At 67.8% G+C, this 52,947-nt stretch carries 63 protein-coding genes and 1 riboswitch (2 of these 64 running past the window's edge); of the genes, 22 read left to right on the top strand and 41 right to left on the bottom strand.

What is annotated here, in order from left to right; genetic code table 11:
* Both ACFQ91_RS05045 and ACFQ91_RS05040 read right to left on the bottom strand, forming a co-directional pair.
* Positions 1–573 carry the 5' portion of a thioesterase family protein gene (locus tag ACFQ91_RS05045; RefSeq protein ID WP_376872878.1) on the bottom strand. 246 nt of this gene lie to the left of the window's left edge, so 573 of the gene's 819 nt are visible here — the first part of the coding sequence; the start codon lies at positions 571–573; its stop codon lies off the left edge, out of view.
* Positions 574–609: 36 nt separating this feature from the next.
* The gene (locus ACFQ91_RS05040) at positions 610–828 is read right to left on the bottom strand and encodes a hypothetical protein (RefSeq protein ID WP_376872881.1); all 219 of its coding nucleotides are present in this window, start codon (positions 826–828) and stop codon (positions 610–612) included.
* 41 nt (positions 829–869) lie between these two features.
* Here ACFQ91_RS05040 and ACFQ91_RS05035 point away from each other — a divergent pair, with 41 nt between their 5' ends.
* Positions 870–1,418: a GNAT family N-acetyltransferase gene (locus ACFQ91_RS05035; RefSeq protein WP_376872884.1), complete on the top strand. Its 549-nt coding sequence runs from the start codon at positions 870–872 to the stop codon at positions 1,416–1,418.
* A 130-nt stretch (positions 1,419–1,548) separates the two neighbouring features.
* On the opposite strand, the gene ACFQ91_RS05030 is transcribed toward ACFQ91_RS05035, so the two are convergent.
* Both ACFQ91_RS05030 and ACFQ91_RS05025 read right to left on the bottom strand, forming a co-directional pair.
* Positions 1,549–3,999 carry an LPXTG cell wall anchor domain-containing protein gene (locus ACFQ91_RS05030; protein WP_376904057.1) on the bottom strand — a complete coding sequence of 817 codons (2,451 nt, stop codon included), beginning with the start codon at positions 3,997–3,999 and terminating at the stop codon, positions 1,549–1,551.
* Between the two features lie 386 nt (positions 4,000–4,385).
* The gene (locus ACFQ91_RS05025) at positions 4,386–6,287 is read right to left on the bottom strand and encodes an LPXTG cell wall anchor domain-containing protein (protein ID WP_376872890.1); all 1,902 of its coding nucleotides are present in this window, start codon (positions 6,285–6,287) and stop codon (positions 4,386–4,388) included.
* A gap of 256 nt (positions 6,288–6,543) precedes the next feature.
* On the opposite strand from ACFQ91_RS05025, the gene ACFQ91_RS05020 reads away from it, so the two are divergent.
* Genes ACFQ91_RS05020 through ACFQ91_RS05010 form a run of 3 tightly spaced genes read left to right on the top strand, consistent with a single transcriptional unit; the run spans position 6,544 to position 8,423 of the window.
* A complete protein-coding gene (locus tag ACFQ91_RS05020; protein WP_376872893.1) occupies positions 6,544–6,999 on the top strand; it encodes an META domain-containing protein in 456 nt (151 codons plus the stop codon).
* Positions 6,996–7,295: an META domain-containing protein gene (locus ACFQ91_RS05015; protein WP_376872896.1), complete on the top strand. Its 300-nt coding sequence runs from the start codon at positions 6,996–6,998 to the stop codon at positions 7,293–7,295. Before ACFQ91_RS05020 ends, ACFQ91_RS05015 begins: the two co-directional genes overlap by 4 nt.
* On the top strand, positions 7,296–8,423 hold the full coding sequence (locus ACFQ91_RS05010) for a DUF808 domain-containing protein (protein WP_376872899.1): 1,128 nt from the start codon (positions 7,296–7,298) through the stop codon (positions 8,421–8,423). It abuts the gene before it with no gap.
* 38 nt (positions 8,424–8,461) lie between these two features.
* On the opposite strand, the gene ACFQ91_RS05005 is transcribed toward ACFQ91_RS05010, so the two are convergent.
* From ACFQ91_RS05005 to ACFQ91_RS04975, 7 genes are all read right to left on the bottom strand, one after another.
* On the bottom strand, positions 8,462–9,331 hold the full coding sequence (locus ACFQ91_RS05005) for an ABC transporter ATP-binding protein (RefSeq protein WP_376872902.1): 870 nt from the start codon (positions 9,329–9,331) through the stop codon (positions 8,462–8,464).
* On the bottom strand, positions 9,328–10,341 hold the full coding sequence (locus tag ACFQ91_RS05000) for a FecCD family ABC transporter permease (RefSeq protein WP_376904078.1): 1,014 nt from the start codon (positions 10,339–10,341) through the stop codon (positions 9,328–9,330). Before ACFQ91_RS05000 ends, ACFQ91_RS05005 begins: the two co-directional genes overlap by 4 nt.
* A 95-nt stretch (positions 10,342–10,436) precedes the next feature.
* The gene (locus ACFQ91_RS04995) at positions 10,437–11,504 is read right to left on the bottom strand and encodes an iron chelate uptake ABC transporter family permease subunit (RefSeq protein WP_344251196.1); all 1,068 of its coding nucleotides are present in this window, start codon (positions 11,502–11,504) and stop codon (positions 10,437–10,439) included.
* An 85-nt stretch (positions 11,505–11,589) separates the two neighbouring features.
* Positions 11,590–12,069 carry a SufE family protein gene (locus ACFQ91_RS04990; protein ID WP_376872908.1) on the bottom strand — a complete coding sequence of 160 codons (480 nt, stop codon included), beginning with the start codon at positions 12,067–12,069 and terminating at the stop codon, positions 11,590–11,592.
* On the bottom strand, positions 12,069–12,971 hold the full coding sequence (locus tag ACFQ91_RS04985) for a sulfurtransferase (protein ID WP_376904055.1): 903 nt from the start codon (positions 12,969–12,971) through the stop codon (positions 12,069–12,071). Before ACFQ91_RS04985 ends, ACFQ91_RS04990 begins: the two co-directional genes overlap by 1 nt.
* A gap of 99 nt (positions 12,972–13,070) precedes the next feature.
* Entirely contained in the window at positions 13,071–13,895 is an 825-nt protein-coding gene (locus tag ACFQ91_RS04980) for an alpha/beta fold hydrolase (RefSeq protein ID WP_376872543.1), read from the bottom strand.
* Positions 13,896–13,911: 16 nt separating this feature from the next.
* Positions 13,912–14,424: an SRPBCC family protein gene (locus tag ACFQ91_RS04975; RefSeq protein ID WP_137824655.1), complete on the bottom strand. Its 513-nt coding sequence runs from the start codon at positions 14,422–14,424 to the stop codon at positions 13,912–13,914.
* A gap of 78 nt (positions 14,425–14,502) precedes the next feature.
* Here ACFQ91_RS04975 and ACFQ91_RS04970 point away from each other — a divergent pair, with 78 nt between their 5' ends.
* Positions 14,503–14,970, top strand: coding sequence for an NUDIX domain-containing protein (locus ACFQ91_RS04970; RefSeq protein WP_344251200.1), 468 nt, complete (start codon positions 14,503–14,505; stop codon positions 14,968–14,970).
* A gap of 27 nt (positions 14,971–14,997) precedes the next feature.
* Here ACFQ91_RS04970 and ACFQ91_RS04965 read toward each other — a convergent pair whose 3' ends face one another.
* The 4 genes from ACFQ91_RS04965 to ACFQ91_RS04950 form a co-directional block, all read right to left on the bottom strand.
* Positions 14,998–15,960, bottom strand: coding sequence for an ABC transporter substrate-binding protein (locus ACFQ91_RS04965; protein ID WP_376872539.1), 963 nt, complete (start codon positions 15,958–15,960; stop codon positions 14,998–15,000).
* A 94-nt stretch (positions 15,961–16,054) separates the two neighbouring features.
* Positions 16,055–17,551, bottom strand: a complete 1,497-nt coding sequence (locus ACFQ91_RS04960; protein WP_376872536.1) for an amino acid permease — start codon at positions 17,549–17,551, stop codon at positions 16,055–16,057.
* Positions 17,552–17,686: 135 nt separating this feature from the next.
* The gene (locus ACFQ91_RS04955; protein WP_376872533.1) at positions 17,687–18,391 is read right to left on the bottom strand and encodes a response regulator; all 705 of its coding nucleotides are present in this window, start codon (positions 18,389–18,391) and stop codon (positions 17,687–17,689) included.
* Positions 18,384–19,520, bottom strand: a complete 1,137-nt coding sequence (locus ACFQ91_RS04950; protein WP_376872530.1) for a sensor histidine kinase — start codon at positions 19,518–19,520, stop codon at positions 18,384–18,386. Before ACFQ91_RS04950 ends, ACFQ91_RS04955 begins: the two co-directional genes overlap by 8 nt.
* Before the next feature lie 154 nt (positions 19,521–19,674).
* Here ACFQ91_RS04950 and ACFQ91_RS04945 point away from each other — a divergent pair, with 154 nt between their 5' ends.
* A complete protein-coding gene (locus ACFQ91_RS04945; RefSeq protein ID WP_376904053.1) occupies positions 19,675–20,385 on the top strand; it encodes a DedA family protein in 711 nt (236 codons plus the stop codon).
* On the opposite strand, the gene ACFQ91_RS04940 is transcribed toward ACFQ91_RS04945, so the two are convergent.
* Both ACFQ91_RS04940 and thiE read right to left on the bottom strand, forming a co-directional pair.
* The gene (locus ACFQ91_RS04940; protein ID WP_376872524.1) at positions 20,339–21,253 is read right to left on the bottom strand and encodes a ketopantoate reductase family protein; all 915 of its coding nucleotides are present in this window, start codon (positions 21,251–21,253) and stop codon (positions 20,339–20,341) included. The two genes, ACFQ91_RS04945 and ACFQ91_RS04940, sit on opposite strands and share 47 nt — an antisense overlap.
* Entirely contained in the window at positions 21,250–22,029 is a 780-nt protein-coding gene (gene thiE, locus ACFQ91_RS04935; protein ID WP_376872521.1) for a thiamine phosphate synthase, read from the bottom strand. Before thiE ends, ACFQ91_RS04940 begins: the two co-directional genes overlap by 4 nt.
* 23 nt (positions 22,030–22,052) lie before the next feature.
* Positions 22,053–22,155: riboswitch (TPP riboswitch) on the top strand.
* Here thiE and thiO point away from each other — a divergent pair.
* The 4 genes from thiO (at position 22,146) to moeB (ending at position 25,537) form a co-directional block, all read left to right on the top strand.
* On the top strand, positions 22,146–23,342 hold the full coding sequence (gene thiO / locus ACFQ91_RS04930; RefSeq protein WP_376872518.1) for a glycine oxidase ThiO: 1,197 nt from the start codon (positions 22,146–22,148) through the stop codon (positions 23,340–23,342). (Overlaps the previous riboswitch by 10 nt.)
* Positions 23,339–23,575, top strand: a complete 237-nt coding sequence (gene thiS, locus ACFQ91_RS04925) for a sulfur carrier protein ThiS (protein ID WP_376872515.1) — start codon at positions 23,339–23,341, stop codon at positions 23,573–23,575. The genes thiO and thiS overlap by 4 nt, the downstream gene beginning before the upstream one ends.
* A gap of 1 nt (position 23,576) precedes the next feature.
* A complete protein-coding gene (locus ACFQ91_RS04920; protein ID WP_376872512.1) occupies positions 23,577–24,386 on the top strand; it encodes a thiazole synthase in 810 nt (269 codons plus the stop codon).
* Positions 24,383–25,537, top strand: coding sequence for a molybdopterin-synthase adenylyltransferase MoeB (gene moeB / locus ACFQ91_RS04915; protein ID WP_376872509.1), 1,155 nt, complete (start codon positions 24,383–24,385; stop codon positions 25,535–25,537). Before ACFQ91_RS04920 ends, moeB begins: the two co-directional genes overlap by 4 nt.
* Here the strand turns inward: moeB and ACFQ91_RS04910 are convergent.
* A complete protein-coding gene (locus tag ACFQ91_RS04910; protein ID WP_376904051.1) occupies positions 25,521–26,000 on the bottom strand; it encodes an SRPBCC family protein in 480 nt (159 codons plus the stop codon). The two genes, moeB and ACFQ91_RS04910, sit on opposite strands and share 17 nt — an antisense overlap.
* A 48-nt stretch (positions 26,001–26,048) precedes the next feature.
* Here ACFQ91_RS04910 and ACFQ91_RS04905 point away from each other — a divergent pair, with 48 nt between their 5' ends.
* Positions 26,049–26,690 (top strand): mismatch-specific DNA-glycosylase, encoded by a 642-nt coding sequence (locus tag ACFQ91_RS04905; RefSeq protein WP_376872503.1) that lies wholly within the window; start codon positions 26,049–26,051, stop codon positions 26,688–26,690.
* Between the two features lie 56 nt (positions 26,691–26,746).
* Here the strand turns inward: ACFQ91_RS04905 and ACFQ91_RS04900 are convergent, their stop codons facing one another.
* The 3 genes from ACFQ91_RS04900 to ACFQ91_RS04890 all read right to left on the bottom strand — a co-directional run bounded on the left by ACFQ91_RS04900 (position 26,747) and on the right by ACFQ91_RS04890 (position 28,845).
* Entirely contained in the window at positions 26,747–27,361 is a 615-nt protein-coding gene (locus ACFQ91_RS04900) for a thymidine kinase (RefSeq protein ID WP_376872500.1), read from the bottom strand.
* 209 nt (positions 27,362–27,570) lie between these two features.
* Positions 27,571–28,248 (bottom strand): PepSY domain-containing protein, encoded by a 678-nt coding sequence (locus tag ACFQ91_RS04895; protein WP_376872497.1) that lies wholly within the window; start codon positions 28,246–28,248, stop codon positions 27,571–27,573.
* Between the two features lie 135 nt (positions 28,249–28,383).
* On the bottom strand, positions 28,384–28,845 hold the full coding sequence (locus tag ACFQ91_RS04890) for a VOC family protein (protein ID WP_376872494.1): 462 nt from the start codon (positions 28,843–28,845) through the stop codon (positions 28,384–28,386).
* 385 nt (positions 28,846–29,230) lie between these two features.
* Here ACFQ91_RS04890 and ACFQ91_RS04885 point away from each other — a divergent pair, with 385 nt between their 5' ends.
* Positions 29,231–29,521: a YrhK family protein gene (locus ACFQ91_RS04885; protein WP_198498475.1), complete on the top strand. Its 291-nt coding sequence runs from the start codon at positions 29,231–29,233 to the stop codon at positions 29,519–29,521.
* A 65-nt stretch (positions 29,522–29,586) separates the two neighbouring features.
* Here ACFQ91_RS04885 and ACFQ91_RS04880 read toward each other — a convergent pair whose 3' ends face one another.
* From ACFQ91_RS04880 to ACFQ91_RS04860, 5 genes are all read right to left on the bottom strand, one after another.
* Positions 29,587–31,086: an ATP-binding cassette domain-containing protein gene (locus ACFQ91_RS04880; RefSeq protein ID WP_376872546.1), complete on the bottom strand. Its 1,500-nt coding sequence runs from the start codon at positions 31,084–31,086 to the stop codon at positions 29,587–29,589.
* A 5-nt stretch (positions 31,087–31,091) separates the two neighbouring features.
* On the bottom strand, positions 31,092–31,898 hold the full coding sequence (locus ACFQ91_RS04875) for an energy-coupling factor transporter transmembrane component T family protein (protein WP_376872491.1): 807 nt from the start codon (positions 31,896–31,898) through the stop codon (positions 31,092–31,094).
* Positions 31,899–32,741: a histidine kinase gene (locus ACFQ91_RS04870; protein ID WP_376872488.1), complete on the bottom strand. Its 843-nt coding sequence runs from the start codon at positions 32,739–32,741 to the stop codon at positions 31,899–31,901.
* Entirely contained in the window at positions 32,734–33,816 is a 1,083-nt protein-coding gene (locus ACFQ91_RS04865) for a nucleoside hydrolase (protein ID WP_376872485.1), read from the bottom strand. Before ACFQ91_RS04865 ends, ACFQ91_RS04870 begins: the two co-directional genes overlap by 8 nt.
* A gap of 135 nt (positions 33,817–33,951) precedes the next feature.
* Positions 33,952–34,434 carry a DUF2695 domain-containing protein gene (locus tag ACFQ91_RS04860; RefSeq protein ID WP_376872482.1) on the bottom strand — a complete coding sequence of 161 codons (483 nt, stop codon included), beginning with the start codon at positions 34,432–34,434 and terminating at the stop codon, positions 33,952–33,954.
* Positions 34,435–34,637: 203 nt separating this feature from the next.
* On the opposite strand from ACFQ91_RS04860, the gene ACFQ91_RS04855 reads away from it, so the two are divergent.
* A complete protein-coding gene (locus ACFQ91_RS04855) occupies positions 34,638–35,525 on the top strand; it encodes a carbohydrate kinase (protein WP_376904049.1) in 888 nt (295 codons plus the stop codon).
* On the opposite strand, the gene ACFQ91_RS04850 is transcribed toward ACFQ91_RS04855, so the two are convergent.
* The 3 genes from ACFQ91_RS04850 to ACFQ91_RS04840 all read right to left on the bottom strand — a co-directional run bounded on the left by ACFQ91_RS04850 (position 35,515) and on the right by ACFQ91_RS04840 (position 36,763).
* Entirely contained in the window at positions 35,515–35,985 is a 471-nt protein-coding gene (locus tag ACFQ91_RS04850) for an SRPBCC domain-containing protein (RefSeq protein ID WP_376872358.1), read from the bottom strand. The genes ACFQ91_RS04855 and ACFQ91_RS04850 overlap by 11 nt on opposite strands.
* Entirely contained in the window at positions 35,978–36,106 is a 129-nt protein-coding gene (locus ACFQ91_RS04845) for a hypothetical protein (protein ID WP_376872361.1), read from the bottom strand. The genes ACFQ91_RS04850 and ACFQ91_RS04845 overlap by 8 nt, the downstream gene beginning before the upstream one ends.
* A gap of 165 nt (positions 36,107–36,271) precedes the next feature.
* On the bottom strand, positions 36,272–36,763 hold the full coding sequence (locus ACFQ91_RS04840) for a winged helix-turn-helix transcriptional regulator (protein ID WP_376872364.1): 492 nt from the start codon (positions 36,761–36,763) through the stop codon (positions 36,272–36,274).
* 92 nt (positions 36,764–36,855) lie between these two features.
* Between ACFQ91_RS04840 and ACFQ91_RS04835 the strand changes: the two genes are divergently transcribed.
* A complete protein-coding gene (locus ACFQ91_RS04835; protein ID WP_376872367.1) occupies positions 36,856–37,494 on the top strand; it encodes a dihydrofolate reductase family protein in 639 nt (212 codons plus the stop codon).
* Here the strand turns inward: ACFQ91_RS04835 and ACFQ91_RS04830 are convergent.
* Positions 37,487–38,173, bottom strand: coding sequence for an SDR family oxidoreductase (locus tag ACFQ91_RS04830; protein ID WP_344251224.1), 687 nt, complete (start codon positions 38,171–38,173; stop codon positions 37,487–37,489). The two genes, ACFQ91_RS04835 and ACFQ91_RS04830, sit on opposite strands and share 8 nt — an antisense overlap.
* Before the next feature lie 206 nt (positions 38,174–38,379).
* On the opposite strand from ACFQ91_RS04830, the gene ACFQ91_RS04825 reads away from it, so the two are divergent.
* Positions 38,380–38,874, top strand: a complete 495-nt coding sequence (locus tag ACFQ91_RS04825) for a DinB family protein (RefSeq protein WP_376872373.1) — start codon at positions 38,380–38,382, stop codon at positions 38,872–38,874.
* 15 nt (positions 38,875–38,889) lie between these two features.
* Here ACFQ91_RS04825 and ACFQ91_RS04820 read toward each other — a convergent pair whose 3' ends face one another.
* The 3 genes from ACFQ91_RS04820 to ACFQ91_RS04810 form a co-directional block, all read right to left on the bottom strand.
* Positions 38,890–39,288, bottom strand: coding sequence for a DoxX family protein (locus ACFQ91_RS04820; protein WP_376872376.1), 399 nt, complete (start codon positions 39,286–39,288; stop codon positions 38,890–38,892).
* A gap of 51 nt (positions 39,289–39,339) precedes the next feature.
* A complete protein-coding gene (locus tag ACFQ91_RS04815) occupies positions 39,340–40,065 on the bottom strand; it encodes a class I SAM-dependent methyltransferase (RefSeq protein WP_376872379.1) in 726 nt (241 codons plus the stop codon).
* Positions 40,066–40,142: 77 nt separating this feature from the next.
* Positions 40,143–40,715 (bottom strand): GNAT family N-acetyltransferase, encoded by a 573-nt coding sequence (locus ACFQ91_RS04810; RefSeq protein WP_376872382.1) that lies wholly within the window; start codon positions 40,713–40,715, stop codon positions 40,143–40,145.
* 177 nt (positions 40,716–40,892) lie between these two features.
* Here ACFQ91_RS04810 and hchA point away from each other — a divergent pair, with 177 nt between their 5' ends.
* Positions 40,893–41,753, top strand: coding sequence for a glyoxalase III HchA (gene hchA / locus ACFQ91_RS04805; RefSeq protein WP_376872385.1), 861 nt, complete (start codon positions 40,893–40,895; stop codon positions 41,751–41,753).
* A 79-nt stretch (positions 41,754–41,832) separates the two neighbouring features.
* Here the strand turns inward: hchA and ACFQ91_RS04800 are convergent, their stop codons facing one another.
* Together ACFQ91_RS04800 and ACFQ91_RS04795 are read right to left on the bottom strand one after the other, a co-directional pair.
* Positions 41,833–42,300: an acetyltransferase gene (locus ACFQ91_RS04800; RefSeq protein ID WP_376872388.1), complete on the bottom strand. Its 468-nt coding sequence runs from the start codon at positions 42,298–42,300 to the stop codon at positions 41,833–41,835.
* A gap of 28 nt (positions 42,301–42,328) precedes the next feature.
* The gene (locus ACFQ91_RS04795; RefSeq protein ID WP_376872391.1) at positions 42,329–43,567 is read right to left on the bottom strand and encodes an MFS transporter; all 1,239 of its coding nucleotides are present in this window, start codon (positions 43,565–43,567) and stop codon (positions 42,329–42,331) included.
* 129 nt (positions 43,568–43,696) lie between these two features.
* Between ACFQ91_RS04795 and ACFQ91_RS04790 the strand changes: the two genes are divergently transcribed.
* From ACFQ91_RS04790 to ACFQ91_RS04775, 4 genes are all read left to right on the top strand, one after another.
* The gene (locus tag ACFQ91_RS04790) at positions 43,697–44,647 is read left to right on the top strand and encodes a LysR substrate-binding domain-containing protein (protein WP_376872394.1); all 951 of its coding nucleotides are present in this window, start codon (positions 43,697–43,699) and stop codon (positions 44,645–44,647) included.
* 161 nt (positions 44,648–44,808) lie between these two features.
* The gene (locus ACFQ91_RS04785) at positions 44,809–45,945 is read left to right on the top strand and encodes a glycerol dehydrogenase (RefSeq protein WP_376872397.1); all 1,137 of its coding nucleotides are present in this window, start codon (positions 44,809–44,811) and stop codon (positions 45,943–45,945) included.
* Positions 45,946–46,136: 191 nt separating this feature from the next.
* Positions 46,137–46,553, top strand: coding sequence for a GNAT family N-acetyltransferase (locus ACFQ91_RS04780; RefSeq protein WP_376872400.1), 417 nt, complete (start codon positions 46,137–46,139; stop codon positions 46,551–46,553).
* Positions 46,554–46,686: 133 nt separating this feature from the next.
* A complete protein-coding gene (locus ACFQ91_RS04775; protein ID WP_376872403.1) occupies positions 46,687–46,956 on the top strand; it encodes a DUF3263 domain-containing protein in 270 nt (89 codons plus the stop codon).
* A gap of 25 nt (positions 46,957–46,981) precedes the next feature.
* On the opposite strand, the gene ACFQ91_RS04770 is transcribed toward ACFQ91_RS04775, so the two are convergent.
* The 5 genes from ACFQ91_RS04770 to ACFQ91_RS04750 all read right to left on the bottom strand — a co-directional run bounded on the left by ACFQ91_RS04770 (position 46,982) and on the right by ACFQ91_RS04750 (position 50,251).
* A complete protein-coding gene (locus ACFQ91_RS04770; RefSeq protein WP_376872406.1) occupies positions 46,982–48,130 on the bottom strand; it encodes a heme-binding protein in 1,149 nt (382 codons plus the stop codon).
* A gap of 223 nt (positions 48,131–48,353) precedes the next feature.
* The gene (locus ACFQ91_RS04765; protein ID WP_376872409.1) at positions 48,354–48,707 is read right to left on the bottom strand and encodes a DUF1801 domain-containing protein; all 354 of its coding nucleotides are present in this window, start codon (positions 48,705–48,707) and stop codon (positions 48,354–48,356) included.
* 288 nt (positions 48,708–48,995) lie between these two features.
* The gene (locus ACFQ91_RS04760; RefSeq protein ID WP_376872412.1) at positions 48,996–49,454 is read right to left on the bottom strand and encodes an NUDIX hydrolase; all 459 of its coding nucleotides are present in this window, start codon (positions 49,452–49,454) and stop codon (positions 48,996–48,998) included.
* 220 nt (positions 49,455–49,674) lie between these two features.
* Positions 49,675–49,995 carry a HigA family addiction module antitoxin gene (locus ACFQ91_RS04755; protein ID WP_376872415.1) on the bottom strand — a complete coding sequence of 107 codons (321 nt, stop codon included), beginning with the start codon at positions 49,993–49,995 and terminating at the stop codon, positions 49,675–49,677.
* Positions 49,970–50,251: a type II toxin-antitoxin system RelE/ParE family toxin gene (locus tag ACFQ91_RS04750; protein ID WP_376872418.1), complete on the bottom strand. Its 282-nt coding sequence runs from the start codon at positions 50,249–50,251 to the stop codon at positions 49,970–49,972. The genes ACFQ91_RS04755 and ACFQ91_RS04750 overlap by 26 nt, the downstream gene beginning before the upstream one ends.
* Before the next feature lie 270 nt (positions 50,252–50,521).
* Between ACFQ91_RS04750 and ACFQ91_RS04745 the strand changes: the two genes are divergently transcribed.
* Entirely contained in the window at positions 50,522–50,884 is a 363-nt protein-coding gene (locus ACFQ91_RS04745; protein WP_376872421.1) for a DUF5655 domain-containing protein, read from the top strand.
* Here ACFQ91_RS04745 and ychF read toward each other — a convergent pair.
* Complete coding sequence (ychF, locus tag ACFQ91_RS04740) at positions 50,874–51,959, bottom strand: redox-regulated ATPase YchF (protein ID WP_376872424.1); 1,086 nt, start codon at positions 51,957–51,959, stop codon at positions 50,874–50,876. The genes ACFQ91_RS04745 and ychF overlap by 11 nt on opposite strands.
* A gap of 73 nt (positions 51,960–52,032) precedes the next feature.
* Here ychF and ACFQ91_RS04735 point away from each other — a divergent pair, with 73 nt between their 5' ends.
* On the top strand, positions 52,033–52,947 hold the 5' portion of the coding sequence (locus ACFQ91_RS04735; protein WP_376872427.1) for a DNA recombination protein RmuC. It continues 252 nt past the right edge of the window; 915 of the gene's 1,167 nt are visible here — the first part of the coding sequence; it begins with the start codon at positions 52,033–52,035; its stop codon lies off the right edge, out of view.

The raw sequence follows: 52,947 nt of genomic DNA, 5'->3' as shown, positions 1-52,947 counted from the left end.
CGGGTCGGCATCGGCGCCGTCGGCGAGCCTGATCCATCCCTGGAGGAGACCGCGCCCGCTCGGGCGGCCCGCGGCGAATCCCGCGGTGGCGGGGTCGAGACGCATGTCGTAGCGGAAGACGACGGGTGCGGAGTCGAGGAACTCCTGCGGTCCCTCGGCCATCGGAATGCAGTCGTCCGGGTCGGGAAGCTCCGGTGGCTGCGCTGAGGTGCCGACGTCGTCGGGAAGCGCGCCGAGGCTGCCGAACGTCGCGAGCGCCGTGATCCTCGGCTGCCCCTCCTGACTGAGATCGGCGCCCAGCGTCGCACTCGAGCGCCCGGTGCGGATGGTCCGCACCGCCACCTCGGCGGGTCCGGAATCGCTGGGACCGAGGTAGTACGCGGAGATGACGAGCGGATCCGGCGTGGTGGGAACGGTCTGCGCCATCGCTCGACCGATGACGCCGAGGAGGTAGCCCCCGTTGACGGCGCCGCCGACCTTCCAGCTGCCGTCGAGGTCGGCGGAGAAGCGGGCATCGCCGCGCGGAGTCACTGCGGTCGCACGGGCGAACTCGCTCTGGGTCTCATCGGTCATGTGACTCACGTTACCAATTACTGATCGGTAGACAAGTCATCGTGAGCGACGATTTCGGCGCTCGTTGCCGCGGCGATAGTTCCCTGTCGCTCGCGCGAGCAGCTGCTGGTCGACGTCATCGCTGCGACCGAGCTTGGGAATGAGTGCGGCGGCCTGCCGACCGCCGAGCTCCATGACGGTGCGACCGCCGCGCCCGATGACGATAACTCCGGACTTCGTGATCCGGTAGTCGAAGGGATCGTCGTCGATGCTCACTCCCACTCCCCTTCCTGCCGTGACGGACTACCGTTGTCGCCATGAGCATATCCCTCGAGCCGATCGTTCCCGTAGGCCGCGATCGCGCCGCACTCATCGAGTTCTTCTCGACGAACGCCTTTCCCTACCATGCACGGGCGGGAGTGCGGTCGGTCGGTGAGGCCGCCGAGTTCGTCGACTCCGGTGGCTTCCTCGGCGATGACGGCGTCGCACTGTGGGTCGTCGACGTCAAGCTGGGTCGGATCGGCCTCGTGCGCATCGACGACCTCGATGCCGACACACCGGAGTTCGACCTGCGCTTGGCGGCGGATCACCGCGGCAGGGGCCTGGGCGAAGCGATCCTCCGGGCGGTGACGGACCATCTGTTCACGACCACCTCGGCGCAGCGCTTCGAAGGGATGACGAGGGCGGACAACGTCGCGATGCGGAAGGTGTTCGTCCGTGCGGGGTGGACGAAGGAGGCTCACCACCGGCGGGCCTGGACCGTCGAGGGCGGTGACCGGCTCGATGCCGTCGCGTATGCGATTCTGCGGGAGGAATGGGAGACCGGCGAGAGGATTCCGGTCGCCTGGGACGACCAACCGGACTGAGCGCAGAGTTCGGGACTCAGCACAGAGATCGGGACTCAGCACAGAGTTCAGGGACAGCGAAGCGCCCCTGGTGATGTCCACCAGGGGCGCTTCTGCTGCACTCGCGTGATCACTCAGTGATCACAGAGTCTCAGTTCTTCTTGACCCGACGCATCGTCAGCACCACAGCGGCACCGCCGACGAGGAGCAGGCCTGCACCGGCTGCGAGACCGGTGAGCTCGGCACCGGTGCGGGGCAGGTCGCCGCCGCCGTCACCGCCGTCCTTGCCACCATCGTCGCTGCCACCGCCGCCGTTGCCCTGGTCATCGGAGACGACCGTGAACGAACCGGTCAGGGGCGACTCGTCGTCGGTGTCGTTGGCACCGGTGACGGACACGTCGTACTTGCCGCGGTAGACCGAGGGGTCGGAGGCGCTCGTGCCGTAGATCGAGAATCCGGCGACGCCGTCGGCGTTCGCAGTCTCGGTCAGCTCGATGCCCTCGACGTTGTCGGGACCGGCGACGACCTTGAGCGTGACAGTCTCACCCTCGTCGAAGCCCTTGACGGTGATCTTCACGCCCTTGTCCTTCTGGACGAAGTCCGTGTCGACGATCTCCTGCGGGGTGATCGAGATCGCGCGCTCAGCCGGAGCCTCGCCGCCGTCCTTCGAATCATCCGAGTCGGCGTTGGCGTCCTTCGCGTCGGCTGCGGCATTGGCACCCGCATCCTTCGCGTCGGCACCCGAGTCCGCGTTGGCGTCCTTGGCATCAGCACCGGCATCGGCTTCTGCACCGGAGTCAGCCTCAGCATCGTCACCATTGGCCGCAGCGTTCGCGTCATCAGCGGCCTCGACGGTCACCGTGAACTCCGTGACCTCGGATTCCTGACCGTCGACGACGGCCTGGGCGGTGTAGTCGTAGGCACCGACAGCTTCGGGGCCCTCGATGGTGAAGTTTCCGTCGGCGTCGGCCGTGACGGTCTCCGAACCGGTCGGAGCGGCCTGAGCCGTGGCACCCGCCGTCTGCTTCGAAGCGGACTGCGCACCGGCCTTCGGCGCCCAGGTGATCTTCACGTCAGCGTTCGGAGCAGCCTGACCGGTCACCTGACCGTTGGGCTTGATCGTCTGGTCTCCGGCCTTCGGCGCTTCCGGCTGTTCCGGGTTGCCGTCGTCAGAAGCGTCAGCCTCGGCACCGTCAGCACCAGCGTCAGCGTTCGCACCGGTCGAAGCGTCAGCCTCGGCACCGTCAGCACCGGCGTCAGCGTTGGCACCGGTCGAGGCGTCAGCCTCGGCACCATCAGCACCGGCGTCAGCGTTCGCACCGGTCGAAGCGTCAGCCTCGGCACCATCAGCACCGGCGTCAGCGTTCGCACCGGTCGAAGCGTCCGCCTCGGCACCGTCAGCACCGGCGTCAGCGTTCGCACCGGTCGAAGCGTCCGCCTCAGCGCCAGCCGTGGTGTCAGCGTTCGCGTCGTCGCCGCCACCGTCGTCCGGCGGGGTCAGAGTGACATTCTGACCAGACTGCTCGAGCGAGTAGTCGAGATCAGCGACCCAGCCGAGGCTGAACTCGGTGCCGTCGGACCATTCCGCCGGTCCGCCGCCGGAGACAACACCGACCGCGGTGTCGCCCTGGAATACACCGCCACCGGAGTCTCCCGGGGCGACGAACGGCTCACCAATCGGCGACTCGACTGCGAATCCGTGAACCCAGCGTCCACCGATGTTCATGTAGTCGAAATTGGCTCGATCTCTGGGAATGACCGTTCCGGTCGTCAGGCCCGTGGTGCGGCCGGCCTTCGAAATAGAGCCTTCGGTGTGCGCGCCGATGCGCGTGATCGGATTGACGCTTGTCGAGAGATCATTCGTCTTAGCGGTTGTCCAGTCGGTGATACCGGTCTTGATACCGTACTTTGCAGGGTCGATTTCCATGACTGCGAAGTCGATATCATCGGCGTTGCCAGTGGTCTCACCCGGCTCAACGAGCGAACCGTACTTCTTGTACCCCCACTCGCCGGGGTCACCGGTACCCTTATCCTCGAACCCGTCGCCACCGGCCGCAGGAGCGGTCGAAGGCTGCTCGGCATCGCGCGGAGTGGTCCAGCCGAGGTGCTTGCCGTTGTCGGGATTGCCCGGTTCGTTCACGAACTGCTCGGCACAATGGCCAGCGGTGAGCACGACTGGCTTTCCGTCGGTCTCACTCCACGCGCCGATACCGGCGGAGCATGCACCCGCGAGGGCTCCTTGTTCGTCGTTGACGAGGTAGCCCATTCCACCGACGGCGTCGTTGGCAGCGTACGCCTTCATCTCGGAGAATCCGGACAAGACCTCGACCTTATCCGCTCCGTACTTCTCTTTGAGTTCGTCGATCTTCTTGGTATCGACGTCCGAATCGCTCTCAACACCAAGCGTCAGAGTTTTGGTGGACTTGTCGAAACCGAAGGCATTCACCTCTTCGATCTGCTTGGCTGCCGTCGTCGCCGACTGCTGGCTGAATGCTGGCTTCGCGCCGTCCGCAATGGCGGGACCTGCGAAGAACGCACTGCCCAGACCGAGCGCCGCGGCGGCGGTCAGAGCGAGCGAGCTCTGCACGAGCTTCTTCTGCATACTTTCCGTCTCTCTTCTTCGGGGAGTTACCAATGTCACAAAGTGATGACCTTAGTCACAAACAGGTTACGGGCCGCATCCAAGGACCACCAAGAAATGGGGTCTGTTCCTGTGAACTAAATGAACGAAACAGAAGACTGCTCGAACGAGACCGAGCAACCGAATTGTCTTCGTTCCTGTTCAGACCGCTGCTGAGTCGTGAGAACCGCACCAGAACGCCGCTCGGCCCCGATGCGGCAACCTCTCGACTCATCGGGCGCGCGTCGCAGTGCAGCATCACGAAACGGAAAACACGGGCGCCCCCGGTGTCTCCACCGAGGGCGCCCTGTCAACTGTGCTCACACCGCAACTGAACAGAGTCAGTCACTGTGCCCAGCTCAGCGCATTCAGTTCTTCTTCGCGCGACGCATCGTCAGCACCACAGCGGCGCCACCGACGAGGAGCAGACCTGCACCGGCAGCGAGACCGGTGAGTTCGGCACCGGTGCGGGGCAGATCGCCGCCACCGTCACCGCCGTCCTTGCCGTCGTCGCTTCCGCCGCCGTTGCCCTTCTCATCGGCAACGACCTTGAACGACCCAGTCAGAGCTGACTCGTCCTCGGTGTCATTGGCACCGGTGACGGACACGTCGTACTGGCCGACGTAGACCGAGGGGTCAGAGGCGCTCGTTCCGTAGATCGAGAAGGCGGCGACGCCATCGGCGTTGGCCGTCTCGTCGAGTTCGATGCCCTTGACGTTCTCCGGTCCGGACACGAGCTTGAGCGACACCTTCTCGCCCTCGTCGAAGCCCTTGACGGTGATCTGCACGGCCTTGTCCTGCTGGACGAAGTCCGAGGCGGCGATCTCCTTCGGGTCGACCGTGATTCCTCGCTCCACCGGAGCCGGGGTCTCGGTCTTCTCCTCCTCGACGGTCACCGTGAAGGTCGCGGCTTCCGACTCCTGACCGTCGACGACAGCCGTCGCGGTGTAGTCGTAGTCGCCGGCGGCATCGGGGCCCTCGAGGACGAAGTTGCCATCGGCGTCGGCCTTGACCGTCTCCGAGCCCTCCGTCGCGGCCTGTGCACTGTTCGTGCCGGCATCGGCGGCCGGCTTCCAGTCGACCTTGACCTCGGCATTCGCCGCGGCCTTGCCCTTGACGTCACCGTTGGGCTTGATCGTCTGATCCTCGACCACGGGAGCGGCCGGAGCCTCGGGGGTTTCCGTGCCCGGCTTCTCGATGTTGAACGACTGGCCGGACTGCTCGAGCGAGTAGTCGAGGTCAGCGACCCAGCCGAACTGCGTGCCGTCGCCGGCAGGTCCGCCGCCGGAGATGACGCCGACAGCGGTGTCGCCCTGGAAGACGGCTCCACCCGAGTCGCCCGGCTGCGAGAACGGCTTGTCGGCCGGCGAGGTCACGCCGAAGCCGTGCACCCAGTATCCGCCGACATTCGTGAAGTCATAGTCGTACTGCTCGCGCGGGATGACCTCGCCCTCGGTCAGACCGGTGGTGCGTCCGGACTTCTGGATCTTGCCCTCGGTGTGGGCACCGACCTTCGCGATATTCGTCGCGAGGCTCGAGGACAGATCCTCGGTGTCCGCGGTGGTCCAGTCGGTCACACCGTTCTTGACGTTGTACTTCGACTCGTCGACGTTGATGACGGCGAAGTCGATGTCGGATTCCTTGGGCAGCGGCCAGGCATCGGGATCCTCACCCGTGAGGAGGTCACCGCTGCCGTAGCTCGTGAAGCCCCACTTGCCGGCGATGCCGAGGCCCGACGGATCGAAGCCCTCGCCGCCGTTGGCCGTCGCGGTGCTCGGGCGCTCGGTCTGGTCGACGGTCGAGTCACCGCTGATCTCACCGGTCTCGGCGTTGTAGTCCTTCGCGCAGTGACCGGCAGTGAGGACGACGGGCTTGCCCGCGTCGTCCCAGCCGGAGAATCCGGTCGAGCAGACGCCGCCGCCGGCCGGGGCCTGCACGAGGTACCCGGCACCGCCGACGAGGTCGTTCTTCGCGTACGGCTCAAGCTCCTTGACGCCTTCGGTGATCGTGATGTTCGAGTACTTCTTCTCGAGATCCTTGATCTCCTGCGTCTTCTTCTCGACGCCGAGGCTGAGCTTGCCGTCGCGCTCACCGTAGGCATTGACGCCTTCGATGTCGGACAGTGCCTTCTGGATCTGGGTGTCGCTCTGCACGTCGAGCTTCTGCGGGGCGGCGGTGGCCATCGCAGGCGACGCGAAGAAGGCGCTGCCGAGACCGAGCGCTGCGGCGGCGGTCAGGGCGAGCGAACTCTGCACGAGTTTCTTCTGCATACTCTTGGATTCCCTTGGTCGGATTGTCTGGTGTGATTGTCGGCCGTACGCGCGGTCTCGCTCGCTCAGCAGTCATGTGCGCTGTCACGAACAGGTCACGAATACGTCTCTCAACCGTGTGCCAGGTTACGGATCGGCAACGGTGCGAAGCAACAAGGTTGCGTGTTGCCGGTGAACAAAACGAACAAAACATGGATTCGCGCGCTTCGTCGGCGATGGGGATCGACCTCTCGGGCCTCCCCGTTATGATCGGTGCATGACGACCCTCACCGTGCACCGACTGTCCTCCGGCCTCAGGCGCGTCCTCGGCGCGGTCGCCCTTGCGGCGGCACTGCCTCTTGCCGCGTGCAGCACAGGCTCTCCTGCCGAGTCACCCACGAGTTCGGCTCCCAGTGAGACAAGCTCACCGACCGAGACCGCCGCGGCCGAGCTCGATCCTGTCGGCAGATGGACGTCACCTGAGGCCGGAGATCCGTTCCTGGAATTCTCCGAAGACGGTGCCGTCTCGGGGTCGGACGGGTGCAATGCCATCGCCACGACCTGGACTGTCGAAGGAGACGAGATCACGATCGAGCCGTTCGCAACTACGCAGAAAGCCTGTCCCGGGAATCAGTGGCTGTCGAAGGCCTCGACGGCGACGATCGAAGGAGATGTCATGACGGTCAAGGACGGGCAGGGATCTGTCATCGGCGGATTGGAGAAGGACAAGTGACTCTCGACGGACACTGGTCGGCGGGCGGGGATTCGAAGGCGTTCCTCGCACTCGCAGCCGACGGGACTCTCAACGGCAGCGACGGGGCCAATCGCATCGTGACGACCTGGGAGCCCGACGGCGACGATGCAGCGGTGATCGCCCCGTTCCTCACCACTCAGATGGCCGCGCCGGGGATGAAGATGTGGCTCGGGCGCGTGCGCCGGGTCGAGGTCGACGGTGATGTCCTCGCGGTCTTCGACCAGAGCGGGAACCGCCTCGGCGAGCTGATCCGCGACAACAGCGGGGAGAAGTAGATGGCCGGCGGCCTCTTCGCCCTCCTCGACGACGTGGCAGCACTCGTCAAACTCTCGGCGGCCAGCCTCGACGACGTCGCCGCGGGTGCTTCGCGCGCCGGTGCAAAGACCGTCGGCGTCGTCGTCGACGATGCCGCTGTCACCCCGAAGTTCGTCGAGGGCGTCGATCCCAAGCGCGAACTGCCGATCATCAAGCGCATCGCGATCGGCTCGCTGTTCAACAAGATCGTCATCATCCTGCCGATCATCCTGCTGCTCAGTCAGTTCCTGCCGTGGCTGCTCACTCCCCTCCTCATGGTCGGCGGCACATACCTGTGCTTCGAGGGGGCCGAGAAGATCTTCGAGAAGCTCGGCTGGGTCGAGGCGCACGACGACAAGGAGGAGGCCGCCGGGCAGGCTCCCGAGGATGAGGCAGGTCGTGAGAAGAAGATCGTGCGCTCGGCGATCACCACGGACTTCGTGCTCAGCTGCGAGATCATGGTCATCGCCCTCAACGAGGTGGCCGACGAGCCGCTGCTCTCCCGGGCGATCATCCTCGTCGTCGTCGCGCTCGCGATCACCGTCGGCGTCTACGGCGTCGTCGCCCTCATCGTCAAGATGGACGACATCGGCCTCAACCTCGCCGGGCGCGAGAATCCGGGCACGCAGAAGTTCGGTCGCTTCCTCGTCCAGGCGATGCCGAAGCTCCTCGGCGGGCTCTCCGTCATCGGCACTCTGGCGATGCTCTGGGTCGGCGGCCACATCATCCTCGTCGGCACCGACGAACTCGGCTTCACTGCCATCTACGACTTCGTCCACAGCCTCGAGGCTCCTGCCGCCGAGGTGGCCGGCATCCTCGGCTGGCTCGTCAACACGTTCTTCTCGCTCATCCTCGGTGCGATCTGGGGTGCCATCGTCGCGGCGATCGCGATCGGCATCCAGAAGCTCGTGAAGAAGCCCAACCACGGCGGTGCCGATCACATGGCCGCGACCGCCGCCCGGACTGCCGATGCGCGGAGCGCTCAGGGCACTGCACCGGACACGTCGAACACCGGCACACAGGCCGGCAGCCGACCCGACACCGACGGGACCAATGTCGCCCGGCCCGACACCGACGGGCCTGACGGCGACGGGACCGACAAGCGGTAGGCGGCACTCCCGGATTCAGCTGAGGAGCCGCGCGAACGTCAGGCGCTGGCCTTCTCCGCACGGTCGGCGAAGGTCTTCTTCGGCGGGCCGGGCACGATCATCGGCGCGCCGGTGACCGGGTCGTCGATGACGCTGCAGTCGATGCCGAATACGTCGTGGACGAGCTCGGCGGTGACGATCTGCGAGGGGGCGCCCTGAGCGACGATCGCGCCGTCCTTCATCGCGATGATCTCGTCGGCGTAGCGGCACGCCTGGTTGAGGTCGTGGAGCACGGCGACGAGCGTGTGCCCGTGCTCGTGGTTGAGCTGGGCGAACAGGTCGAGCAGTTCGATCTGGAAGGCGACGTCGAGGAACGTCGTCGGCTCGTCGAGGAGGAGCAGCGGCGTCTCCTGGGCGAGCACCATCGCAACCCACACCCGCTGCCGCTGACCGCCGGAGAGCTCATCGACCTGACGGGCCGAGAGCTCCTCGGTGTTCGTCGCTCGCAGCGCGGAGAGCACGGCGATCTCGTCGGCATCCGTCCACTGCTTGAGGAACGACTGGTGCGGGTGGCGACCGCGCGCGACGAGCTCGCCGACCGTGATGCCCTCCGGGGCGATCGAGCTCTGCGGCAGCAGGCCGAGGCGCTTGGCGATCTGCTTCGTCTTCAGCTTCGTGATGTCCGTGCCGTCGAGGAGGACGGTTCCCTTCGCCGGCGGCAGGAGACGCGCGAGGGCACGCAGCAGCGTCGACTTGCCGCACGCATTCGGTCCGACGATGACGGTGAACTTCCCCTCCGGGATCTGCACATCGAGGTCGGAGACGATCTGGCGCTGGTCATAGGCGAGGTCGAGGTTCTCCGCCATCAGCGGCGCCGGGGCGTCGACCCCTGAGGATGCGCGGTCTGCGGCCATGGTGTGAGCGCTCATTGTGCCCTCCGAGCTTCTTGGACGAGTAGCCAGATGAGGTAGACGCCGCCGATGCACACGGTGACGACTCCGACGGGAAGTTGGATCTCGCCCAGGGCGTGCTGGGCGATGAGGTCGGCCCCGACGAGGAGGAGCGCGCCCACGGCGGCGGCCATGAGCAGGCTCGTGCCCTGCGACCTCGCGATGCGCCGCCCGATCTGCGGGGCGGCCAGGGCGACGAAGGCGATCGGGCCGGCAGCGGCGGTGACCACGGCGACGAGCGCGACGGCGACGAGGATGAGCGCCGCCCGCACGGGTTCGTTGCGCACCCCGAGGGCCTTCGCGGTGTCGTCGCCGAGTTCAAGCGTGCCGAGGTCGCGGGAGAAGAGTCCGCAGGCGATGCCGAGGACGATCGTGGCGATCGTCGCCGGCAGGATCGTCGACCAGCCCATGCCGTTGAGGGTGCCCGCGCCCCACGTGGCGGCGGCCATCGCGAGGTCGAGGTCGGCGCGCATGATCAGCCACGTGTTGAAGGCGCTGAGCATCGCGGTGAGCGCGATGCCGACGATGATGAGCCGGAAGCCCTGGACGCCGCCCTTCCACGTGAGGACGTAGACGAGGACGGCGGTGAGGATGCCGCCGAGGATCGCGCCGAAGGCGGTGGAGACGAAGCTCGTCCCGAAGAAGATGATCGTCACGATGCCGCCGGTGTAGGCGCCGGTGGAGAAGCCGATGATGTCCGGGCTGCCGAGCGGATTGCGCGTCAGCGACTGGAAGACGGCTCCGGAGACGCCGAGGCCGGCGCCGAGGACGATGCCGGCGACGATCCGCGGGGCCCGCCATTCGCCGACGACGGTGTTGACGATGCGCTGGTCAGCGGCCCCGAAGAGACCTTCGAACACCTCGGCGGGGGTGAGGGAGAACTCCCCGAGGAGAAGGCCGAAGAAGCCGCAGACGAGGGCGAGGAACGCGACGATGCCGGCGGCCACGACGACGCGGACGTCGATGCGATGGCCGAGCACCCGGGCCATGGGCCGACCGAAGTCGATGCGCTCCCCCGCGGCCACGCCCTTGCCGGGGACGAGTTCGCGGACCGGGCTGGTGTCTGCGGCTGCCGATGTCGGGCTCACAGGCCGCTCGCTTTCTTCCGGCGCACGAGCGCGATGAGGACGGGGGCGCCGACGAAGGCGGTGACGACGCCGACCTGCAGCTCACCGGGCTTCATGACGACACGGCCGATGATGTCGGAGGCGAGCAGGAGGATCGGGGACAGGATGAGCGAATAGCTGAGGATCCACCGTTGGTCGGGACCGACGATCCACCGCGCGATGTGCGGGATCATCAGCCCGATGAAGCCGATCGGACCGGCCGCTGCGGTGGCGGCTCCGGCGAGGAGGGTGACGGCGATGATCGAGAGGATCCGCGTGCGGTTGACCGAGGTGCCCAGGCTCGCGGCGAGATCGTCACCGAGGGCGACGGCGTTGAGCGAGTGCGAGAGCGCCAAGGCGAGGACGATGCCGATCGCGATGAACGGGACGACCGCGGAGACGGTGTCGAAGTCGCGGCCGGCGATCGCGCCGACGTCCCACGAGCGGAATGCGTCGAACGCGCGTTCGTTGGTGAGCAGGATGCCCTTCGTCAGTCCCGTGAGCACCGCGGCCACGGCGACACCGGCGAGGGTGAGGCGGATGGGATCGACCGTGCGGGTGCGCCCGGCGGAGCCGATGACGTAGACGCCGGTCGTTGCGAGCAGGGCACCGAGGAAGGCGAACCAGACGTAGCCGCTGATCGAGGTGATGCCGAAGAATCCGATGCCGACGGTGACGGCGAACGACGCCCCGGCATTGACGCCGAGGATGCCGGGATCGGCGAGCGGGTTGCGGGTGAGCGCCTGGATGAGCGCCCCGGACAGCCCCAGTCCCATGCCGACGATGATGCCGAGCACGGTCCGCGGGAACCGCAGCTCGAGGACGACGAGCTGATCGTCGCTGCCGGAGGGGGCGACGAAGGCGCCGATGACCTCCGAGACCGGCATGTCCCGCGTGCCGATCGCCAGGGAGGCGAGGATGACGACGACGAGGGCGACGAGCGCAATGACGAGGCCGATGGCCCGTCTCGCCTTGAGTGCGGCCGAGGTCGAGGGCTTCGATGAGGAGTCTGCTGTCGCCGAGGCGGGGGTGGCGAGAGCAGTCATCGGAAGATCCTCGGAGGTCGATTGATTAAGGACAGGCTAACCACAATCTAGCCCACTTGCGTCCCCCAGCCAACCGCCTCCGCGCTCATGCGGATGTGATCTTGCCGATCCTCTCAGAAACCTGACGCTGGATCCGCGAGAGCATTCCGCTCATGCCCCGCAGTCGCAGCGGGCTCACCGCTGCGGTCAGCGACAGCCGCAGAGGCAGGTCCGCGGGGACGGAGAGCACCGTCTCAGCGGTCTGCCCGTCGAGGCCCTCGGAGAGGATGCCGGCGAACCCGCGGGTCGTCGGCGCCTCCGGTGGGGCGGAGAAGTGGAGGCGCACAGTCGCCTGCTCTCCGCTCGCGGGGTCGTCGACCTCGGTGACGAGGAAGATCGGCGACTGGCATTCGGGCACCGGTTCGAGGAGCTCGGGATGATCGGCGTACTTCGCCGGCAGCTCGGGCAGCTCGCTCGAGAACTCGAGGAGCAGCTGGAGCCGCTCGGCCGGTTCGGTCTCGGCGAAGTCGGTGACGATCTCGGCCAGCGAGTCCGGCAGGTCGGAGGTGGTGATGTCCTCGGCCATCAGCGTGCCCGCACCTCGCCCGGTTCGGTGCCCGTGGCGATCGGCACGCGCACCGCGTTGCCCCACTCCGTCCACGATCCGTCGTAGTTGCGGACGTGGTCGTAGCCGAGCAGGTGCTGGAGGACGAACCACGTGTGGCTCGAGCGCTCTCCGATCCGGCAGTAGGCGATGACATCGTCGGAGGTGCCGAGACCCGCCCCGTCGGTGTAGATGGCGCGCAGCTCGTCCGCGGTCCGGAAGGTGCCGTCCTCGTTCGCGGCCTTCGCCCACGGCACCGACTGCGCCCCGGGGATGTGACCGCCGCGCAGGGCGCCCTCCTCGGGGTACGCGGGCATGTGCGTGCGCTCGCCGCTGTACTCCTCGGGGCTGCGGACGTCGATGAGCGGGCGCGTGCCGAGCCCGTCCCTGACCTCGGGCAGGAAGGCCCGCAGCGTCTGGTCGTCACGCTCGACGACCGGGTAGTCGGTGGTCTCCCGCTGCGGCTTCTCGGTCGTCATCTCCCGACCCTCGGCCTCCCACTTCGCCCGGCCGCCGTCCATCAGCCGGACGTCGGCGTGGCCGAAGAGCGAGAACACCCACAGCGCGTAGGCGGCCCACCAGTTGGACTTGTCGCCGTAGAAGACGATCGTGTCGTCACGGGAGATCCCCTTGGCGGCCATGAGCGCCGCGAACCCCGCACCGTCGACGTAGTCGCGGGAGACGGGGTCATTGAGTTCGGTGTGCCAATCGACCTTGACGGCACCGGGGATGTGGCCGGTCTCGTAGAGGAGGACGTCCTCGTCGCTTTCGACGATGACGACGCCGGGATCGCTCGCATGCTCGGCCACCCAGTCGGTGCTCACCAGTCGGGATCCGTCGGCGTAGTCGGCGAACTTGGGATTCTGGTCGATGGGTGCGCTCACGCGTTCCTCCTGTGGGATCGATGTCAGTTCAGCGTGTCCGAGGTCGCTGCGGCCGCCTCGGCGAACGGTGCAGCGTCCTCTGTGGCGACAACGCCGTGTTCAGCCAGCATATTCCGGTCGGTTGAGGAACGTCCGCAGGGCCGTCACGAACGCCTCCGGCTTCTCCGAATGGACCCAGTGCCCCGACCCCTTGACGGTGACGAGTGTGGTCCGGGGGAAGAGGGAGCGCATGAGCGGCAGCTGTGCGCGGTCGATGTAGTCCGATTCCGCGCCGGCGACCCAGAGCACGGGCCGGGGGAACCGGGTCGCACCCGTGTCCGCAGCGACGAGGTCGGACGCCTCCGGAAAGCCGCCGATGACCGGGAGGTTCGCCCGCAGCATCGTGAGGTTCGGCTGCCACGCGTACCCGCCCGCATCCGGCCTGAGGTTCTGCAGGAGGAAGCCGCGCACCGTGGGGTCGGGGATCTTCTCCGCCAGGGCCGCATCCGCTTCGGTGCGCGAGGACACGGTGTCGAGGTCGAGCTCGGCGAGGCTCGTGAGCAGGTGGTCGAACGTGCCGACGTCTCCCCCGCCGCTCGGGGCGATGTCGACGACGACGAGGCGGTCGACGAGGTCGGGGTGGCGCAGTGCGAGGACCATCGCGACCTTGCCCCCGAGGGAATGGCCGACGAGGTGGACGGGGCGATCCTCAGGTTCGGTCGCCTCGGTGATGGCGGCGGCCACGGCATCTGCGGTCGCGACGTAGCTGAAGGCGTCCGTCCACGCCGATTCCCCGTGATCGGGGAGGTCGATGAGGAGGCTTGAGAACTCCGGGCTCAGGGCCTTCGCGATCGACGCGAAGTTCTTGCCGCGCCCGAACAATCCGTGGAGGAAGACGATGAGCTTCCCCGTGTCTCCGATGCGTCTGCTGGCGATCTCACTCACGCCACCAGCCTACCCGTCAGCGGCGCCCTGTCACCGTCTTCGCCAGCGCGGCCAGGGAGGCGTCGAGGAAAGCCGGCGGGAAGACGGGGAAGCCGCCGAAATCGTCGCGCACCGCCTGCGTCGTCCCCGACCAGTCGTAGGTCAGGGTCACCTCGGTGCCCCCGTCGACGGGCGCGAGGTCGTAGCGCCAGCGCCAGCCGCCGACGGCGACGTCGCCCGTGCCGTCGTCCTGGCCGGGATCCCAGCTGATCGCCGTGTCGGGTTCGAAGGCGGTGACGACATTGTCCATTCGGTAGGCCCCACCCGCCTGTTCGAGGAACATGTTCATCGAGAAGACCTGCCCGACGCGGGTGATCGGTTCGGCCGAGATCGCCGAGCGCACCCAGTCGCCGGGTTCGGTGTCCTGGTGGCGCCCGGGATCGGCGAGCACGGCGAAGATCTCCGCCGGTGATGCTGCGATGACGCGGGTGCTCGACATCTTGTCGCCGGGATAGGTCGTCTGGGAGCGGGCTGCGCGCGTGTCGGCCATGGCCTCAGCCTAGGCACGGGGAGGGGAATTGGGAAGTCCGCGCCGGGGGCGCCGCGAACTCATGGGTAGGGTGTGGACATGGACTTGCACTTCTCCGAATACGACACGCGCGTCGCCGGCTACGCCGTGATCGTCAACGACAGCGATGAGATCCTGCTCAGCTGGTTCAACGGCGGTGGCGAGCCCAACCGTGCCCTGTGGACGCTGCCGGGCGGAGGCATCGACTACGAGGAGAGCATCGAAGACGGCACCGTGCGGGAGATCCGGGAGGAGACCGGGTTCGACGCCGAGCTCCTCCGCCCGCTGACGACGCACAGCTTCACGGAGAAGCACCGCCGCAGCGGGCGCCCCTTCAAAGGTGTGCGAGTCGTCTATCTCGCGCGGATCCTCGGCGGCAGCCTCGGCACCCTCGAGGTCGACGGCACGACCGACAGGGCCGAGTGGATCTCGATTCCCGCGCTCGCGCGGATCCGGCACGCCCGCATCATCGACGTCGGCCTCGAGGCGTGGCGGGCCGATGCGGCGAAGCGGCAGAACAGCCGGTGAGGGTCTCCCACCGCCTGCCGCACGCCGCTACTTGACTGCGGGCTTGAGCAGCTCCGGCATCGTCTGCGCGGCATAGCGCGCCGAGAGCACGGAGTTGAGCGAGAACGCTTTGCGCACTTCGTCGTCGTCCTGGGTGAGCACGACCGAGCGGCCGTCGGCGACCGCGGGGATCCGCTGGAACGCGGGATCATCGGTCACCTCGGTGTCGGGGATGTAGATGGGGAAGACGAGAACGAGGTCCGCGTCGAGGTCGTCGAGCTTCTCCTCCGACACCGGCACCGTGAAGCCCTCGGGCTGGAGTGCGTCGATCGTCGGAGACTGGGTGAATCCGAGGTTCTCCATGAACTGCACGCGCTCGGTGCCCTTGATGTAGGCGCCCCAGCCCTCGGAGGTCTTCGCCGCCACGGTCACGGACTTGCCGTCGAACTCGGGGTTGGCGTCGCGGGCGACTGCGAACTCGGCGTCGAGGTCCTCGAGCTGCTTCTTGCCCTTCTCCTCCTCGCCGAGGGCTGCGGCGACCATCGTCACCTGCTGATCCATCGACGTCAGGTAGTTGTCGCCGCCTTCGGGCGGGCCCACCGTCGGAGCGATCTCGCTGAGGCGGTCGTAGCGCTCCTGCTCGCCCGAGCTCTTCGTGTCGAGGATGAGGTCGGGCTCGAGTGCGGCGATCGCCTCGTAGTCGGGTTCGAGGGTGGCGATGATCTCCGGAGGCGTGTCGTAGAGGTCCGCCGCCCACGGTCCGACTCCCGCACCGCCGAACTCGACCCAGTCGGAGGCGCCGACGGGCTGGACACCGAGGGCCAGTGCCGTCTCCGCATCGCCCCAGCCGAGAGCCACGACGCGCTGCGGGTCGGCGGGGACCTCGACGGCACCGAACTTCGTGTCGACGGTGGCACCGGCCGCGGCCGTCTCCGCATCGCCGGCGCCGCCGCCCGAGCACGCGGTGAGCAGGAGGACAGAGGCGAGGATGGGGGCGAGGATTCTGCGCATGGATCTCTTTCGTCGTAGTTTAGGCAAGCCTAGCTTAATCGACGGTGCGGCGATCGGGTCACTCGGCGATCGGGTCGCTCGGCGCTCGGGTCACTCAGCGCTCGGGTTTGATCTCGAGCCCGTCGACGTCGACCTTCGACAGCGGCACGAGTCCGGCAGGGCGGCCCTTGACGAGCCGGTAGATGCCCCACACGAGGAGGAAGGCGGGCAGGCCGATGTAGGCCGAGGCGACCTCGAGGACGCGGCCGTCGACGACGGCCTCGATGTTCTGTCCGGCGACGACGACGATGAGCATGATGAGCGCGATGATCGGCCCGATGGGGAAGAGCGGCGCCCGATAGGGCAGGTCGGCGACGCTGTGACCCTGGCGGACGTAGGCGCGACGGAACCGGAAGTGACACCAGGCGATGCCGATCCACACGATGAATCCGGAGAGACCGGAGACGTTGATGAGCCAGGTGTAGGCCGCCCCGTCGCCCATCACCTCGGTGAGGAATCCGAAGAGCCCGATGAAGGCGGTCGCGAAGAGCGCCATGACGGGCACACCGCGGGCGTTGAGACGGGCGAACAGCCGTGGGGCGGTGCCGTCCTTCGCCATCGCATAGAGCATGCGGGTCGAGGCGTAGAGTCCGGAGTTGCCGGCGGAGAGGATCGCGGTGAGGATGACAGCGTTCATCACGCTCGCGGCCACGGCGATGCCCGCGCGTTCGAAGACGAGGGTGAACGGGGAGGCGGTGATGTCGTCGTTGTCCGCCGCAGCCAGCAGGGACGGATCCGTGTAGGGCAGGAGGAATCCGATGACGACGATCGCTCCGATGTAGAAGAGCATGATCCGCCAGAACACGGTCCGGATGGCCCGCGGCATGTCGCGGCGGGGGTCCCGGGACTCGCCCGCGGTGACGCCGACGAGCTCCGTGCCCTGGAAGGAGAAGCCGGCGATCATGAACACGGAGATGATCGAGACCCACCCGCCGACGAACGGCGCCTCCCCCGTCGTCCAGTTGCTCAGTCCCGGTGAGCTGCCGCCGATGATGCCGGCGATCATGAGGACGCCGAGGACGAGGAACGCGACCACGGCGGTGACCTTGATCGCGGCGAACCAGAACTCCCCTTCGCCGAAGGCGCGGGCCGAGAGGAAGTTGAGTCCGGTGAGGAGGGCGAGGAAGACGGCCGCCCACACCCATGCGGGCACGTCGGGCAGCCAGAAGGACATGATGACGCCGGCGGCGACGAGTTCGGCGGCCAGGGTGATCGCCCAGTTGAACCAGTAGTTCCAGCCCATCGCGAAGCCGAAGGAGGGGCTGACGTACTTCGAGCCGTACGTGTGGAAGGACCCGGCGACGGGCAGATGGGTCGACATCTCGCCGAGGGACTGCATGACGAAGAGGACCATGATCCCGATGACGGCGTACGCGAGCAGCGCCCCGCCGGGGCCGGCCTGGGAGATCGTGCCGCCCGACCCGAGGAAGAGGCCGGTGCCGATGGCGCCGCCGATCGCGATCATCTGCAGGTGACGCGACCGCAGTCCCCGCTTGAGTTCCCGGGAGTTCTCGTTCCGGGTGGTCGTCGCCGAGGTGGCCGGCTGTTGCATTGTGTCCCCTGCTCGCATTCGGTCGGGTCCCGGTTGCGGGCCCCGGCCATTCTTATCACATGAAGGCGACGGGGGCGGTGCGCGGAGGATGGTCTGGGCATCTCGACCCGAGCCCGGGCTGCGAGCCCACCGCCCTCACGACCGGTCGAGGAAGCGCAGCACTGCGGCGACCCGACGGCTCGTCGTCTCCCCCGCCTGGAGGTCGAGTTTGTCGAAGATCGCGCTGATCGCCTTCTCCACCGAGCTGATCGAGACGTAGAGGCGCTCGGCGATGCCGCGGTTCGACAGTCCCTCGGCCATCGCCTCGAGGACATCGTGCTCCCGCGGGCTGAGCGCCTCGAGTGTCGACTGCCGCTCCGAGGTGCGCAGGAGCTGCCGGACGACCTCGGGGTCGATGACGGTGCCGCCGGCGGCGATGCGCATGACCGAGTCGAGGAACCGGTCGATGTCGGTGACCCGGTTCTTCAGCAGGTAGCCGACACCGACCGATTCGGAGCTGAGCAGCTCGGTCGCGTACTCGTGGAGGACGTACTGGCTGAGCACGAGCACCCCGATGTCCGGGTGGGTGCGCTTGATCGTCAGCGCCGCCTCGAGGCCCTCCGTCGTATGCGTCGGCGGCATCCGCACGTCGACGATCGCCAGCTGCGGGGCCAGGGCGTCGACGGCGGCGAGCAGCTGGGTTCCGTCATCGACGGAGGCGACGACGGAGATCCCCTCGTCCTCGAGCAGACTGCGCACGCCCTCCCGCAGGAGGACGGCGTCGTCGGCGAGGACGACGCGCAGCGCATCACGGCTCGCCGGCGTCGGCGTCGGCGCATTCGTGCGGGTGGGCTCAGTCATAGGGGATCTCCGCTCTCACTGTGGTGCCCTCACTCACCGGGCTGATGATCTCGAGTCGGCCGTCGAGCGCACTGACCCGCCGGGAGAGGCCCTGGAGCCCGCCCCCGCGCAGGTCAGCGCCTCCCCGGCCGTCGTCGACCACCTCGGCGACCAGCGCGGTCCCACCGTCGTGGACGCGAATGGTGATCGCCGAGGCGGCGGCGTGCTTGACGACGTTCGTCACGGCTTCGCGGACGACGAAGTACGCGGCCGATTCGACGGCCTGCGGGATGCGCCCGGCCGGCTGCTCGAGGATCGTCACCGGCACCGGGCAGTGGTCGGCGATGCGCGTGAGCACCGACGCCAGCCCGTGCTCGTCGAGGGCGGTCGGGTAGACCCGCCACGCCACCTCCCGCATCTCGTCGATGAGGTCCTGGGACTGGACGAGCGCACTGTCGAGGAGGGCCGCCGCCTTCTCCGGGTCGTGGGCCCGGCGGGCCCGGGCGATGAGGACGGACAGGGACACGACGTTCTGCTGCACCCCGTCGTGGAGGTCGCGTTCGATGCGGCGGCGTTCGTCGTCGATGGCGACGACGACCCCGCGGCGGGTCGTGATGAGCTCGGTGATGCGGCTGTGGACCGCGGTCGGTCGGCTCACCTCCCCGGCGGAGGCGTCGATGCGCCCGTGCAGCCAGTTGCCGAGTTCGGCGAGGAGGACCGCGCCGATGAGGTTCGCCGCCCCGTAGAGGACGCCGACGAGGAGCAGCGGCTGGCTCATCGTCCACAGCGAGAAGCTGATCGTCACCCCGCCGCCTGAGAACAGGCCCTGGATGAGCGCGCCGAGGGTGACGAAGACGAAGCCGGTGAGGAGGTTGACCACGGGCACGGCGATGAGGAGGGCGACGAGGCCGGTCAGGGCGAAGAAGCCGCGCCCCGGCCGGGCGCCTGCGAGCATGATGCCGAGGGTCCGCTCCTGCCGGGTCCGCTCCCAGGTCAGGACGCGACGGGAGAGCGCCGAGGCGGGCGGGAGGCACGCGGCGAGCAGCAGCGGCAGGCAGAGGAGGCCGCCCCACAGCACCCCGAGCACGGAGAGCGACCACCGCCGGAGGAACATGCGGGGTTCGCGCGGGATCGTCGCGGGCCACGGCATGGCTCGATCGTAGCAACGCAGGTCAGGGCCTCTGGAGGGGTCAGACCTCACATCTCGTTCCGGTTTTCCGCATCACGTCCGCCGGTGAACCCGTCCCGGGAATGCGCTCCGCCTCGTATCGGCGAGCCCGGCCGCGTCACTAGGGTCGATGACCATGGACTTCGCTCTCGACCTCATCCAGCAGACGCTGACCTCCCCGTGGCTCTACCTCCTCATCGCCGTCGTCACCGCCCTCGACTCCCTCGTCCCGATCGTGCCCTCGGAGACCGTCGTCATCACCGCCGCCGCGTACGCCGTGACCGGCAGTCCGGCGGCGGTGGGCATCATCGCGGCGGCGGCCGTCGGTGCGCTCCTCGGCGATCTCGCCGCCCACCTCGTCGGTCGCGGCGGCAGTCGCGCCACCGACCGGTGGGTCCGGTCGGCCCGGCTGCGCCGGCTGCTCGCCTCGACGGCGGAGATGTTCGCCGTCCGGGGCGGTGCGATGCTCGTCGCGGGGCGGTTCATCCCCGGCGGGCGGACGGCGACGACGATCGCCTCGGGGATGCTCCGCTATCCCCTGCCGCGGTTCCTCGCCGTGGACTTCCTCGGGGCGCTGGCGTGGGCGGTCTACTCGACGGGCATCGGGCTAATCGGCGGGGCCGTGTTCGCCGATCAGCCGCTGTGGGGTGTCGTCCTCGGCGTCGGCATCGCGCTCACCCTCACCGGTCTCGCCGAGGTGGCCCGCCGTCTCCGGGCGAAGCGGAGGGCTGCTGTTGCCGAGCCCACGGCAGCTGCGGTCGGGCCACAGGGGTGTGTCCCGACCGCAGAGCGCGCCCGGCTCATGCGCTCCGGTCGAACTCGCCTGCTCGCAGCTGCACGAGAGTGAGATCGAGCAGCGGGGTCGGCACGCCGAGGTCGCGCGCCGTCGTCTGGAGATGACCGAGGATGTGCTCGGTCTCGTTCGGCAGTCCGGCCGTGACGTCCCGGTAGAGCGAGGAGGTGAAGGCGGAGCCCTCGGCGGTGAGCATCGAGAGAGTGGCAGCCCTGGCCCGCGCGGACACCGGGTGGCCGGCGGCCATGGCGACGGCTTCGAGTTCGTCGATGATCCCCACGACGTGGGGTTCGCCGCCGGCGGCCATGATCGCGCCGACCGGTGCCCGGAAGAGGCACGTGACGACACCGGCCGCGGCGATGAACACCCATTTCTCCCACAGGGCGTCGTCGATGCCGTCGATGACCTGCAGCCGGAAGCCGGGGACGTCGAGCGCGTCGACGACCGCGGGTGGGACCTCTCCCCCGCCGAGGCGGCCGATCGTCATCGTCGCGAGATCCGTCATCTGGACGATGTCGGCTCCGCGCATCGTGCCGACGATCTTGACGAGCCCACCGAGCACCTGTCCGGGGAACTCCGCCTCGAGGCGGCCGATCTGCGCCATCCCGTTGAGGAACGGGATGATGAGGGTCTGGGGTCCGACGGCCGGTCGGAGGTCGGCGATGATCGATTCGAGGGCACCGGCCTTGACGGCGACGAGGACGAGGTCGACCGGGGTCGGGTCGGCCGCGAGCTCCTCCGCCGTCGTCACGGTCACCGGGTTCGTCCGGTCCTCGTCTGGGGCGATGAATCGCAGACCGTTCTCTCTCAGGGCCTCGGCGCGTGCGGGCCTGACGAGGAAGGTGACGTCGCGTCCGGCTTCGACGAGGCGGGTGCCGAAGGCGCCGCCGGTCGCGCCGGCTCCGGCGATGAGGATTGTCACAGGGTGCCGTCCTTCGGGGTCGTGCCGGTGGTCGTGCCGGTGGTCGTGTCGGGGTCAGCGGAAGTCAGCTGCGCGCGCAGCCGAGCGGCCGCCTCGGCGGGGTCGGGCGCCTCGGTGATCGCGCGGACGACGACGATGCGCGTCGCCCCGGTCTCCTGCACTGACCGGAGACGATCACCGGCGGAGATCCCGCCGATCGCGAACCACGGCTTCGCCGTTCTCCCGCTCACCGCCGCGAGCGGTTCGAGTCCGGCCGCCGGGCGACCGGGCTTCGTCGGGGTCTCCCACACGGGGCCGAGGCAGAAGTAGTCGATCTCCGGGTCGGCGGCGGCGGCGAGCGCCTGCTCGACCGAATGCGTCGACCGGCCGAGGATGACGTCGTCGCCGAGCACCGTGCGGGCCTGCGCGCTCGTCAGGTCGCCCTGCCCGACATGGAAGACGTCCGCGCCGACGAGGAGGGCGACGTCGGCGCGGTCGTTGACGGAGAAGAGCTTCCCGTGCCGGTGGGCGGCCTCGCGGAGGATCTCGAGGGCGGCGATCTCCTCCCTGGCCTCCAGGCCCATGTCGCGGAGCTGGATGATGTCGACGCCCCCGGCGTAGGCGGCGTCGAGGAACTCACCGAGGTCGCCCTGCTGCGTGCGGGCGTCGGTGCAGAGGTAGAGCCGGGCGGAGGCGAGCGCACGGGTCCGCGCGGCGTCCCGGCCGGTGGAGTCGCGGTCGGCCGGGTGGCCCGCGTTCTCGGTCACGGGGTCTTGCACTGCGGGAGACGTTGGCATCGTGGGAACCATGCTCCTAGAGTAGAGGAGTTCGCGGGAGCCTCGCAGGGAGGCTGAGAGGGCTTCGTGCCGACCGTCCTACCTGATGCGGGTCATGCCGCCGGAGGGAGAATCGCATGGACGTCATCGTCGTCGGCGCCGGGATCATCGGCCTGGCCGCGGCGTGGGAGCTGCACCGGCGCGGGGCGGCCGTCACCGTCATCGATCCGCATCCGGGCGCGGGCGCCACCGCGGCCGCGGCCGGGATGATCGCCCCTGCCGCCGAGATCGCGTGGGGCCAGACTCCGCTGTTTCCGCTCATGCGCGTCTCCGCCGACCTCTACCCGGACTTCACTGCGGCACTGACCCGGGAATCGGGGGCCGACCTCGGGGAGACGGCGACCGCCACACTCGTCTGCGCCGGTGACCGCGCGGATCTCACGGCCCTGCGCGAACTCAGCGCCCTCCAGTCCGCGGCCGGTTCCGACCTCGACCTGCTCACCGGATCCCGCGCCCGCGATCTCGAACCCGCCCTGGCCCCCGGTGTGTGCGGGGCCGTCCTCATTCCCGGCGATCATGCGATCGATCCCCGGCGGGTGACGCGCGCGCTGCTCACCGTCCTCGGCGACCGCGTCATCGAGGACCGGGTGACGGGACTGGTCGGCGATGAGGGATCACCGACCGGTGCCCCGGCCCGGACGACCGGAGTCGAGCTCGCCTCGGGGCGTCGGCTGCACGCCGATCAGGTCGTGCTCGCCGCAGGCATGGCGCACAATGCGATCGCCGGCGCTCCCGAGCTGCCGCTGCGGGCCGTCCACGGCGACGTCATCCGCCTCCGCTCGGATCCCGGCGCTCCCCCGCTGCTCACCCGGACGATCCGGGGACTCGTCGCCGGTCGGCCCGTCTACGTCGTGCCGCGGCCCGATGGGGAGCTCGTCCTCGGGGCGACCTCCCGGGAGGACGGCCAGGCGGGCATCCTCGCCGAGGGCGTCCACCGTCTCCTCCACGACGCCGAACGCCTCGTGCCCGGGCTCCTCGGATGTGAGATCACGGAGATCACGGCACGGGCCCGGCCCGGCTCGCCCGACGACCTCCCTCTCCTCGGTCGCACTGACCCCGGTCTCGTCGTCTCCACCGGGTACTTCCGCCACGGGGTTCTCCTCGCACCGTTCGGCGCCCGCCTCGGCGCGGATCTCGTCGTCGGCGCGGACTCCGCGTGGCTGCCCGTCGGTGCGCGCGAGGCCGTGGCACCGGAACGGTTCGAGTCCGACCACTCGCCATCATCACCGCAGTCACCTGGTGCACCACTGCTGACAGCAAGGAAGGGATCATGACCATCACTCTCAACGGCGACCGCCGGGACATCACCGCGGGCACGACCGCCCGCACCCTCGTCGAGGACATCACCGGACGGCAGCTGAGCGAAGACGGCACCCCGGTCGACGGCGGCCGCATCGGGGTGGCCCTCGCCGTCGACGGTGAAGTCGTGCGCCGCGGGCTGTGGGCCGGCTTCACCATCACCGACGGCCACACCGTCGACATCGTCACCGCAGTCCAGGGAGGCTGACATGAGCTGGACCATCGACACCGTCACCTTCGACTCCCACCTCGTCATGGGCACCGGTGGGGCGAGCACCCTGCGCATCCTCGAGGACGCCCTGACCGCCTCGGCGACAGAGCTGACGACGGTCGCGATCCGCCGCTTCGACGCCGAGGCCAGGGATTCGGTGTTCGCGCTCCTCGAGCGGCTGGGCATCCGCTCACTGCCGAACACGGCCGGGTGCTACACCGCCCGCGATGCCGTGCTCACCGCGCAGCTGGCCCGGGAGGCGCTCGAGACGAACTGGGTCAAACTCGAGGTCATCGCCGACGAGGACACCCTCCTGCCCGACCCCGTCGAACTCTTCCGCGCCACCGAGGAGCTCGTCCTCGACGGCTTCACGGTCTTCGCCTACACGAACGACGATCCCGCGCTGGCGAAGCGGCTCGAGGACGCCGGGGTCGCCGCGGTCATGCCCGCCGGCGCCCCGATCGGTTCGGGCCTGGGCATCCTCAACCCGCACAACATCGAGACGATCGTCTCCCGCGCCCAGGTGCCCGTCATCCTCGACGCGGGCATCGGCACCGCCTCGGACGCCGCCCTGGCCATGGAGCTCGGGTGCACCGCGGTGCTGCTCGCCTCCGCCGTCACCCGCGCTCACGACGCCCCGGCGATGGCGCAGGCGATGCGGCTCGCCGTCGACGCCGGTCGCCTGGCGGCCGGGGCGGGACGGATCCCCAAACGCCCGCTCGCGCTCGCATCGTCGCCCGACGACGGGCGGGTCACCGCGGAGTCCGCCCGCACGACCTCGGTCGAGAACCTGGTGATGGGGCCGTGAGACCGCTCGTCGAACCCGGACCCGAGCTCAGCCCCGCGGAGATCGCACGCTACTCCCGGCACCTCAGCCTGCCCGATGTCGGGGTGACCGGTCAGCGCCGCCTGCGCGCGGCGAAGATCCTCGTCATCGGCGCCGGCGGTCTCGGCGCCCCGGTCCTCCAGTACCTCGGGGCGGCCGGGATCGGGCAGCTGACCGTCATCGACGACGATGTCGTCGACGTGTCGAACCTGCAGCGCCAGATCCTCCACCGGGACGCCGATGTCGGCCGTCCCAAGGTCGAATCCGCGCGCGATGCCCTCCTCCGGCTCGATCCCGGCCTCACCGTCGAGACGGTTGCCGAGCGCCTGAGCCCGGACAACGCCCTCGAACTCTTCGCCGCCCACGACCTCGTCATCGACGGGGCGGACAACTTCGCGACCCGCTACCTGTCCAACGACGCCGCCGAACTCACCGGCACACCGCTGGTGTGGGGGACGATCTTCCGCTTCGAGGGGCAGGTGAGCACGTTCGCCCCCGGTCACGGTCCGATGCTGCGTGACCTCTTCCCCGACATCCCCGACGCCGATTCCGTGCCGAGCTGTGCCGAGGGCGGGGTGCTCGGGGTGCTCTGCGGGCTCGTCGGGTCGCTCATGGCCGCCGAGGCGATCAAGCTCATCTGCGGCATCGGCGATCCCCTGCTCGGCCGCCTGCTGCGGGTCGATGCGTTGAGCACGAGCTTCACGACGCTGCGCTTCTCGCCCGACCCGGACCGCCCCGCCGTCACCGATCTCGCCGAGGTGGCCCTCGCGTGTGCGGCACCGGCGGTGGGGGCTCCGGCTCCGGCCGGGGTGGCGGAGGTCACGGCCGACGAGGTCCGCGCGCTCACCTCGGCGCCGGTGATCGTCGATGTCCGGGAGGCGTGGGAGCGGGAGCTCGAGGCGATTCCCGGCAGCGTGCACGTCCCCCTCGACGTCGTCGTCGACCGCGGGTGGCCGTCCCTCGCCGAGGCGGTCGGCCCGGCCACCGACATCGTCGTCCACTGCAGGTCGGGGGTGCGGTCGGCTCGCGCCGTCTCGGCAGTGAGCAGCGAAGCGCCGTCGGATGTCCGCATCCGGTCATTGGCCGGAGGCATCGAGGCGTGGACGGCGACGGAGTCTACGCCAGTTCGCTGAGGCGGCGACGCAGTCCGTTCTCCCCGGCTCGCATGACGATGCCGTGCATGCCGGCGGAGGCCGGTCTGAGGACCCGGACGGATCGCCGCCTGGTCGTCACGCACCATATCGCGGAGATCGCGGTGAGCGGCCCGGTGCGCGCCAGGGTCCAGACGCCGACGCCGCGCAGGTCGCCGTCGGCGAGGAGGCGCACCTGCTGCGGTGGGATGAGACCCTCGATGGACAGCGTGATGTCGAACGCGACGCCGAGGGGGCTGCGCACGGTGATCTCCGCGCGACTGCCGGGGTGGACACCCGAGTCGTCCGTGGTGGCCGCGGCGATGCCCGGCCACCACTGCGGCCAGGCCTCGACATCGGTGAGGACCGTCCACACCGCAGCGAGGGGATCGGCCGCTCGCCACACCGACTCGAAGTGGAAGGGCGCGGACTCACCGGGGCGGGGGCGGGTGTGCTCGTGGCTCATCGCGGGCCTCCGTTCGACGCGTCGTCCTTCGACGGTAGTCTGGGTGGCGTGCCAGCCGAAAATCGCCGACCCCGCAGACCGTCGCCGCTCGGCGGGCGGAAGCCGACGAAGGACGACCTCGCGCAGTTCGCCACCGACGATCCCGATGCCATCGACGATGTCCTCCCGGCCGGGCCGGGAAAGCTCTCCCTGCTCATCGTCGGCATCAATCCGGGACTGTGGACAGCGGCGGTCAACGCGCCCTTCGCGCGTCCGGGCAATCGCTTCTGGCCCTCGCTCCATCGGGGCGGGCTGACCGATCACCTCGTCGATGCCTCGCGCGGTCTCTCCGCAGAGGATGAGGAGCATCTGCTCTCCCGGGGCATCGGGATCACCAACCTCGTCGGGCGGGCCACGGTCCGGGCCGATGAGCTGACGAACGAGGAGCTGCGCGCCGGCGGTGCCCGCCTCGTCGCGCGTTTGGCCGATCTTCGGCCGGCAGCTGTGGCGATCGCCGGGATCACCTCGTTCCGGATCGCGTTCTCCCAGCCGAAGGCGACGCTCGGCGTTCAGGACACCTCCCTCATTCCCGGCTGGCCGGAGGACGTCGCTCTGCGCGTCGTGCCGCAGCCGAGCGGCTTGAACGCGCATTACAACATCGCGGCCCTCGCCGACATCTGGCGGGAGACGTGGGCTGCCATCGAGCAGTGACCTCGCCGGCTTGCCGACAGGGCCTCCGCCGGATCAGGGTGAGGCCGCTGCCGGGGTCATGGCCCGTCCGCCCCGGGGCGCGTCGTCGCCGGCTGACCGAAGTGCTCACGGCAGCGGGCGACGTAGGAGTCGAGGCCGCCGACGTGGCTGGCGTCGATGTCGGTAGCGGCGCCTGTCGGCTGCGCGGCGATGCGCTCATGGAACACGGCGTCGCGACCGCAGATCGTGCAGACTGCGGTGAGCTTCGTGACGTCCTCGGCGAGTGCCATGAAGGTCGGCAGCGGTTCGAACGGTGCACCGTCGAAGGTCACGCAGAGGCCTTCGACGATGACCGTGGCGCCCGTGGCCAGGAGGTCGTCGACGACCGGGACGAGGTCGGGACCGAAGAACTGCGCTTCGTCGATGGCGATGAGGTCGAAGTCCTCCGCCGCGGCCGCTGCGGCGAGGTCGGTGACGTCGCCGACGGGGATCGCAGGAATGTTGACCCCGATGTGCGAGGTGACGGCCGAGAGTTCGGCGCGGGTGTCGAGGGAATGGCTGATGACGAGCGCATTGACGCCGGCGATGCGGGCACGGCGGACACGGCGCATGAGCTCTTCGGACTTGCCGGAGAACATCGGACCGGTGATGACTTCGAGGCGGCCGACCGGGGGCGCAGCGCTGGCGTGCATGGGATCAGCCTAGCCCGAGGCGGTGACACACGGTGGTCGGACCGGGACGCGCGGGCGTCGGACCGGGACGCGCGGGCGTCGGACCGGGACGCGCGGGCGTCGGACCGGGACGCGCGGGCGTCGGACCGGGACGCGCGGGCGTCTGACCGGGGCACGACCTCGTCGGACCGGGCGCGACTTCAGGTGCCAGGGCCTCAGTTGCCCTGACCTCAGTTGTCGACGGTGACCTTCTTCGAGTTCACGTCCACGGTGACCTCGGTGTCGGCATTGCCGTCCTCGTAGTCGAACTGGTACTCGATGCGATCGTCGTCGGATTCGAGCTTCCAGCTCGTCAGTCGCCCTGTGCCCTGCCCGGCGGCGAGGCCGAGCGCCTCGTCGAACGTCATCGGCGAGCTGAGGTCGATGGCCTGCTCGGAGTCGTCGGTGATGTCCTCGTCGCGGCTGACGACGTCGCCGGAGTCCGCATCGACCGTGACGTCGTAGTCCGTCGTGCCGGAGAGGATCTTCACCTCGTACTGCCACGCGTCGTCACGGCGGTCGTGGTCGAGTTCGATGGCGTGGACGGTGCCATCGCCGACGTCGGCCTCCGCTGCGGCGATCGCGTCCTCGGGGGTCACCTGCGGCTGGACCCGGCTCAGGTCGGCGTCGGCCGACAGCGCGGACTGGCCAGTCTGGCCGGCTTGCTCGGACTGGTCGGCTTGCCCGGACGGGTCGGCGGGGGCGCTCTCCTCAGCCGATTCGGAGCTCACCTCTCTGGCCTGCGTCGGCTGGCTCGACGCGGCGTCTGCGGTCTGGGATTCGGCATTCCCGCCGGCGCACCCGGTCAGGGCGAGGCTGAAGGCGAGCGTGACGACAGCGGCGAGGTAGGTCGGCTTCGCAGTCTTCATACCAGCCACGGTAGCAACGCGACCGGGAGCCCGTCAGCAAAATAAGAGAACTATCATCGGATCGACCCGAGTCAGCCGGCTCAGTCGTGGCACCGTGGTCGATCGAGGCAGCCTCATCGGTCAGAGTCAGCCGGCTCAGTCGAGGCAGAACTCGTTGCCCTCGGGATCGGCCATGACGATGAAACCGGTCTCCATCGGCGGTTTCGGTTCGAACCGTTGCAGACGTTCGGCCCCGAGGGCGACGAGCCGATTGCATTCGGCTTCGAGGGCGTCCATCCGATCGGCACCCTGCAGTCCGGGTGCGGCACGGACATCGAGGTGGATGCGGTTCTTCACCGTCTTCTCCTCGGGGACCGTCTGGAAGAACACCCGCGGGCCGCGCCCGGACGGGTCTTCGATCGCGGCGCGCATGTCCTCCGGTCTCATCTCGACGCCGAGTCCTTCGAGGAACTCCCTCCACGCGTCGAACGGATCCTGCCCGTCGGCGAGCGAGGCACCGGGCGGCCCGGGGATGACGTAGCCGAGGACCTCCGCCCAGAACCTCGCCACGAGGATCGGGTCATGACAGTCGACGGTGATCTGCACGGAACGGCTCATGATGTCTCCTCATTGAGAGTCTGGCGCGTGGTGAGTGTCGGTGGTGCTGACTGTAGCCGACGCCACTGACACGGCAGCGTCGACGCGTCCCACGGGTGACGCATGCGTGACGGTCATGTGCCGCAGAATCCGACGCCCACGGTCCCGAAGCGTCGCACCGCTCTCCCGCTGTCGCTGCCGAACAGCCCGGCCGGAAGAGCCGCATGTCCGGCGTCTGCGCCGACGACCGGCGAACCACCGACAAACCAACGACAACCATCGAGTCTCCGCGCGAGCTGAGTCTTCCTGCGCGTCCACCGCCGAGCTCTGTCTCAGATGGCGCGCGCACCGCGGCCCCGCGTAAAATCGCAACGGCCCTTTTCCCACCCACCCTCTGGAGGACTGCTTGACCACGCAGGAACACGACCTCATCATGCACATCGGACACGACGAGATCGTCATCCGCCAGCGCTACCAGATGATCAGCATCGCCAACGATGTCCTCATCGGCCTGTGGTTCCTCATCGGCAGCTTCATGTTCTTCTCCGACTCGCTCATGTTCGCCGGCACGTGCCTCTTCGTCCTCGGCAGCATCGAGATGCTCATCCGCCCGGTCATCCGCTTCGCCCGCCACATCCACCTGCAGAAGTTCCGCACCCCGGGCACGCTGACGACCGAATCGTCCTACGACTACTGAGCCACCCGCCGACCGGCCACGCACCGACCGGCCACGCTCCACCGGCTAGGCACCAACGGTCGCGCTCAGGCCTCGGCTCCCGCCGCGACAAGGCGACCCCCGTCGAGTTCGACGATCCGATCGGCCGCTGATCCCGCCCACCGTCGGTCATGGGTGACTGCGATGACGGTGCCTCCTCGTCCGCAGAAGTCGGCGACGACTCCACTCAGTCGTGCCATCGCCGCCGCGTCCCTGCCCTGTGTGGGTTCGTCGAGCAGGAGGACCGCCGGTTCCGTGATGAGCGCCGAGGCGATGACGACGTCCTTCCGCCGCGCAGTGCCGAGGTCGAAGGGATGGGTCTCGGCCGCCTCGGTGAGGCCCAGCGTCGCCATCGCCGAGGCGACCGCCGCTGCCCGCTCCGCGACGACGGACTCACGCTCACGCCTCCGATGTCGGGGCAGAGGCGCTGCTCGCCGCAGCTCGCTGGCGACCGTCGGGGCCGAGAGCTGGGTGCCCGGATCCTGACCGACCCATCCGAGGTGCGCGGCTCGCCGGCAGGCGGGCATGCCCGGCAGCACGATGTCCTCGCCGAGGCGGTGCACCGTCATCGCACCCGTCACCGTGGCGCCGCGGTCGAGGAGGCCGACGAGAGCGCGCAGCAGCGTCGACTTCCCGGCACCGTTCGCACCGGTGAGCGCAAGGAGTTCACCCGGATGCAGCCGGAGATCGACACCGTCGAGGATCACCGCGCCATCCCGTTCCACCCGCAGGCTCTCGATCGTGAGCACCGGTGTCGGCCGCGGGGTCTGCTGCCTTGCATCAGGATCAGCAGGCTTCGGCTCATCGGGTACCGAGGCGAGGGCGTCTGCACCTGAGGATCGGCCGAGCGCACGCGCCGGCACCGATGTCCACACGCCGTGCCCGGCGATCGCGGCGTCCTCGAGCGAGGCCGGTTCCACGGCGGCGCCCAGCGTGCCCGAGGAGAGGAAGCTGACGGAGTCGCAGGCCTCGGCGACGTCGTCGAACTGGTGGCCGGTGAGGAGGACCGCGCCCCCGGAGTCCGTGTGGGCGCGCAGCCCGGCGATGAGACTCCGGCGCATCCGCGGGTCGAGCGAGAGCGCGGGCTCGTCGAGGACGAGGAGCACGGGGTCGAGGGCGAAAAGACCGGCGAGCACGACGAGCTGCCGCTGTCCACCGGAGAGCGTGTCGAGGCGTCGGTCCCACAGACCGCCGAGGCCGAATGCGCTGAGCGCGGCGGCGGCCGCCACCCGCGCGCGGTCAGCGGTCACGCCGTGGAGTCGGCTCGGCAGCTGCACCTCGTCGCCGACGATGCTCGTCATTCCCGACAGCTGCGCCTCGGGATCGTCACCGAGCATGACGGCGCTGTCGGTGACGACCGCGTGGCCGGTCACGGTCGCCTGCTCGGCGAGCAGCCCGACGGTGAGCCGGGCCAGTGTCGAGATCCCTGAGCGCTGCGGACCGAGCACCGCGTGCATGCGTCCAGGATCGAGCCGCAGGCTGATGTCGGTGAGCGCCGGCGCCTGCGCAGCCCGGTACGTGACGTCGACCCCGGCGAGGTCGAGCACGGCGCTCAACCCTGACCTCCGAGGATCGTGTCGGCGCTCGGCAGGGGCAGGAAGCCGGCCACCGAGGCGACGATGAGGGCGACGGTGAGGAGGGGACCGCCTCGGCGGATGAGGGACTGGACCCGGTCGTCGCGGTGATCCTGCAGGTCAACGGCGTGGTCGGAGCGGGCGAAGCCGCGCTGGTCGAGGACCTCGTGGCGTTGGTCGACGCCGACGAGCAGGGAGGTGAAGAGGCCTGCGACGATCCGCGGGAGAAGCCGGATTCGCGTTCCCCAGCGGTGCGTCGGCCATCCGCGGGCGGCGAGGGCGTCGAGGACGTCGGTGGTGCGTCGGCGCACCAACGGGATGAGGCTGAGCGCGGAGGCGCAGATGTAGGCCACCGTCGCGGGCAGGCGGAGGGCGATGAGGCCGTCGAAGAGCCGCGCGGAGTCGTTGCCGAGCCCGAACAGCGCACCGAGGGCGATGAGCGCGGTGACCCGCAGCCAGATCTGGGCCGCGATCGCGAGGCCTTCGACCGTGACGCGCACGGCCCCGGACTGCCAGAGCACGGTCACTGCCGTCCCGGGGTAGAAGAGGCCCTGCACGAGGCCGACGACGATGAGCAGCGGCAGGCTCAGGCCCGCCACCGTCAGTGCCCACCGGGTCAGAGAGACCCTCCTCGTCGCCACGGCTGCGATGAGCGTGCCGAGGATGACGGCGGCGGGGACGACAGGTGACGGAATCCCGAACACGAGGAAGAGGGCGCAGGCCATGACGATGAGGTCGGTGGCCGGGTGCCAACGGGTTCGGGATTCCGGGATCGCTGTCGCCATTCAGCTCAGACGCTGGGCGCGCGCCTGCGAGGGACGGCTGTGTTCGGTGAACGGATACCTGTCGAGGATCCGGCGGGGCAGGGTGCGCAGGACGAGGTAGGCGAGGCCGAAGATCAGTGCTTTGTCGATGATGTCGGAGACGATGCTCTGGGCGAGAGTCGCGGCGAGCATCTCCTGTCCGGCCGCTTGGAGGATCGCGACGATGCCGCCGGTGCCGGCGCCGAGTCCGCCGCCGAAGACGTAGGCGGCCACCGGGGCGCCGAGAGCCGCGGCGGGGATTCCCGCGAGCGCACCGGCGAGCACCGCGAACCAGGGGGTGCGGAAGGCGCCGAGGCGGGCGGCCCATCCGGCGGCGGCGCCGATGAAGGCAGCGCCGGTCGTGAAGGCGATGACGCTGGGGTTGAGGGTCACTCCCCAGATGAGGTTCGAGATGATGCCGGTGAACGCTCCGGCTGCCGGTCCGGCGAGAACGCCGATCATCACGGTGCCGATGGAGTCGAGATAGAGCGGGATCGGGGTGAGCGTGCCGACGACCTGGCCGATGACGATGTTGAGGGCGATGGCCACGGGGATGAGCGCGATGATGCTGCGCGGAATAAGCGGCAGGGTGCCGGCCGCCAGGAGGATGCCGCCGGCGAGGTACCCGACCATGACCCACAGGGTGGTGTGGCCGAGGTCGGTGCCGAGGTTGGCGGGCTGGGTGAGGAGGACGACGAGGTAGGTCGCGAGGATGACGGCGGTGCCGAGGACGGTGAGGGTGAGAGTGAGGGGGGTTTGTCCGGGACCAGTCGGTGCGGCTGGCCCCTGCCCAGACAGGGTGCGGGTGGTCGTGTCTCTAACCATGGTGTGGTCCCTTCTTCAGTGTGGCGCCGAGGTGGTCGAGGAAGAGATCGGCATCGATCGAGCGGATGATCTCTGCGTTGGGTTCTCTCCCCCACCGCCCCAGCCAGTCGGCGACGGTTTCGCCTCGTGTGAGTGTACCGGTGAGTTCGACGTCGACCGGTGCTGTGGCACTTCGCGCCCAGGGCAGGGTGCTCTCCGACCGGTCGGGTTCGCGGGCCCACGCGAGGGCGCAGGCGACGACGAAGGGGTCGTGGATGTGCGCGAGGTAGCCGAGTCCGTCCCATTCGTGGAACTCGAAGTAGAAGCGCAGGGCCTCGCCGAGTTCGCGGAGCACTGGGTGCCACCGGGCGTCGGCATCGCCTGAGAGGATGGCCGCCCAGCGTTCGGGGGTCATCGCCACGGCTTCGGTGGCTTCGATCGGGGCGATGACGGGCAGAGCGATGTCGGGGTGCTCGTAACGGGCCCGGTCGAAAGCCGCGAGGACGGCGGCGGTCGATTCCGGGTCGAAGGTGACGTTCCATTCCGTCGTCGGGTGCGTGTTGCCGCGGTAGTTGAAGGCCCCGCCCATGATGAAGAGACGGCGGAGAAGGTGAGGCAGCCGGGGTTCGATCTCCAGGGCGAGCGCGAGGTTCGTCGACGGCCCGATGACGATGCCGATGAGCTCGCCGGGGTGCGCGCGGGCGGCGTCGACCCACGCCTGTGCCGCCGAGGTGGGGCTGAGCGGCACCGTCGGTTCCGGCAGAGTGGCGTAGCCGGCACCGGTCTGGCCGTGGGTGAGGTCGGCGTACTCGATGTCGGCGGTGTCGGGCTGCCCCACGGCCGGTCCGGATGTCATCTGTGCGGCTGCTGATCTCTGGCGCGCCAGCGGCAGGGCATGGCCTGCGTGGACGGGGATGTCGTCGGCTCCGGCGAGCGTGAGCCATCTCCGCGTGTTCTCGACGACCTGCGCGGTGGGAACGTTCCCGCCCGAGGCGGCGATGCCGACGACATCGACGTCGTCCTGGCACAGGAGGTAGGCGAGCGCGAGCGCGTCGTCGATGCCCGGGTCGCAGTCGAGGAAGAGCGGCAGAGTCATACGTTCATTCTGCCGGATCGGCAGAAGTGAGCATTCTTTCGGACCGGCTGCCGAGGGACTCCGCGCAGCCTGTCCGCGCAGCCTCTCTGCACACCCCGGTGCCGCATTGCCTGCGCGGTCCCCCGCCAGTTCACCTCACCATCGGCGTTGTCTCCTCCAGTTCCCGCACGGCTGCGTGGATCCGCGCCGCACGAACTGACAGCAGAGGTAGATGTCTGAGGGTGCGTTCTGCCCGCCCGTGGTGTCAGCACGAGCCGAATCCATCGGCAGCGCACCTGCGGCCTCGAGCTCCTCAACGCTCATGCGCGTGCCGATGGCCTCGGCCAGAGGACCGCGCATGAGCAGCGGTCGCTGAGCGAACGCATACGCGTTGAGGAACATCTCACAGTCACAGCAGCATGCGCCCATGCTGCCCAGACGTGCAAGGAGAGCCGTCGCCCGTGGTGCCGTGCTGTCGCGGAAGCTCTCGGCGAAGCGGTGCGTGCCGTTGCAGCCGAACTCCCCGAGCTGTCGGAAGACGTAGCACACGAGACATTCGCCTGGTCGGGGATTGAGGATGCGCGCCGACGCCGTGTCGATGACCTGCCTGATCTCTGGGTTCTCCGTGATGTTGTCCATGACCTCACGTTGCCATCCGGCACTGACATGAGAGAGATTCAGGTCACAGGGAGTTTCGAGTCGCGTCCGATTCTCCTTCCCCGGTGTGCGATTGCTCGAGCCGTCCGCACCGGGCCGCTGCTCAGGGCCGCGCATCGGGTGCGGTCCCCGTGCGATCGGAGGAACCGGCGTCGACGACCACCGTCGCTCCATAGACTGGGGTGATGACCACTCTCGTCATCGGTGAGGCGCTCATCGACATCGTCTCGACTCCCGACGCACCCGACAGGTACGCCCCCGGAGGTGCGCCGGCCAATGTCGCACTCGGCCTCGGTCGCCTCGGTGACGAGGTCGCCCTGCTCACGGACCTCGGAGATGACTTCCACGGCGGATTCATCCTCTCCCACCTGCGGGCCTCGAACGTCACCGTCCATGCAGCCCCTCAGGGTGCGACCTCGACGGCGCGCGCGACCCTCTCCGCCGACGGGTCGGCTGAATACGACTTCCACCTGCGCTGGAATCCCGATCCGACACCGGTCGCAGAGGAGCCGTGGGAGGCCATCCACATCGGCTCGATCGCGGCATTCCTCTCACCCGGTGCGGCGACGATCGACGACCTGCTCGACAACCGTCACCCGTCGACGCGACTGGTGACGTTCGACCCGAACATCCGCCCGACGATCATCGGCGAGCAGACGGCGGCACTGGCCCGATTCGAGGAGCTCGCCGCACGCGTCGACGTCCTCAAGCTCAGCGATGTCGATGCCGATTGGCTCTACCCCGACCTCGCTGAAGAAGCACAGGTCGATCGTCTGCTCGGCCTTGGTCCGGACCTGGTGGCGATGACTCGCGGAGGTGAGGGCGCAATCCTGGCGACCGCCTCGGCGCGGGTGACGGTGGCTTCGGCTCGGGTCGACGTCGCGGATACGATCGGGGCCGGGGACACGTTCATGGTCTCCCTCATCCACGATCTGCACGCCGCGACGTCGGCGGTGTCCGACCTCGGCACTGCGGAGCTGACGTCATTGGGCGACAGGGCGTCGGCTCTGGCCGGGATCACCGTCGGCCGTACCGGCGCCGATCTTCCGTGGGCTGCGGATCTCACGAACTGAGGAATTCGCTGAGCTGTCGCAGGCAGATGTCGTGGCCGTTGCGGTGGCCGTCGATCATTCCCTGACCGACGAAGGAAACGACCTGGTCGACGAGCTCGACTCTGGTGCCTGTCGAGGTGGCCGTCAGGGTCCAGGTGATGATGGCGGTCGAGAGGATCTCATCGTCTTTGGTGAGAGTCTCGGTGGTCACGATGTGACGCTCCGGCATGACAGCGCAGTACTGCCCAGTCGATGCGAACTCCAGTGCTCCAGGCGCCCCGCAACGGGCACGGATCGATCCACCGGGGTGGAATTCGTCGATGTCGCAGACCATCTCCTCCCCTTCGGGGACTCCCCACTGCACGCGCTGATCTGCATCGGCGAAGGCGGTCCACACTGCAGAGACCGGGTGTTCGATATCAGCACCGAGGCTGATCGTCGCGGTCACAGGTGCGCCCTGATCGTCTGCGAACTCACTCACCGAAGAACACCGCCTGGTTCCCGTCCGGAACGGCGATCGGGAGAATGCGGCGCCCGCCCCCTGGGGACGACTCGTCCTCCTCGCTGCCGACGCTGATGCCGGCCATGAGTTCGCTCACCATGATCGCTCCTTCGGGATCAGTATCGGGATCAAAGCGATTGCATTCTGCAATTGCTTATTCCATGGAACCACACCTCGAAGGATCAGACAACAGATTCGTCCCAGCGAACTCAGCACAGCAATCCCCGATCATCGGCGCCGGCCGCAACCAGGTTCGACGACCGACTCAGCTTCCGGCGATCGCCGCGTCGACAGCAGCCTGCAGCCGTTCTGAAGCGCGCGGTGAATCCGGGTCGGGACGCGGAACGCCGAGGTGAGTCTCCCTCAGCTCCTCCATAAGGCCGGAGACGAGCTGAGGGTCTTCGGTCATGAGTCTGGATCGGATCGTCAGCTCCGGTGAGGTCTCGCGGTGGGTCATCCCCCAGGTTCCGAGTGCAACCATGACCGGCAGGGTCTGGATCCCCGCCTCGGTGAGCGAGTATTTCGCCTTCTGACCGCGGACCGCCTCCGCCTTGGTCAGGAGCCCTTCGTCCACGAGTTTCCTCAGTCGGCTGGCGAGCATGTTCGAGGCGATGCCCTCGTTGTTCTGCGTGAGCAGCTCCCGGAAGTGGCGGCGACCGCCGAAGACGATGTCGCGGAGGATGATGAGGCTCCACGAATCGCCGAGCACCTCGACGGCGGCATTGATCGCACAGCCCGACCGCGGTTGCCCAGCCACGCGTCCTCCCTCAAGTGATTGTGTTCTGCAAGTGCATCATCCTACGCTGGGTTCCATTGTCACCGACAATCGACCTGCTCCGGAGGACACCGATGTTCCGCACGCGCATTCACAATCTCTTCGTCTCCCTCGACGGCTTCGCCGCGGGCGATCACGTCACCTTCGATGAGCCCATCGGCGACGCTGCGGCGCTCTTCTCCCGCTTCGACGGTCGCGTCATCATGGGCGTCGATCGCGCTGATGCTCCGATCACCGTCGACCGTGCGCTCTTCAGCATGTGGGGGCAGGGCATCGGCGCCGAGATCATGGGCCGGAAGAAGTTCGGCCCTCAGACCGGGCCGTGGCCCGACGACGGCTGGCAGGGGTGGTGGGATGATGCGCCGCCGTTCGCGACTCCGTGCTTCATCCTCACCCACCACCCCCGGCCGCCCATCGAGTTCGCCAACGGCACCGTCTTCCACTTCATCGACGCCGACCCCGCCACGGCCCTGGAGACGGCGAGGGCCGCCGCGGGCGGACTCGATGTCCGGCTCGGCGGCGGCCCGTCGACGATCAGGCAGTTCCTCGACGCCGACCTCGTCGACTTCATGCACACGATCACCGTGCCGATCGTCCTCGGCACCGGGGTGCGCCTGTGGGACGATCCCGGCGTTCTCGACGAGCGCTTCGCCCTCGAGTCGGTGAGCACGCCCAGCGGGCTGACCCACCGGCTGTGGAATCGGCTCAGCTGAGCGCCTCGGCGAGCGGGGTCGCACCGTCGTAGAAGTTCACGGTCTCCCGCACGTCGGCGTCATTGGCGATGACGTAGGTGATGACATCGGCGACGAGCTCACGCGACGTCTCCGCTTGCCCCTCACCGGGGGTGCGGCCGTCGATGTCACCGCGTTCATCGGCGATGACGACGGCGCCCGGCGAGGGATCGAGGGTGAGATGCCCGGGCCCGAGGATCGTGTAGTCGAGCGGGCTCTCACGCAGGTAGGCGTCCGCGCCGTGCTTGGCCTCGACGTACGGGTAGAACGCGTTCGACGGGTCGACGCGGTCGAGGTCGATGCCGACGGTGGCGTAGGAGACCATGACGAAGCGCTTGACTCCGGCCTGCTCGGTCGCGTCGATCGCGCGCTTGGCGGCCTCGAGGTCGACGGCCTTGGTCCGCTCGGGGCTGCCACCGCCGGCCCCCGCGGAGAAGACGATCGCCGCAGCGCCGGCGAACACCTCGGCGAGGGCATCGGTGTCCGCGGTTTCGATGTCGAGGATGACCGGATGCGCCCCGGCGGCTTCGACGTCACCGGCCTGGTCGGGGTTGCGGATGACCGAGTCGACGGCGAAGCCGGCGGCCGTGAGCTTCGGTGCCGCCAGCAGGGCGACCTTCCCGTGTCCGCCGAGGATGACGACGCGACCTGAGTCCGACATGTGCTTGCTCCTTCGTTGACGTTCAGTGGTGCCCACCGATGGGGCGTGCCCACAACAGCCGCGACCGGCGCTCATTTATTCCGCCGAGGCGGTCCGGCGTTTGGTGCCGATCGCGTGCGATCGCTGTCATTCCGGGGAAGGGACGGGCTGAAGAATTCTGTGCGCGGCACCTCTCAAACCGGCCCTGCCGGAGCACAATGGGAGGCATGACGATCACTGAGCTCTTCGCCGATGTCGCCAAGCGTCCCCTCGAGACGATCGAGAACCTGCCAACGCTCACTCCCGAGGAGCTCAACGCTCACCCCGGGTCCCATCCCAATTCGGTCGCGTGGCTGCTGTGGCACATCGGGCGCGAGGTCGATGTCCAGCTCGCCGGCCTCACCGGTGAGGATCAGGTGTGGGAGCGGTTCCGCGACCGCTTCGACCTCGGTCCGATCGGCGATACCATCGGCTACGGGCACACCCCCGAACAGGCCTCGGAGATCGTCGTCAACGATCAGGGACTCCTCGTCGACTACGCCACCGCTGCGCTCGGTGCCCTCATCGACTACGCGAACCGGCTGAGCGCGGAGGACTTCGATGTCGTCATCGATGAGCATTGGACTCCCCCGGTGACCCGCGGCGTTCGCCTCGTCTCGATCGTCGACGATGCCGCCCAGCACGCCGGGCAGGCGGCCTATGCCGCCGGGATGCCGCGCTGACCTCGGCTGATCCTTCTACGCCAATCCCACGAGCGTCGGGAGCGCGATCGGACCGGCGCCGAAGACCGCGATCACCGCGGCGAGCGTGAGGAGGAAGAGGTCGTACTCCCATCCGTTGTCGGCGGCCCAGTACCTGCTGTGCCACCGGAAGTTCTGCATCGAGATCGTGATGAGCATGAGCACGACGACGCCGATGCCGGCGAACTGGGCGAGCACACCGGTGGCGAAGGACAGGGCGGCGGCGAACTCCGCGATCGGCACGAACCAGGCCAGCGGCAGGGGCAGGCCGTCGTTCTTCGCGAAGCGGCGCACGTCCTTGAGCTTGAGCAGTGATTCGTGGAAGAACGTGAAGGCGAGCAGACCGCGCACCAGGAGCAGGACGACGGCGATGACGAGCGGCGGCGCGGTGAACACGGCAGACCCCCTTCTGCGCGGACGGCTGACCCGACGCAGTCTACGCGCCGATCACACTGCCTGCGCCTCGATGATGAAGAGCGGATCGGTTCCGACGAATGGTCGACGTGACCAGGAACCCCACACCTCAGTGACGGCGAACCCGGCTGTCGTCAGTTGTGCTTCCAGCGTTTCCCTGCTGCGGAAGACGAAGGTCTCGTCCTCGACGACGATCTCACCGGTGTCGACGAAACGATTCGAGAACCGGACGTGGATGCGCCCTTCGCCGAGGTCGTCGACATCGGCCCATTCCTCCAACAGCCCGTGTTCGGTCACCCGCCTCGTCGCCTCGGGCTGCGACCATGTCTCCCACGCACGAGCGCTCGGATTGCGGCTCTCGAAGGCCAGGACGCCACCTGTGCGCAGTGCAGCGCGGACATCGAGGAGAGTGCCCTGCCAGTCGGGGTCGCTGATGTGCTGGGCGACGTTTCCCGACATGAAGGCGAGGTCGAAGCGCTCGGCCGGGACCGCAGTCGAATCGCCGTTGATCCATTCGACGCGCTGTCCTTCATCTCGACTCGCTGCGAAGGCGATCATCGCGGCCGACGGATCGATTCCGACGACTCGGCGTCCGTCCTCGGCGAGCGAGCGCGTGAGCAATCCCGTCCCGCAGCCGAGGTCGAGGATCCGTCGGGCACCCAATCGGTGGGCGAGCGCACGGAAGTACTCGTGGTCGGCGCCACCGGGATTATCGCGGTCATAGAGTTCGACGATCCACGGATGGTAGTCACCGACCATTGCCCGCCCAGGCGATCTCCGCAGTGCCGCCACCATCGGTCACGGTCGCCTGGACATAGCCGACGGGCTGACGCAGCTCAATCCGGGCCATGGTCCCACTCCCTCCGCAGCAGCCCGTAGACCCAGGAATCGGAGACCACACCAGCCACGATGCAGTCCTCGCGCAGGGTCCCCTCCCGGCGAAAGCCGAGCTTCTCGAGCACGCGGGCCGAACCGATGTTGCGCGTGTCGGCTTCGGCCTGCACACGATTGAGGTCGAGGGCGTCGAACGCCCACGCAAGCAGGGCCCTCGCCGCCTCGGTCGCGTAACCGCGTCCCCAGACCTCCTCGGCGAAGCAGAATCCCAGGGATCCGCTCCGGAAATCGGGGTTCCAGCTGTTGAACGTGACCCAGCCGATGAACGCGCCGTCTGCACGCCGCTCGACGGCCACCCGTGCACCGGTCCCGTTCTCTGCCATGCTCCGGCAGCCGGCCATGAAGCGCGCGATCATCGCCCGATCGGACCACGGCGGGGAATCCCAGTACTCGAGCACCCGCGCATTCGACTGCAGCGCGTAGAGCGCCTCGGCGTCGGCCTCCGCGAACGGACGCAGGCGAAGACGGTCCGTGGTGAGCGTCGGGGTCGGGAGCATCGTTGTCGGCGATGACATGGACTCATCGTGTCACATCCGCTGGGCTCACAGCCGATTCCCGGTCCCCGGGCGCCGTCGGTCCCTTGTGCGAACACTCACGGTCAACTAGGTTGAAGCCGTACCGAGCAGCAAGATGCCTTGCACATCTGTTGCCAGCCGGGGACAACCTCGGCGACGCTCTTCGGAAGGAACCCCATGGCCGACTCAGCACAGGACCGCCAGCCCACCCCGGACCCGGCGGAGAACAACGCCTACTTCCCGTCGCCGTACTCGCTGTCGCAGTACACGGCGCCGACGACCGATTTCGACGGCCTCGGCACCGACGAGACGTACACGGGCGGCAAGTGGAAGGTCCTCGTCATCGCCACCGACGAGCGCTACATGCTCATGCAGAACGAGACATTCTTCTCCACCGGAAACCACCCGGTCGAAACGCTCCTGCCGATGTACCACATCGCCCAGGCCGGCTACGGGATCGACATCGCGACCCTCGACGGGGAACCGGGCAAGTTCGAATGGTGGGCCTACCCGAAGGACGACGAGGCCGTCACTGCGGAATGGGAGGCGACGAAGGAGGCGTTCAAGGCGCCGAAGAAGCTCACCGAGGTGCTCGAACAGGGTCTCGACGACTACGCGGCGATCTTCATCCCCGGCGGTCATGGTGCGATGAACGGCATCCCCTTCAGCGCTGTCCTCGGCGAGACCCTCGACTACTTCCTCGACAACGACCGACTCATCATCACCCTCTGCCACGGCCCGGCCGCACTCCTGGCCTCCGGTGTCGGCCGCGATGAGAACCCCTTCGCCGGATACCGGATCGTCGCGTTCCCGGACACCCTCGATGAGGGTGCGAACATCGAGATCGGCTACCTGCCGGGCAAGATGCCGTGGGCACTCGGAACGGCGCTGACGAAAGCGGGCATCGAGATCGCCAACGAGGACATGACCGGAGCGACGACGCGCGACCGCAATCTCCTCACCGGCGACAGCCCGCTCGCGGCGAACCAGCTCGGGAAGGACTCCGCGAAGGCGCTGCTCGAGCAGTTCGGGAACTGACCCCGGTCGAGCGCCGTCGCCAGTCCCGAGGCGGCCTGTCGCGGGGCGCTCCGTCCCGGAGCGCTCAGTTGCGGGGCACTCAGTCCCGCGTCTCTCCGTCCCGGGCCAATGTCATGTGCAGCAGCGGATACGGCAGTCCGGCGGCGTCGACGGGGCTGCGTCCGGTGACGGTGAAGCCGCGACTCAGATAGAACCCGTAGGCCTGCTCATTCTGCTCGTTGACGTCGACGGCCGTCACGTCCTCGGCGGAGATGACATGGTCGAGAAGTCTCGTCCCGACTCCCTCGCCTCGGTGGTCGGCGTCGATGAAGAGCATCTCGAGGCTGCCAGCGGCGGTGCCGGCGAAGCCGACGGCGACTCCGCCGCGCTCGGCGACGGTGAGACGGACATGCGGGAAGTAGTCCGAGGCCAGCCGCTCCTCGATGGCGTCACGGTGGTCAGCGGCGAGGAAATCGTGCGTCGCGAGCACCGACGAACGCCAGATGTCGACGAGCCGCGGGTAGTCCTCGGCACCTCGTGCCGGGCGGATGAATATGGCATCGTTCACGCCGACCAGCGTAGTCGACCGCAGAGGCTCACCCGCGCACAGTCCCCGACCGTCCCGCACCGAGGACGGTGCTGAGACCGAGTCCGGCGAGCACGATGACGAGGATGGCGCTCAGTCCGATCATCGCCGTCGTCGACGGCAGGACGGTGACCGCCAGGCCCAGGCCGACGACGGGGACGATGAGACCGAGGTAGGCGACGAGGAAGAGACCGGCCAGGGCCGCTCCGCGACGGTCCGCCGAGGTGGTCGCGAGGATCGTGCCGACCGCGCCCTTGAAGAGGAAGCCGGCCCCGGCACCGGCGACCGCTCCCCCGACGAGGAAGAGCACGAGGCTGGCCGAGACCGTGCCGGCGACGAGGAAGCCGAAGCCGAGGATCTCGGCGAGCGCGCCGAGCCGCAGCCGCACCGGGGGTGCCATCCGCTGGGTCGCGGTCTGGGCGAGCGCGGCGGCGGCGAAGACGACGAACGTCACCGCACCGGCGATGAGTCTGCTGGGTTCGTGGAGCGCCTCGGCGAGGAACTCCGGGGTCACCGAGGTGAAGACACCGAAGACGGAGAAGGCCGCCAGTGCCGCGACGGCGGCCTGCCAGAAGCCGCCCCCGGCCCCGGCCCCGCCGGGAAGCTGGGGCCGGTAGCTCGGACGCGACGGCTGCACGTCGACGGTCTCGGGGGCAAGGGCGACGGCGACGATCGACGCGATGAGGAGGACGAGGAACACGAGGTAGGGCACGACGAGGGGGCCGGTGACGTATTGGGCGAGGAAGCCGGCGATCAGCGGCCCGAGTCCGAGCCCGCCGATGTTCGCAGCGATCGAGACGACCTCGGAGCGGGCGGAGTCGGTCGCGTGCGGGCGGTGGCGGCTGTGGAGTTCGTGGAGGTGCGCCGTCGCCGTGGCGGTGAGCATGCCGATGCCCAGTCCCGAGATGAACCGGGCGGCGATGAGCCCCGGCAGATCCGGCCAGAGGAGGAAGATGACCGCCGAGGCGGCCTCGAGGGCGAGCGCGGGGATGATGATGCGCTTGCGGCCCACCCAGTCGGAGATGTGGCCGACGAGGATGAGGCTGATGACGACGCCGACGGCATAGACGGAGAAGACGATGGTGACGACGAACGTCGAGAAGCCGTCCCGCTCGGCATAGAGCGGGTAGAGCGGGGTCGGCAGCGTCGAGTAGGCCATGCCGATGAGGAAGGCGGCGGCGACGAGCCAGAAGCCGAGGCCATGTCGTGTGCTCGTCGTCGTGGGCGTGCTGTGCAGTGTCGTCGTCATGCGGGGTCGTGCCTCTCGATCGTCAGGGGCGCCCGTTGGAGGGGCGCTGCTTCCACTGTCCACCCGCACAGTCATCGTGTCCAACGAATAATTCGGATAGGAGAAATCGCCTCGTGCGATAATTGGTGGATGGATCTTCGCCAGCTCGAGTACTTCGTCGCCGTGGCGAATGCGCAGAGCTTCACCCGTGCCGCCGAGTCCCTCCACGTCTCGCAGTCCACCGTCTCAGCGGGCATCAAGTCACTCGAACGGGAGGTGGGCGTGCCCCTCATCATCCGCACGACGCGGCAGTTCCATCTCTCCCCCGCAGGAGAGGAACTCCTCGTCCGCGGACAGGGACTTCTCGCCGACGAGCAGGCCGCGCTCGCGGCCGTCCGGCAGGTCGACGGGGTCGTCAGCGGTCGGCTCCGCCTCGGTGCGCCTACGTTCGAGCCCCCGTTCGATCTCCCCGAACTCCTCGCCCGCTTCCGGCAGCGCTACCCGGCGGTCGAGCTGCAGCTGATCTCTTCGCCGACCGGGTCGGTGGGGATGCGCCAGGACGTCGTCGACAACCAGCTCGATGCGGCGTTCTCCTCGGATGCCGCGCCCCATCCGGCGCTGTCGGTGCGCGAGATCGCGCGCACTCCGGTCGTCCTCGTCGTCGCAGGTGACCATGAGCTGGCATCCCGGCGCTCCGCGGCGCTCGCCGACATCGCGGCCGAACCGTTCATCGACTTCCCACCGGGGTTCGGGCTCCGCGCGATCGCCGATGAGGCCTTCCGCGCGGCCGGGCTGCGCCGCTCGGTCATGGTCGAATCATCGACGGCGGCGATGATCCTCGCGTTCGTCCGCAACGGCCTCGGCATCGCCCTGCTCCCCGAATCCGCTGTCGGCGATCAGCCCGGAATCGTCACCCTCTCCCTCAGCGACGCCGACCTGACGTGGACCGTCTCACTCATCTGCCATGCCCGCCGGTGGCAGCCTCCCGCCCTCGGCGCTCTCATCGGACTCCTCGATGACGCCGAGACGGATGACGGCGACGGCGACGACGGTGGCAAAGCCGCCGGCCACGGGGATCCAAGCAGTGCCGGACGTCGCTGACGTGATCGAACAGTCACCTTGTCAGGTGGAGACGCCTCGGCGACGGGCATAGACTGGCCGCGCGCTCCGGCACAGGAGCGATCCCCATCGGCTGACCGACGGGTCTCATCCACGGCTCGCTGCGTCGGCTCGGGAAGCCACTCGCAGGAAGGACAGACCCCATGTACGCATTCTCCAGCCCCTCGCACTACGTCCAGGGGAAGAACGTCATCGCCGACCTCGCCGACCATCTCGCACCCCTCGGCACCACTCCGCTGCTCATCGCCGACGACACCGTCTGGGGTCTCGTCGAAGCACCGATCGAGAAGAGCTTCAAAGGCGCGGGCATCGACGTCGTCCGCGAGTCGTTCAGCGGCTTCGCCACCCCCGAGACGATCGACGGACTGGTCGAGCGAATCCGGTCGGGCGGTCATGATGTCATCGTCGGCCTCGGCGGAGGTTCGGCGATCGATTCGGCCAAGGCCGCCGGGCACAAGGCCGGCATCAAGTGGGCATCGATTCCCACCGCGGCGTCCTCGGATGCCCCCACCTCGGGGCTGTCGGTCGTCTACACCGCTGACGGCGAGTTCCTCGAGTACCGCTTCTTCCACAAGAACCCCGACCTCGTCCTCATCGACACCCAGCTCGTGGCGAACGCACCGGTGAACTTCCTCATCGCCGGCATCGGCGATGCGCTCGCGACCTGGATCGAAGCGCGGGCAACCGCACGCGGCACCGGTGAGACGATGTCCGGTGGGCGCCCGACCCAGGCTGGCACCGCGCTGGCGCATCTGAGCTGGGAGATCCTCCACGAGAACGCCCTCGCAGCGATCGACGCGGTCAACGCGAAGACTGTCACCCCGGCCCTCGAGGCCGTCGTCGAGGCGAACACCCTGCTCTCCGGTCTCGGCTTCGAGGCCGGCGGCCTGGCGGCTGCCCATGCGATCCACGACGGGCTGACGGCGGCTCCGCAGACCCACGGTCTCGCCCACGGGCAGAAGGTCAACGTCGGCACTCTCGCCCAGCTGATCATGGAAGGCGCCGATGCCGAGGAGATCGAGGACTTCATCGAGTTCACGACCCGTGTCGGTCTGCCCAACACCCTCACCGAGGTGGGGCTGAGTCCTGATGACGCGAAGGAGCTTGAGGCGGTGGCGAAGGCGGCGACCGTGCCCGAGGAGACGCTCCACAACATGCCGTTCCCGGTGACCCCGGAGATGGTCGTCGACGCCCTGCGCGCGGTCGAATCCGTCTCGCGCCGGGTCCGCGCCGAGCGCGGACTGCCCGAGCCGAAGAAGTACGAGGCGAAGGGGCACTGAACCTACCGGTCGTCCAGGTTGGGTACGTCTGGTTGCGGGCGCGATGTCGAAGATATGTGTCGTCGGCGGTGCGGCGGCTGGCTCGTGGTCATCGAACAGTTCGATTGCTGAAACCCTCGGGGCGTTCTCGGTCGCGTTTCGAGGGCCGCGGAATCTCCCCTGACCGATGGACACATCGCTAGCATGGCAGCATGACAGTGGATTATCAGCTGGACGACCGTCCCACGCGGGATGAACTGCTCGCGCTTTACGAATCGGTTGGCTGGTCGAATTACACCACCGATCCGGATCGTCTTGTCGCAGCGATACACGGATCGAGGTGTGTCGTCACCGCCCGGAACGACGGTCAGCTGTGTGGATTGGCCCGTATGGTCGGAGACGGCGCGACGATTGCGTATCTCCAAGACGTCCTAGTCGCGCCTGACCCCCAACGGCAGGGAATCGGCAGATCACTGGTTTCCACGGTGTTCGAGAAGTTCGAGGACGTGCGCCAGAAGGTTCTCGTCACAGATGATGAACCGAGGCAACACGACTTCTACCGATCCTTGGGGTTCGCAGATTTTGACGATACCGCGCCAAGGCTCCACGGTTTCATCAAACTCAGTTGACAGAGTATGGGATCGATCGTCACCAGCAATCGACGAAGTTCTGCGCCAATTGTTCCTGTCCGCTGATAGCTAGATTTCGTCGCGAGTACTCTGCGTCATCGACCCGACGCTAGACCGACACAGAAAGAGACGAGTGATTCCAGGCACCGTCAACGAACTCTCCGCCCATGATCGGATGATCCTCGACTTCGAGCGGTCACCGTCATCGGCGGATACTCGCGTGGTTCTGTGCCGACGCATCGAACTGGCCGTCGAGAGGTATTCCGCGGTGCTCGAAGGACTCGCTGACACCGACGCGGCGTTCGGCTACGCCCCGGATGTCGTTACTCGCATCCGTCGGCTGCGCTCGGAGCGCTTCGCCTTCGAGCGGCGGAAGGGCCGCTGGCGCTCGTTCATGCCGTAGGGCGCTCGTTCACGGCGCTGCACAATCAGCCGAAGGTCTTGCGAAGCGTGGCCACCGAGATGTGCGGCCAGCCGACGATCCCCTGGTCCGGCATGAGCAGGATGCGGAAGTTGAGGACGCACATCTGCGCGTATTGGATCTGCATGATCGTCGGCTGGTTCGGATGGGTGAGCCGCTCGACCCACATGGTCGCGTAGACGAGCGTGGTCTGCGCGTTCGGCCCTTTGTCTCCCGTCGGCACTCCCCCGAGCAGAAAGGGCAAGTTGGTCAGGCCTCCGTCGGCGAGTTGCGGTTCGACGGTGACGTGCGGGCCGTACGGATCGTTCCGGTGTTTGCGGAAGCCGACCTTGGCCTGCGTCATCACGTTGATCGCGACCCCGTCGATCGAGTAACCGGCCTCGACCTTGTCATGGATATCGGCTTGGAGAAGGCGAATGGGATCGTTGACGACATCCTGCATGGGCACGCCGAGGATGTGGTCGGGAAGCGGTGGCTCCGGCGGGTGCGTGCTGTAGGGAGTGCGGGGGTTCTCCGGGCCCTCGGCGACGCTGAGGTCGAACTGCTGGAATGGTTTGAGGTGATCGGTGCGTGAGGTCCCGGCCTCCGAGCTGCCGGCTGCGTTCATGATCGCCTCATCAGGAGGTGTCACCCCGGTGATCGGGGTGCTGTTGAAGGAGAGGAAATCCGAGTATCCGTAGGGCTGGTCGCCGATCGGAAGCACGGGTGGCGCACCGGAGAACGGCACGACCGTTCCCTGGGCGTTGAGGGTGTTGCCGTGCGGGATCGACGACATGCGGTAGACGATCTGTCCGTTGGAGGGATTGCGCAGAGGCGGATACTCAGCCGGCGGTTGGATCATCCACATGCCGGGTTCGATGTGCAGCGCGCTGTGGGTGTCCTTGTCGCTGACCTTGTGCAGGTAGGTGAGACCGTGGAGATCGACGCCGTCTCCGCCGCAGGCCCGGTTGGGCACCGGTGAGCCGATCGGTGTGACGTCGTAGGTTTCCTCGGTCTGGTTGAGCTGGAGATAGAGATTCGCGCGCCCGGAGTAGTCGGGTCGTGAGATCAGATTGAATCCGTGTCCGCGCCAGGACCCAGCGAGTTCCTGCAGACCGCCCAAACACGAAAGCACATTGCTGTTGTCCGGGCTGAAGCGAACCGTTGACTCCGACATCGCACACTCTCCTTCGAGGAATCCGGAATTCTCGGATCAAGCGGGCACGGCGTTCAGCCGTCGTCCGGGTCACCGCACACTCCGACCCCGGTGCTGCATCCGAGGAAAGCCATATTGCCACATGTCTGCATCGGCTGAACAGGTCTGCTCGGGAGAGCTCGGGCACCGAACAGCGTTCTTCCCGGCGAGGGTCCATCGCCGGGAAGAGCGCCGTGCGATGCTGTCAGCCAGCTACTGAGCGAACGATCTCCGCGATCCGCTTCTCCGTGGCGGCATCGACGGTCTCGAAGTACCAAGCCGCAGGCATGAGAGCCCCGTCTTCACCACCGGCGGGGTTGAACGGAGTTTTCTCGGTGAGTGCGAGGTTCAGCCGTTCGTCGTTGCGCAGGGTGATCAGTGCCGGAGTGCTGGCGGAGGCGGCGTAGGCGGGCATCCCGTACCAGATCCGGGGTTTGAGCTCCGGTGCGGTTGCCACGATGAGGTCGTGCACCTGCTGCATGGTCGAGCGTCTCGGCTCATCCATGGCAGCGATCTTGTCGATGACCTGCGTGAGGTTCTTCTCATCCTTCGATGACATGTCGTGTCCTTTCATCGGCCGATGTCGAGCATCGGTGGGCAGAAGTCGGCGCGATGACGCGCCGCACCCCATCCGGACATGTCCTGAGGATCTCAAGCCTCTCCGCGATGATTCACGTGGTCCTCACGTGGAAGTGCAGTCGGTGACGCAGAGGGCCACCGAGCTCAGTTTAGATGACACTCGTCATCTGGTGCCATGGGGCGATAGCAGTCCGCGGTTGGTCGGGCAGACGGCGCGAATGACCCTCACCGCAGCCGAAGAAGCCCCGCCTGCGTCGGTTGGAACCCGTCAGACAAGCTCAGATGCCCTCGTGACAAGTTGCGGAAGATTCCTGGGAAAGTACGTTACAGTTGCGCTTTTCAGGTCGGCCTGCGACCACCATCGCCACCGTGTCATTGCCACACGTTCCAGCTCCGTCCATCCCTCGCTCTCGAGTGCCGAGGAAGCAGTGACTCGCGCGGCGAAGAAATGTTCAGTCTGATGGACGCGTTCGCCGTGGTTGAGGAAGTTCGCGACTCGGCGATGGAAAGGGCCCACTATCCGCAATTCAGTCAGTCCGGTTTCTTCGCGCAGTTCTCGCGCGGCGGCGCCGGAGAGTGACTCATCACGCTCTACCCCACCACCCACCGTGAACCAGAACCGGACCGTGTCGTCATCGTCGGAAAGATCGCGTCCCTCGAAAAGCAGCACACGTGACGAGGGATCCAGCAAGATCACGCGCGCTGCAGTACGAGTTGAGATAGCCATCGAAAGACGTCCTATTGTGTTTGCACACCAGGTGTGTAGAACCGATCAAATTAGACACCGGATAGTCGCCGGCTCGAGTGAGTACAACCACGACGAGAACTCAGTCGCCCTACCTACGGAGTGCGTCACTGACGATATATATAGAATTGGTACTTCACAACAATCCCAAACGTCGGGCACGCTGGTCAGCGCCAACGTTGATCGTTTCCTCGGGCACGCGTCACGCGACTTTCAGCGGCGTGATCGCGGCGACCTTGTCCCGCAGTGCCCGACGTTCGATCCGCAGCTCGTAGTTCGACTGCAGGTTCATCCAGAATTCCTCCGAGGTCCCGAAGTACCGTGCCAGCCGAATCGCCGTGTCTGCGGTGATACCCCTCTTGCCGTGCACGATCTCGTTGATTCGGCGCGGCGGCACTCCGATGGACACGGCAAGCTTGTTCTGGGTGATCCCGAAACCCTCGATGAAGTCCTCCATCAGGATTTCTCCCGGATGAACAGGCTCGATCAGGTCTTTCTCAGTGGTAGTCGACGAGTTCGACATCGTCCGCTCCTCCCTCTCTCCAGACGAAGCAGATGCGCCATTGCGCGTTGACCCGGATGCTGTGCTGACCCACACGATCGCCGACGAGTTGCTCCAGACGATTCCCTGGCGGGATCCTCAGATCCTCGACATCGTTCGCCGCGTGGATCAATTCGAGCTTTCGAAGAGCCGCTCGTTGGACCATCCGGTCTACGCGTTTGACGTACTGCTCATGCCAGATGCGCTCGGTGTCCTTGCTGCCGAACGATCTGATCATGGAACAACTATATAACTAACTTCGTCAATAACGCTAGGCGTTAAACCAAAACTCGACCGGGTTCCGGCGGGACCGTCATCAGATTGTCGCCCGGCGACACCGTCCCCTTTCGGTCGGCGCCACAGGGCAGGCTCGCCCGCGGCGACCTACGCTGCAGGGCGACGCGCTTCTCGTCGACCCACTGTACGCATCGTCACGACTTCGCTCGGCAACGACGAGATCGATGCGTACAGTGGTTGACGCAGGTGATCTCCGTCAGGAGGAGGCGTGATGACAGGACCCGACACACTGTTCCCGGGATCTCTTCGAGCCCACTACGATGCCTTCGCCTCATCGATCGCAGCGGCCGGAGGGGCAGAGGAGCAATTCGCGCGCACCCAGGTGGCATACCGCGTGAAGCGCCAGTTCGCGTGGCTCACACCCGTCACTCGAACACGGTCGCTTCTGACGCTCGACATGTACGAACCACACGAGGATCCGGTCGTAGACGAGATCATCCCGTTCCGCGCGGACAAGTTCACACACCAGATCACCGTCGACTCCGCCGAGACGATCACCTTGGTCGCGAACCGGAACTGGTTCGAACTGGCCAGGGCGTGGGGCGGCAAAGAGGGCGCCTCAGCTAGACGTTGAACCGGAACTCCACGACGTCCCCATCAACCATGACGTAATCCTTGCCTTCCATCCGCACCTTGCCGGCGGACTTCGCAGCAGCCATCGAGCCGGTGGCGTCGAGATCGTCGAAGGAGACGACCTCGGCCTTGATGAAGCCCTTCTGGAAGTCGGTGTGGATGACTCCGGCCGCCTCGGGGGCAGTCGCACCCTTCGGGATCGTCCACGCGCGCGATTCCTTCGGCCCCGCGGTCAGATAGGTCTGGAGACCGAGCGTGTCGAACCCGACGCGGGCGAGCTGATCGAGTCCGCTCTCCTCCTGACCGGTCGACTCGAGCATCTCCCGCGCCTCGTCCTCGTCGAGCTCAGCGAGCTCGGACTCGAACTTCGCATCGAGGAAGATCGCCTCGACCGGGGCCACCAGCGCCCGCATCTCGTCCTTCTTCGCCTCATCGCCGAGCACCTCGTCGTCGACGTTGAAGACGTAGAGGAACGGCTTCGTCGTCATCAGCTGCAGCTCCCGCAGCGGCGCGACGTCGAATTTGTCCGTGTGCATCGCTTGGTAGAGCGTCCGTCCGCTCTCGAGGATCGCCGTGGCGCCATCCATCGCCGTGAGCAGCTCGGCCGGCGCCCGCTTGCCCTTGACGTCCTTCTCGATCCGCGGTCGCGCCTTCTCCAGGGTCTGGAGGTCGGCGAGGATGAGCTCGGTGTTGATCGTGTCGATGTCATCGGCCGGGCTGATCTTGCCGTCGACGTGGACGACATCGTCATCGACGAAACCGCGGATGACCTGGCAGATCGCGTCGGCTTCGCGGATGTTCGCGAGGAACTGATTGCCCAGCCCCTCACCCTCGGAGGCACCGCGCACGATTCCGGCGATGTCGACGAAGTCGACGGTCGCGTTGAGGATCCGCTCCGACCCGAAGATCTCGGCCAGGCGCGTCAGCCGCGCATCCGGCAGGGGCACAACGCCCACATTCGGCTCGATCGTCGCGAACGGATAGTTCGCCGCGAGAACCTGGTTCTTGGTCAGTGCATTAAACATGGTCGACTTGCCGACATTGGGCAGTCCCACGATTCCGATTGTCAGTGCCACGGTAGTCAAGTCTATCCCGGCGCCGAGGCGGTCCCCGAATCCTCGTGTCCGTGCCGTCTGTCACCCTGAAGTCATGAATGCATTTCCCGCCGCCGGCGTCATCGCCGCCTTCTTCCTGGCGATCGTCCTCAGCGCTGCCCTCGGTTTCCTCCTCGGCCGCGCCCTCACCCGCTCCCACTACGTCGAGCGCCTGACCCGCGCGGAGACGACCTCCCAGATCCTCTCCACCCGGACCGAGGACCTCGAAGCCGATGCCCAGATGGCCGGCGAGATCACTGCGGCCATCGGCCCCCTCGCCGCCAGTGTCCGGCAGCTGCACGAGAGCGTCCGCACTCAGGACAGGGCTCAGGTCGAGCAGATCACGCGGCTCAATGCCCAGATCTCGCATTTGAGCCAGCAGAATCTGCGGCTGCAGGAATCGACCGGGTCGCTCGCGAATGCTCTGAACTCCACGACGCAGCGCGGCGATTGGGGCGAGGTGCAGCTGCGGCGCATCGTCGAATACGCGGGACTCCTCCCCCACGTCGACTTCGATGCGCAGGTCAGCGTCGAACGCGTTGGACAGCGCCACCGTCCCGACATGATCGTGCATCTGCCCGGCGGGGGCACCATCGTCATCGATGCGAAGACCCCGCTGTCGGCGCGGATCGGCGAGGGAGAGGAGGCCGACGGCAGTCATGCCCGCGCGCTCCTGCGCCATGTCGATGCGCTCGCGTCGAAGGAGTACTGGAAGGCGTTCGAGACCGCACCGGACTTCGTCGTGTGCTTCGTCCCCACCGACGGTCTGCTCTCGGCCGCGGCCGCGACCTATCCGAAGATGATCGATCACGCCCTGGGCAAGAACGTCGTCCTCACCTCTCCTGCCACGCTCCTCGTCCTGCTCAAGACCGTCGCGCTCAACTGGCGGCAGGCGGAGATGAGCACGTCGGCGGCTGAGGTCCTGCGTCTCGGCACGGAACTCTACGAACGCGTCGGCACACTCGTCTCG

This window comes from Brevibacterium sp. NPDC056726 (genome assembly GCF_042790515.1).
GTDB lineage: Bacteria > Actinomycetota > Actinomycetes > Actinomycetales > Brevibacteriaceae > Brevibacterium > Brevibacterium sanguinis.
The sequence above is the reverse complement of the archived record's forward strand: the minus strand, read 5'-3'. Positions and strand labels throughout refer to the sequence as shown.

Bases quoted from the DNA above. Each gene is read 5' to 3' on its own strand.
- ACFQ91_RS05035 (WP_376872884.1), top strand. From the start codon at position 870: ATGAGCATATCCCTCGAGCCGATCGTTCCCGTAGGCCGCGATCGCGCC.
- ACFQ91_RS05030 (WP_376904057.1), bottom strand. From the start codon at position 3,999: ATGCAGAAGAAGCTCGTGCAGAGCTCGCTCGCTCTGACCGCCGCCGCG.
- ACFQ91_RS05025 (WP_376872890.1), bottom strand. From the start codon at position 6,287: ATGCAGAAGAAACTCGTGCAGAGTTCGCTCGCCCTGACCGCCGCCGCA.
- ACFQ91_RS05020 (WP_376872893.1), top strand. From the start codon at position 6,544: ATGACGACCCTCACCGTGCACCGACTGTCCTCCGGCCTCAGGCGCGTC.
- ACFQ91_RS05010 (WP_376872899.1), top strand. From the start codon at position 7,296: ATGGCCGGCGGCCTCTTCGCCCTCCTCGACGACGTGGCAGCACTCGTC.
- ACFQ91_RS05005 (WP_376872902.1), bottom strand. From the start codon at position 9,331: ATGAGCGCTCACACCATGGCCGCAGACCGCGCATCCTCAGGGGTCGAC.
- ACFQ91_RS05000 (WP_376904078.1), bottom strand. From the start codon at position 10,341: ATGGCCCGGGTGCTCGGCCATCGCATCGACGTCCGCGTCGTCGTGGCC.
- ACFQ91_RS04995 (WP_344251196.1), bottom strand. From the start codon at position 11,504: ATGACTGCTCTCGCCACCCCCGCCTCGGCGACAGCAGACTCCTCATCG.
- ACFQ91_RS04990 (WP_376872908.1), bottom strand. From the start codon at position 12,069: ATGGCCGAGGACATCACCACCTCCGACCTGCCGGACTCGCTGGCCGAG.
- ACFQ91_RS04975 (WP_137824655.1), bottom strand. From the start codon at position 14,424: ATGGCCGACACGCGCGCAGCCCGCTCCCAGACGACCTATCCCGGCGAC.
- ACFQ91_RS04970 (WP_344251200.1), top strand. From the start codon at position 14,503: ATGGACTTGCACTTCTCCGAATACGACACGCGCGTCGCCGGCTACGCC.
- ACFQ91_RS04965 (WP_376872539.1), bottom strand. From the start codon at position 15,960: ATGCGCAGAATCCTCGCCCCCATCCTCGCCTCTGTCCTCCTGCTCACC.
- ACFQ91_RS04960 (WP_376872536.1), bottom strand. From the start codon at position 17,551: ATGCAACAGCCGGCCACCTCGGCGACGACCACCCGGAACGAGAACTCC.
- ACFQ91_RS04955 (WP_376872533.1), bottom strand. From the start codon at position 18,391: ATGACTGAGCCCACCCGCACGAATGCGCCGACGCCGACGCCGGCGAGC.
- ACFQ91_RS04950 (WP_376872530.1), bottom strand. From the start codon at position 19,520: ATGCCGTGGCCCGCGACGATCCCGCGCGAACCCCGCATGTTCCTCCGG.
- ACFQ91_RS04945 (WP_376904053.1), top strand. From the start codon at position 19,675: ATGGACTTCGCTCTCGACCTCATCCAGCAGACGCTGACCTCCCCGTGG.
- thiE (WP_376872521.1), bottom strand. From the start codon at position 22,029: ATGCCAACGTCTCCCGCAGTGCAAGACCCCGTGACCGAGAACGCGGGC.
- thiO (WP_376872518.1), top strand. From the start codon at position 22,146: ATGGACGTCATCGTCGTCGGCGCCGGGATCATCGGCCTGGCCGCGGCG.
- thiS (WP_376872515.1), top strand. From the start codon at position 23,339: ATGACCATCACTCTCAACGGCGACCGCCGGGACATCACCGCGGGCACG.
- ACFQ91_RS04920 (WP_376872512.1), top strand. From the start codon at position 23,577: ATGAGCTGGACCATCGACACCGTCACCTTCGACTCCCACCTCGTCATG.
- ACFQ91_RS04910 (WP_376904051.1), bottom strand. From the start codon at position 26,000: ATGAGCCACGAGCACACCCGCCCCCGCCCCGGTGAGTCCGCGCCCTTC.
- ACFQ91_RS04900 (WP_376872500.1), bottom strand. From the start codon at position 27,361: ATGCACGCCAGCGCTGCGCCCCCGGTCGGCCGCCTCGAAGTCATCACC.
- ACFQ91_RS04895 (WP_376872497.1), bottom strand. From the start codon at position 28,248: ATGAAGACTGCGAAGCCGACCTACCTCGCCGCTGTCGTCACGCTCGCC.
- ACFQ91_RS04890 (WP_376872494.1), bottom strand. From the start codon at position 28,845: ATGAGCCGTTCCGTGCAGATCACCGTCGACTGTCATGACCCGATCCTC.
- ACFQ91_RS04875 (WP_376872491.1), bottom strand. From the start codon at position 31,898: ATGGCGACAGCGATCCCGGAATCCCGAACCCGTTGGCACCCGGCCACC.
- ACFQ91_RS04870 (WP_376872488.1), bottom strand. From the start codon at position 32,741: ATGGTTAGAGACACGACCACCCGCACCCTGTCTGGGCAGGGGCCAGCC.
- ACFQ91_RS04865 (WP_376872485.1), bottom strand. From the start codon at position 33,816: ATGACTCTGCCGCTCTTCCTCGACTGCGACCCGGGCATCGACGACGCG.
- ACFQ91_RS04860 (WP_376872482.1), bottom strand. From the start codon at position 34,434: ATGGACAACATCACGGAGAACCCAGAGATCAGGCAGGTCATCGACACG.
- ACFQ91_RS04855 (WP_376904049.1), top strand. From the start codon at position 34,638: ATGACCACTCTCGTCATCGGTGAGGCGCTCATCGACATCGTCTCGACT.
- ACFQ91_RS04845 (WP_376872361.1), bottom strand. From the start codon at position 36,106: ATGGTGAGCGAACTCATGGCCGGCATCAGCGTCGGCAGCGAGGAGGAC.
- ACFQ91_RS04835 (WP_376872367.1), top strand. From the start codon at position 36,856: ATGTTCCGCACGCGCATTCACAATCTCTTCGTCTCCCTCGACGGCTTC.
- ACFQ91_RS04830 (WP_344251224.1), bottom strand. From the start codon at position 38,173: ATGTCGGACTCAGGTCGCGTCGTCATCCTCGGCGGACACGGGAAGGTC.
- ACFQ91_RS04825 (WP_376872373.1), top strand. From the start codon at position 38,380: ATGACGATCACTGAGCTCTTCGCCGATGTCGCCAAGCGTCCCCTCGAG.
- ACFQ91_RS04815 (WP_376872379.1), bottom strand. From the start codon at position 40,065: ATGGTCGGTGACTACCATCCGTGGATCGTCGAACTCTATGACCGCGAT.
- ACFQ91_RS04810 (WP_376872382.1), bottom strand. From the start codon at position 40,715: ATGTCATCGCCGACAACGATGCTCCCGACCCCGACGCTCACCACGGAC.
- hchA (WP_376872385.1), top strand. From the start codon at position 40,893: ATGGCCGACTCAGCACAGGACCGCCAGCCCACCCCGGACCCGGCGGAG.
- ACFQ91_RS04795 (WP_376872391.1), bottom strand. From the start codon at position 43,567: ATGACGACGACACTGCACAGCACGCCCACGACGACGAGCACACGACAT.
- ACFQ91_RS04790 (WP_376872394.1), top strand. From the start codon at position 43,697: ATGGATCTTCGCCAGCTCGAGTACTTCGTCGCCGTGGCGAATGCGCAG.
- ACFQ91_RS04785 (WP_376872397.1), top strand. From the start codon at position 44,809: ATGTACGCATTCTCCAGCCCCTCGCACTACGTCCAGGGGAAGAACGTC.
- ACFQ91_RS04780 (WP_376872400.1), top strand. From the start codon at position 46,137: ATGACAGTGGATTATCAGCTGGACGACCGTCCCACGCGGGATGAACTG.
- ACFQ91_RS04770 (WP_376872406.1), bottom strand. From the start codon at position 48,130: ATGTCGGAGTCAACGGTTCGCTTCAGCCCGGACAACAGCAATGTGCTT.
- ACFQ91_RS04765 (WP_376872409.1), bottom strand. From the start codon at position 48,707: ATGTCATCGAAGGATGAGAAGAACCTCACGCAGGTCATCGACAAGATC.
- ACFQ91_RS04760 (WP_376872412.1), bottom strand. From the start codon at position 49,454: ATGGCTATCTCAACTCGTACTGCAGCGCGCGTGATCTTGCTGGATCCC.
- ACFQ91_RS04755 (WP_376872415.1), bottom strand. From the start codon at position 49,995: ATGTCGAACTCGTCGACTACCACTGAGAAAGACCTGATCGAGCCTGTT.
- ACFQ91_RS04750 (WP_376872418.1), bottom strand. From the start codon at position 50,251: ATGATCAGATCGTTCGGCAGCAAGGACACCGAGCGCATCTGGCATGAG.
- ACFQ91_RS04745 (WP_376872421.1), top strand. From the start codon at position 50,522: ATGACAGGACCCGACACACTGTTCCCGGGATCTCTTCGAGCCCACTAC.